We start from the raw sequence: 56856 nt of genomic DNA on the forward strand, positions 1-56856 counted from the left end.
CCGGATAGAGCAAGCAGCCCGTGTCGGGGGTAGCGTCTTCCTCGGGAACGCAGACGGCCTGCGCCTGCAACAGCCCCTCGGCGGCATATTGGCGGACCAGGAACTGCTGCGCGGTCGAGCCCTCGAGCGTAGCGATCCGCATTCCGGGCAGGTTTTCCGCCGACACGGTCGAACTCGCGCCGATCGAACCCACGAAGGCCGAGGTCAGCACCCCGAAAATCGTCGCCGACAGCACCGTGCCGACCACCGCCATGAATATCTCCAAAAGTCGGCCGAGCAACGTCTTGAAGCGATCGCCCAGCCCCTTGAGACCGGTCGTGCTGACGACCGCCTCGAGCAGCGTCGTCAGCCAGCCCTGATCCTCGGCACCCGCGCCGTCGCCTCCCCGCCCTTCATGGCGCAACGCCAAGCGCAGCAACGCCGCGAGGAGCAGATTGGCGGCCAGGAAGATCAACAGCGCCTTGACGACTCCGGGCTGTGTCACCGTCTGATAGATCACCCGCGTTGCGGTTTCGAAATCTATGGCGCTGGTGCTCGACACCGCAAGCGTCAGGCCCGATTGCAGGTATTGCTGCGAGAAGTCGTAGCGCTGCATCCGCGGCCCGGTGATCGTCAGCGGCGAGATCACCACGTCGACCAAGCCGTCCTCCAGCGCCGCTTCCTGGTCGGCAATGCTGCGACAAAGCACGATCTCGCTGCTCGACATCGCGCCTTCGGCGATCAGTTCGTGCTCGACCGACGTCCAGATGTCAATGGCAAAGCCCTCGGCAAGGCCAGTGGGCGACATTGCCGAAAAGGGTGGCGCGTCGCGGATGCCGACTACAACATCGACGTCGCGGATGGGCAGATCGCAGGCCGACGCGGATGCTGCTACGAACATGGCTAGGAGCAGGCCGCCAAACGACAGGAGCGTCGAACATGGATGAAACAAGGGCCGTGCTCCTGCGTGAGGGGCGGTGAGGGAACACGAAACCTGCAACCGGAATACAGCCCCGGATGAAACAATTCAACTTAGACAAAATCAAGCCCGACAGCGTCACTCAGTCCCGCTGCAAGCCTTCCTGAATCGCCCGCGCGCCCATCGTGTCAGCCTCCCGCTCCAACGCGGCGTCGTCATTGACGGGCTGCCCGGCGACCTCGCACGTTGCTGCGACCCGACCTTCGGCCTGCTGCACGACATGCCAGGCCTCATGCGGCAGGTGCCGTTCCTGGCCGGGGGCGACGTGAATGTCGCTGCCCTGTGCGAAGGCATGGGCCTGGACCGCACCCGGCCGATCGGAATTGTAATGCACGCGCACCCCGCTCATGTCCCGACCCGAAAGGTTCTCGATCCCGCTGCGCAATTGCGTCGGCAGTCCGGATGCGGCGACCGAACGGCCCTGCAGGGGTTCCTCCTCCTCGCCCACGCGTTGCATCGCCTCTCCGGCGGCATCCGCGCGCCGCTTCATCTGAAGCTCTTCTTCCTCTTCGATCCCCTGTCGCTGAATCGTATCGGCCATCGCCTGAAGCTGTGCGAGGGCGCGGGCCGCGGGGCTTCGGTCGGCCTGATGCTGAAGCGCATCGACGGCATCCGCCTCGACGTGCCCCCTGAAACGCCTTGGTGCAGGCCTTTGCATGACCGCGCGTTCAGATGCGAAGATGGGCGGCATTCCGACGTCTCCTGCTTCCGCCCCTTGATAGCATGGAAAGATGCCCGGGTCATCTTCCGTCGCGCAAACATGAAGATCGCATCGCCGACCACAGGCCACGCCCGGGCCAGCAACGCGCTGGCATCCGTCGACGAGAATGGCATCCGGCCCTACCGAACCGCCCCGGCTTCGCCGGAGCGTGAGACATTCGAAGGATAAGTCCGATGACAGGGCGGGGAGTCATCCGACCTTGACAGACGCAAATTGCGAACGCGGTGGTCTGCTGTTTCGAAAGAACCGCGCCGATTGCACCGAACTCTGGTCGTTCGCCCGACGATCTGCGTGTCGGGTGTCGGCAGGCCGGACGCGACGGCAGGCAGAGTGCTGGGCTAGCGAAGTTCGAAATGGACCGGATCAGGGAACCGGAGCGCAAGGTCCGGGAATTGCGCACCGCCAACGGGATCCCGAGGAAGGGTGAGTCAATGGAGCGCCATTGCCGTTCGCAGGCATTCTCGGTCGGCAGCTTTCACCTGCTCAACACGTGGAACGGTTGATCAAGGCGATGGCATTACAGGGGGGGGTGCGGGGCAAGACGGTCAACACGACCGACCCCGATGCGGCACAGCCCTGCCAGGACGACAAGGGAGCCGCGCCTTCGCGACCGCCATCCCGAACTGGCCTTGGATCGACGGTGTCACCTGTGCCTGTTTCTGGCAGGGCAGCGGCGACGCTACCGGATGTTGTTCGATGCGCAGGATATCCATGCTTTCGTCCCCAATCTGGCCGATGTGACCGCCGATTTCCTCGCCGCCAACGCCCCCTACCACCCCGTCAACGACGGCCGGATCGCCACACTCGGGCACGCGCCGTCCCAATAGGCCCCGCAAGACCCCGGGTCAGCCCCTTCTTCTGGCCGCAAATATCCCCGCCGGAGGCGCCGCGCGCGGCACGCGCGCGGCCCGGCCCAACCCCGGGCGGTCGGCGCGCAAGCGCCGCGCGGCCCGGGGGCGGGAGTGCCCCCTAACCGCCCAACGCCGCGTTGCAGCGCGCGCAGGTCCCCCGATGGGCATGCCCCCCCACATCGGGCAGGATCTTCCAGCAGCGCTGGCATTTCTCGCCCTCGGCCTTCTCGAAGACCACGCCCACGCCCGGCACTTCGGGCAGGCGGAAGGCCTCGTTCGGGCTGGGATCGGCGGTCAGCAGGATGTCCGAGGTGATGCAGAGATCGGCGAAATCGACCGTCTTCAGCGCACCCAGCACGGCGGCGTCCTCGACATGCACCACCGGCGCGGCCTCCAGGCTCGCGCCGATCACCTTGTCCCTGCGCTGGATCTCCAAAGCCGCCGTCACCACGCGCCGCGCCTGCCGCACCCCTGCCCATTTCCCCGCCAGCGCCTCGTCGCGCCAGGCGGCGGGCGTTTCCGGGATGTCCTCCAGATGCACCGATCCGTCCTCGTCCGGGAAGCGCGCAAGCCACACATCCTCCATCGTGAAGACGAGGATCGGCGCCAGCCAGGTGGTCAGCCGGTGGAACAGCAGATCCAGCACACTGCGCGCGGCGCGGCGGCGCATGCTGTCGGGCGCATCGCAATACAGCGCGTCCTTGCGGATGTCGAAATAGAAGGCCGACAGATCCACGGTGCAGAAGTTGAACAGCGCCTGGAACACGCCCTGGAAATCATAGCTGTCATAACCCTGCCGCACCCGCTGGTCGAGCTCGGCCAGACGGTGCAGCACCCAGCGTTCCAGCTCGGGCATGTCCTCTGGCGCGACCCGTTCGGCCTCCGAGAACCCGGCCAGATTGCCCAGCATGAAGCGCAGCGTGTTGCGCAGCCGCCGGTAGCTGTCGGCCACGCCCTTCAGGATCTCGGGCCCGATGCGCAGGTCCACCGAATAATCCGACTGCGCCACCCAGAGCCGCAGGATATCCGCGCCATATTGCTTGATGACATCCTCGGGCGCGACGGTATTGCCGAGCGATTTGGACATCTTGTTGCCCTTCTCGTCCAGCGTGAAGCCATGGGTCAGCACGCCGCGATAGGGCGCCCGCCCGATGGTGCCGCAGGCCTGAAGCATCGAGGAATGGAACCAGCCGCGATGCTGGTCCGTGCCCTCAAGGTACAGATCCGCAATCCCGTCCGCCGCCCCGTCCGCCCGGTCGCGCAGCACGAAGGCATGGGTCGAGCCTGAATCGAACCACACATCCAGCACGTCCATGACCTGATCGTACGCCTCGGGGTCATGGTCCTGTCCAAGGAACCGCGCCTTCGCCCCCTCGGCATACCAGGCATCCGCCCCTTCGGCCTCGAAGGCCGCCACGATGTGCGCATTGACGGCCGGGTCGCGCAGCAGGAAATCGGGATCGGTGGGTTTCGCGCCGCGCTTGACGAAACAGGTCAGCGGCACCCCCCAGGCGCGCTGGCGCGACAGCACCCAGTCGGGGCGGGCCTCGATCATGGAATAGAGGCGATTGCGCCCGGTCTGCGGGGTCCATTTGACCAGTTGGTCGATCGAGGTCAGCGCGCGTTGGCGGATCGTCTCGCCATAGCTGCCCATGCCATCGTCCAGCCTGTGGTCGACGGCGGCGAACCATTGCGGCGTGTTGCGGTAGATCAACGGCGCCTTGGAGCGCCAGCTATGCGGATAGCTGTGTTTCAGCTTGCCCTTGGCCAGCAGCGCCCCGGCATAGGCCAGTTGCTTGATGACCGAGACATTCGCCGGGCCTTCCTTGCCCTCGGGCGTCAGGATCGCCTGCCCGCCGAAGATCGGCAGATCGGGCCGGAACGAGCCGTCTTCCAGCACGTTATAGGTCATCGGCAGGTTGTATTTCAGGCCGATCTGGTAGTCGTCATCGCCATGGCTGGGCGCGGTATGGACAAAGCCCGTGCCCGCGTCATCGGTGACGTGATCGCCCGGCAGCATCGGCACGTCGAAATCCCACTCGCCCTGCCCGCCCTCGATGCCGCGGAAGGGGTGGGCCAGCGTCAGCGCGCCGAGTTCATCGGCGGTCACGTCGCGCAACCGCTCCAGCTTGGCGCCCTTCGCGGCATTCGCCACGCTTTCGGCCAGCGCATCGGCGAGGATCACGGTTTCACCGGTCTTGGCCGTGCTGCCCTCGGCCGCCTCGGTCACGCGGTAGAGGCCATAGGCGATGTCCGAACCGAAGCAGACCGCGCGGTTCTGCGGGATGGTCCATGGAGTGGTGGTCCAGATTAGGACAGAGGCACCCTCCAGCTGTCGCATCTGTTCGACCCGAGACCTTTCACTCCCGATGTCTAGCTCTTCCTCATGCGCCCGAAGCCACATCTGACGGGCTTCAAAAGACTTTCGAAAATCATCGAATGTCGGCAGGTTAACCACCGGAAACCTCACCCAGATCGTGTGGCTCTGGTGGTCGTGATATTCCACCTCGGCCTCGGCCAGCGCGGTCTTTTCCACCGGCGACCACATCACCGGCTTGGAGCCCTGGTAAAGCGACCCGTTCATCAGGAATGTCATGAATTCCTGCGCGATCACGGCCTCGGCGTGGAAATCCATCGTCAGGTAGGGATCGGCCCAGTTGCCGGTGATGCCGAGGCGCTTGAATTCCTCGCGCTGGATCTCGATCCAGCCTTCGGCGAATTTGCGGCATTCCTGGCGGAAGGCGACAACGTCCACCGCGTCCTTGTCCAGCCCCCTGGCGCGGTACTGTTCCTCGATCTTCCACTCGATCGGCAGCCCGTGACAGTCCCAGCCCGGCACATAGCGCGCATCCTTGCCCATCATCTGCTGGGACCGCACGATGAAATCCTTGAGGATCTTGTTCAGCGCGTGGCCGATATGCAGATGCCCGTTGGCGTAAGGCGGGCCGTCATGCAGGATGAAGGGCGCCCGCCCCGTCCGTTCCCGCAGCCGGTCATAGACCCCGAGCCGCGCCCAGCGCTCCAGCCAGGCGGGTTCGCGCTCGGGCAGGCCCGCGCGCATCGGGAAATCGGTTTCGGGCAGGAAGACGGTATCGCGATAGTCGGGCGTGTCGGCGCACATGGGGGCGGTCCTCGGAAAACGGGTCATGCGATCTGTTGAAGGTTCGGCGCGACGGGTCAAGCGCCTTGTCCCGGCCGCCCTGGATCAGAGCGCCGGGCGGCTAATTCGAATGATGCGCATGCGGCCGGACGACATGGGCGGGCTTATAGGCCGCGCGCGCCGGGCCGTAAAGGGCGGCTCAGGCGTCGGATTTCGAGAACAGCCCGGTCAGCGCGCGCTTGACCAGCGCCCCGACCGAGGGGCGCTTGAGCTCGCGGAAGGGCAGCGGGCGACAGACCTCCATCGCGGCGACGCCGACCCGGGCGGTCAGTGCGCCGTTCACCACGCCCTCGCCGAACCGGCGCGAGACGCGCGACAGCATGCCGCCGCCCGCAATCGAGCCCAGCATGTCATCGCCCACCGCCACCGCCCCCGTGGCCACCAGATGCGTCATCACCGCGCGACCCAGCCGGATCGAGCCCAGAACCCCGCCGCGCCCGCCATAGATCTCGGCAATCCGCCGGATCATGCGCAGATTCGCCACCATCGCCGTCGCGACATCGGCCAGCGCCAGCGGCACGATGGCCGTCACCGCGGCCACGGTGCGGGAGGCGGCCTCGATCTCGCGCGTCGCGGCGGCGTCGAGCGGGGCCAGCAACTCGCGCTCGGCCAGCCCCAGCAGCCCGTCGGCATCCAGGATATCGTCGCGCCGCTCCGTCAGCCGCTCGCGGCCCCAACTCGTATCCTCGCGGCGGGCATAAAGCGCCATCAGCCTGTCCAGCACCGCCCGCGCGGCCCCCAGATCATGCGCCGCCAGCGCCGCCTCGGTCTCGGCATGCAGCCGGTCAAGCCGCGCCAGCCGCGAGAACGCCGCCAGCTCGCGCAGCCCGATCAGCAGCAGCGCCAGCAGCACGCTGCCCGCCAGCAGCACGGCAATCCCGCCCAGAACCGGGTTGCGCGCGACCAGCCCGGTCACGAAATCCCATGCCGCCAGCGAGACGGCAAAGCCGATCAGCGCCGAGAGCGAGGCCCAGAAGAACCGCCCCAGCCGCGAGGGCGGCCGCGCGGCCAGCGCCACCACCGCCTGCATCGCACGCCCCTCGGGCAACGCATCGGGCTCCGGCACCGGCGGCGCGGAGGCAGGCGAGACAGGCGCCTCGGCCGCGTCCGCCTCGAACAGAAGCGGCGCCCTGGCCCTGCGGACCTCACGGCCCGCCGCGCTTAACCTTGCGTCCCGCTCCCGCTCCTGTTCCAAACGTTCCCGCTCCTGCCGTTCCTGTTCAACCCGCGCGCGTTCCAGCCGCTCGGCCTCTGCCCGTTCCCGCTCGACCCGCTCGCGTTCGGCCCTTTCGGCCTCTGTCCGTTCCCGCTCGACCTGTTCGCGCTCGACGCGCTCACGTTCCAACCGTTCTGCTTCCGCACGCATCCGCTCGGCCTGTTCGCGCTCGGCCCGCTCGCTGTCCGCCCTCTCGGCCGCAGCCCGCTCTCGCTCGGCCCTTTCGGCGTCGGCCCGTTCGCGCTCGACGCGCTCACGTTCCAACCGCTCGGCCTCCGCACGCGCCCGCTCGACCAGTTCTCGCGCCAGATCGGCCTTCTCGCGCTCGACGCGCTCGCGTTCCGCCCTTTCGGCCTCCACCCGGGCGCGCTCCTGCCGCTCGGCTTCGGCCCGTTCCCGTTCCTGCTCGATCCGCTCGCGCTCGCGCCGCTCCCGATCCAACCGCACACGCTCCAGCCGGTCCCGCTCGGCGTCCTCCCGCTCCAGCCTCTCGGCCTCCGCCCGCTCCCGCTCGGCCCGCTCCGCTGCCGCGGCCTGATCGCGCTGCCTGTCTGGCCCCGCGCCGGGCTTGTCGTCCTCGCCGTCGAGGTCGAAAAGCACCGGGCGGCGGGTCATCTCAGCCGATCCCCCAGCAGGAACTCGGCCGCCTTGTCCAGCCGGATATGGGGCGGCCCCTCGCCCGGGCGCAAGGTCAGCCGCGCGGGCGCAAAGCGCATCACCTCGTATTCGGCGTCCAGCCACGCCTCGGCCCCGTCCCGCGCCGCCTCCAGCAGGATACCCGGATCCTCGGGCAACTCGCCGGGATAAAGCGCCGCCTCGCGGCCGGTGTCCAGCAAGGTCCCGCGCACGCAGTCATAGCTTTCGCCGCCACGGGTGCGGGTCTCCTCCACCGTGGCGCGCAGCGCGGCGATCGCCATGGCGGCGGTCTCGGCACCCGCGAAATCGGCGCGGCGGCGGGCGTCGCGCATCAGGGCCTGCATGATCGCGGTCAGCCGGGGATGCTGGGTGTGGTGCAGATGATCGGCCTTGGTCGCGGCGAACAGGATCTTCTCGACCCGCCGTCCCAGCAGCAACTGGCTCAGCCAGGCATTGCGCCCGGGCCGGAACGCGCCCAGGATCTCGGTCATCGCGCGGCGCAGATCCTCGACCGCGCGGGGACCTGCATGGATCGCACCCAGCGCATCGACCAGCACCACCTGCCGGTCGATCCGCGAGAAATGCTCGCGGAAGAAGGGCTTGACCACTTCGGCCTTGTAGGCGCCGAAGCGGCGCTCCATCTCGCGCCAGAGGCTGCCGCGCGGCGTTGCGGCCGCGGGCTCGGGCAGAGGCGCAAAGGTCAGCACGGGCGAGCCCGCCAACTCGCCCGGCAACAGGAAGCGGCCCGGCGTGCAATCGGAAAACCCCGCCTCGCGCGCGGCCTGAAGATAGGCGGTGAACGCCCCGGCCAGGCCCTGGGCCACCGGCTCGTCCAGCTTGGCCGCCGGATCGACCCCGCCCAGCGCCGACAGGAACCCCGCCCCGCCGGGCCGCATCTGCATCCGCTCCAGCGTCTCGCGCGACCAGTCGGCATAGCCCTTGTCGAGCAGCGCCAGATCCAGAAGCCACTCGCCGGGATAATCGACGATGTCCACATGCACCGTGCGCGGCCCCGTCACGCTGCCCAGAAGCCGCCCCAGCCCGCCCGGCCGCACCTTGAGCGACAGCCGCAACTCGGACACCGCGCGGGTCGAGTCGGGCCAGTGCGGCGCCGTCCCGGTCAGCGCGGCCAGATGCGTCTCGTAGTCGAAACGCGGCACGGTATTGTCGGGCTGGGGTCGCAGATGGGCCGCGGTGATCGCCCCCGAGGCGGCGGCGCGCAATTGCGGCATCCGCCCGCGATCCATCAGATTGGCCACCAGCGAGGTGATGAAGACGGTCTTTCCGGCCCGTGACAATCCCGTCACGCCCAGCCGGACCACCGGCTCCAGGAAGGACTCGGACACCGAGGCGGCAATCCCTTCCACCCCGCGCGTCACCCCGTCGGCAATATCGCCAATGCGCAAGCTTGCTCCTTTCACGGCTCCGGCCAAGGTAAGCCCGGCGCCGCGCCCGCGCCAGCCCCGGGATAGGCGATTGCCAGGGAAGGATTGTCGCGGTAACGACCGGCCCATGCCCCGCTACGCGCTGAAGATCGAATATGACGGCACGCCGTTTTCCGGCTGGCAACGCCAGGCCGACCGCCCCTCGGTGCAAGGCGCCATCGAGGCGGCGCTCGCCCGGCTCGAACCCGGCCTGCCCGCCATCGCCGCCGCCGGGCGCACCGATGCCGGCGTGCATGCGCTGGGCCAGGTCGCCCATTGCGAGTTGCGCAAGGACTGGGATCCGTTCCGGCTGGCGCAGGCGCTGAACTACCACCTGCGGCCCGCCCCCGTTGCCGTGGTGGATTGCGCGCGGGTGGGCGATGATTTCCACGCCCGCTTCTCGGCCCTCGAACGGCGCTACCTCTTTCGCCTCGTCGCCCGCCGCGCCCCGATGACGCATGAGCGCGGACTGGTCTGGCAGGTGCCCCACCCGCTCGAACGCGCCCCGATGCAGGAGGCGGCAGCGCATCTGATCGGGCAGCACGACTTCACCACCTTCCGCGCCGCGCTCTGCCAGGCGAAATCGCCGGTCAAGACGCTCGATACGCTCGAGATCGAGGAACGGGCCTGCCCCGGCGGACAGGAATTCCGCTTCCACCTGCGCGCCCGCAGCTTCCTGCACAATCAGGTGCGCAGCATCGTCGGCACGCTGGAACGGGTCGGCGCAGGCGCCTGGCCGCCCGAACGGGTCCGGGACGCCCTTCTGGCCCGCGACCGCGCCGCCTGCGGCCCGGTCTGCCCACCCTCGGGACTCTTCCTCGCCGCGGTGGCCTACGACCCCGACCCCTTCGGCAACCCGACGCGACCGGCATTGGATATTTGAAACCAGAAGAAGAACAGGATCCGGCCCACCCTTCTCCTGGCCTCAAATATCCCCGCCGGAGGCACCGCGCGCGTCAGCGCGCGGCCACGCCCAACCCCGGACAAGCGGGCGCGCGCAGCGCAGCCCGCGCGGGCCGGGGGCGGGAGGGCTAGCTCACCACGTCGGGTCCGCTGCGGCCGGTGCGCGCGGTGATTCCCGCGATCTCGTCGGCGGCGGCGATGACCGGCGCCAGCACCTCGGATACCGGCAGGTCCAGCCGCCCGGGCGCGTCGACATACTCCTCCAGATAGACCCTCAGCGTCGCGCCCTCGGTCCCGGTGCCCGACAGCCGAAAGACGATCCGCGCGCCGCCCTCGAGCCCGATCCGCAGCCCCTGCCCCTCGGACCGGCTGCCATCGACGGGATCGTCATAGGCGAACTCGTCTGCCGCCACGATCCGCCGCCCAGCGGCCTGCGTCCCGACAAGCCCGGGCAGGCGGGCGCGCAGATCGTCCAGCATCGCCCCGGCAAGCCCCGCATCCAGCGCCTCGTAATCGTGGCGGGCGTAGTAGTTGCGGCCGAACTCCCGCCAATGCGCGCGCAGCATGTCCGCGACCGAAGCCCCCGTCTCTGCCAGGATGTTCAGCCACAGAAGCACCGCCCAAAGCCCGTCCTTCTCGCGCACATGGTCCGATCCGGTCCCGGCACTTTCCTCGCCGCACAGCGTCACCCGGCCGGCATCCAGCAGGCTGCCGAAGAATTTCCACCCCGTCGGCGTCTCGTATAGCGCAAGGCCGCGCGCCGCCGCGACCCGGTCGACCGCGGCCGAGGTCGGCATCGAGCGCGCCACGCCTGCCAGCCCCCGCGCATAGCCCGGCGCCAGATGCGCATTCGCGGCCAGCACCGCCAGGCTGTCGGAGGGCGTGACCACGATGCCGCGTCCCAGGATCATGTTCCGGTCGCCATCCCCGTCCGATGCTGCGGCGAAATCGGGCGCATCCGGCCCCATCACCAGGTCGACCAGGTCCTTCGCCCAGATCGGGTTCGGGTCGGGATGCCCGCCGCCGAAATCGGGGCTGGGGACCGCATTGACCACGCTGCCCTCGGGCGCGCCCAGCATGTCCTGAAGGATCGCCCTGGCATAAGGCCCCGTGACCGCATGCATCGCGTCGAACCGGATCGTGAAGCCGCCCGCGATCAGCCGCGCGATGGCGCCGAAATCGAACAGCCGCGCCATCAGCGCCGCGTAATCGGCAACCGGGTCGACGATTTCCACCACCATTCCGCCCAGCCGCGTGGCGCCAAGCTGCGACAAGTCCACATCCTGCGCCTCCAGGATGTCGTAGCTCTCCAGCCGCTGGGTCGCCGCGAAGATGCGCGCGCCCAGTTCTTCGGGCGCGGGGCCGCCATTGGGGCCGTTGAACTTGACGCCGAAATCCTCCTCCGGGCCGCCGGGATTGTGGCTGGCCGACAGGATGATGCCGCCATCCGTCCCGCGCTGGCGGATCAGGTTCGAGGCCGCGGGGGTGGACAGCAGCGCGTTCTGCCCCACGATCACCCGCGCCGCGCCGCCCGCCGCCGCCATGCGCAGGATCACCTGCGCCGCGCGGTCGTTGAAATAGCGCCCGTCGCCGCCCAGCACGAGCGTCTTGCCCTGCACTCCGCCGATCGCGTTCCAGACCGCCTGGACGAAATTCTCCAGGTAATGCGGCCCCATGAAGATGCGGGTCTTCTTGCGCAGCCCCGATGTGCCGGGTTTCTGCCCCTCGATCGGCCGGGTCTGGATCGTCCGTTTCTGCATGCCTGTCGGTCCCCTCCTGCCCGGCCACCCGCACGGGCAGGCGCGAGCATAGCGCCGCCGCCCCGGACCACAACCCACGCAGCCGTGACGGCCCCGCCCGGCCGCATGGCGTTGCCAAACCGGGCCGAAACGGGTGATTGATGCGCCCGGCGCCCTAGCTTGGGTGCCAGGGGATTCGCCGTGAAGGAGGCCGGGCCGCCATGAGGCTGACCGTAAACGGAACCGAGCACGAGGTTGATGTCGAACCCGAGATGCCGCTTCTTTGGGTGCTGCGCGATGTGCTGGGCCTGACGGGCACGAAATACGGCTGCGGCATCGGCCAATGCGGCGCCTGCACCGTGCATCTGGGCGGGCGCGCGGTGCAGTCCTGCCAGATCGCGGCGGGCGATGTCGATGGCCCCGTGACCACCATCGAGGGGCTGGGCACGCCCGAGGCGCCGCATCCCGTTCAGGCCGCCTGGATCGAGACCCAGGTCGCGCAATGCGGCTATTGCCAGTCGGGCCAGATCATGGCCGCCGCCGCCCTTCTGGCCGAGACGCCCCAGCCCGACGCGGCGCAGATCGACGCCGCGCTCCACGCCAATCTCTGCCGCTGCGGCACCTATCCGCGGATCCGCGCGGCGGTGCGGCTGGCCGCCGACAAGCTGCGAGAGGGCTGAGCCATGGCAGGCATGGGCAAGATCGCGCGGCGGGGCTTCCTGATCGGGGCGGCGACGGTGGCGGGGGGCCTTGCGCTGGGCGTCTATTCGCTGCGCCAGCCCTATTCGAGTCCGCTGTCCAAGGACCTGCCCGCGGGCATGGCGGCGCTGACGCCCTATGTGGTGATCGACCGGACCGGGGTCACGCTGATCACCCCGCGCGCCGAGATGGGCCAGGGCGCGACCTCGATCCAGGCCGCGCTGCTCGCCGAGGAACTGGATATCCCGCTCGATGCGGTGCGCACCGATCCCGGCATCCCCGCCCCGGCCTATTACAATGCCCGCATCGTGGCCGAGGGGCTGCCTTTCGCCGCAACCGATACCGGCTGGCTGGCCGAGACCGCGCGCGAGACCGGCGCGATGGTCGGCAAGCTGATGTCGCTTCAGATCACCGGCGGTTCGACCACCGTGCCCGACGCCTATGACCGGCTGCGCATGGCCGGCGCCACGGCGCGCGCGATGCTGGTCACCGCCGCCGCCCGGCGGCTGGGCCTGGACGAGGCCGCGCTGCGCACCGAGGCGGGCGCCGTGATCGCGCCCGACGGCACGCGGCTGTCCTATGTCGAGCTTGCCCCCGCCGCGGGCAGGCTGCTGGAACCGCGCAAGGTCGCGCTCAAGGACCCGTCCGACTGGCGGATCCTGGGCAAGCCGATGCAGCGGCTCGACATCGTGGCCAAATCGACCGGAACCGCGCGCTACGGCATCGACCAGACCGCGCCGGGCATGCTGTTTGCCACGGTGCGCACCAATCCCGCACGCGGCGGCGGCGTGCTGCATGTCGATGCCAGCCGGGCCGAGTCGATGCGCGGGGTGGTCAAGGTCATGCGCCTCCCCGACGGCATCGGCGTGCTGGCCGACAACACCTGGCGCGCCTTTCAGGCCGCGAAGGAGGTCGAGATCGAATGGGGTCCCGCACCCTCGCCCGCGAATACCGAGGCGCTGTTCGACAGCATCGCGGGCGCGTTCGAGACGCGGCGCGACAGCCGCTTGAAGAACGAGGGCGACGTCGAGGCCGCGCTGGCGGGCGGCGCGGATGTCGAGGCCGAATACCGCGTGCCCTTCCTCGCCCATGCGCCGCTGGAACCGATGACCGCCTTCGCCTGGTTCCGCAACGGCATGCTGGAATTGCGGGCGGGCACCCAGATCCCGCGCTTCGTGATCGACACCGCACAGCGGCTTTCGGGGCTGCACGAGGATCTGGTCGGGCTTTACGCGCTGCCGATGGGCGGCAGTTTCGGCCGCCGGCTGGAGGATGATTTCATCGACCAGGCGGTGCGCCTGGCCTGGGCGGCCGAAGGACGGCCCGTAAGGCTGACATGGTCGCGCGAAGAGGACATGGCCCGCGATTTCCCCCGCCCGGCCGCCATCGCGCGCGGCCGCGGCCGGGTCGAGGGCGGGCAGGTCGCGGCGCTCGATCTGGCGATCGCCGCGCCCTCGGTCTCGGCCTCGCAGATGGGGCGGCTGGGCGTGCCGACGATGGGCCCCGACACCGCCATCGTCGCGGGCGCCTGGGACCAGCCCTTCGCGATCCCGTCCTGTCGCGTGACGGGCCATCGCGCGCCCGAAACGGTGCCGGTCAGTTCCTGGCGCTCGGTCGGGGCCTCGGCCAATGCCTTCTTCCATGAAAGCCTGATGGACGAGCTGATCCACGCGGCGGGCGCCGATCCGCTGGCCGAACGGCTGCGGCTTTGCACCCACGCGCCCTCCGCCCGGGTGCTGGAGGCGGTGGGCCAGCTATCGGGATGGGGCACAGATCCGGGGCCGGGGCGCGGACGGGGGCTGGCCTTCTGCCTGTCCTTCGGCGTGCCCTGCGCCGAGGTGGTCGAGGTGACCGCGACCGCGGAGGGCATCCGCATCGACCGGGTCCTTGCCGTGGCCGAGGTGGGCCGGGTGCTGGACCCGGTGAATATCGAGAACCAGATCCAGGGCGGCGTGATCTGGGGGCTTGGCCACGCGATCTGGGGCGAGCTGACCCATGCCGAGGGCCGGGTCGAGCAGGCGAATTTCGACAGCTACCGCGCGATGCGGATCGACGAATGCCCCGAGATCGTCGTGCAGGCGCTGGGCAGCGGCGGGCCGGTGCGCGGGATCGGCGAGCCCCCCGTGCCGCCCGCGGCCCCAGCCCTGGCGAACGCGATCTTCGCCGCGACGGGCCAGCGCCTGCGCAGCCTGCCGCTGGCCCGGTCGGTGCGCTTCGTCTGAGCGGGCTGGGGGCGCTGCCCCCCGTCCTTGCGGACTCCCCCCGGGATATTTCCGGCCAGAAGAAGAACAGGTCAGGGGGCGGCGACCGCCTGCTGGCGCTGCTGGCCCAGCCCCTCGACGCGCAGTTCCATCACGTCGCCGGGGCGCAGGAAGCGCGGCGGCTTCATTCCCATGCCCACGCCCGCAGGCGTGCCGGTGGCGATCAGGTCACCCGGCAGCAGCCGCATGAAGCGGCTCATGTAGCTGATGATCTGGCGCACCGAAAAGATCATGTCCGAGGTGTCGCTGTCCTGCACCCGTTCCCCGTTCAGATCGAGCGAGAGCGCCAGCGCCTGGGGATCGGGCACCTCGTCGGCGCTCACCAGCCAGGGGCCGATGGGGCCGAAGGTGGGGGCAGACTTGCCCTTGATCCACTGGCCGCCGCGCTCAAGCTGGAAGGCGCGTTCCGACACGTCATTGACCACGCAATAGCCCGCCACATGGGCCAGCGCGTCGGCTTCGGAGACATTCTCAGCCGCACGCCCGATCACCACGCCCAGTTCCACCTCCCAGTCGGTCTTTTCCGAGCCCTTCGGGATCACGACCGGATCGAAGGGGCCGGACAGGCAGGAACTGGCCTTGGTGAACAGGATCGGCTCGGCCGGCGGTTTCGAGCCGGTTTCTGCGGCGTGTCTGGCGTAGTTCAGCCCGATCGCGTGGAAATTCGGCACCGCGGCAAGGCAGGGGCCGATCCGGGCGCCCGGTGCGATCAGCGGCAGCGTGGCCGGATCAAGCGCGCGGATCGCCTCGAGCGCCTCGAGCGACACGCCCGGCCCGGCGAAATCGGGGACGCGGCCCGAAAGGTCGCGCATCCCGCCCCCGGCATCTAGGATCGCCGGTTTCTCCTGGCCCGCGGGGCCCACCCTCAACAGTTTCATGCGTCCCTCCCCTGTCATGTGCCGCCGCGCCGGCGGGTTGCGTCAGCTATACCGGGCGGGGGGCGCTTGTCGAGGGTGCCGCGCCAATGCAAACGGCCCCGCGGGTTGCGCGGGGCCGGCAGGCAGGATCGGGGGGCGCGTCAGGCGGTGGCCTGGGCCTTCTCGATATCCTTCTTGATCTTCAGCGCCTTGCTGGACAGTTCGTCCTCGCGCGCCTTGGCGAGGAAGGCGTCCAGCCCGCCGCGGTGATCGACCGAACGCAGCGCAGCCGCCGAGATGCGCAGCTTGAACGAGCGGCCCAGCGCATCCGACAGAAGCGTGACATCGTTCAGGTTCGGCAGGAAGCGCCGCTTGGTCTTGTTGTTGGCGTGGCTGACATTGTTGCCGACCATCGGCCCTTTACCGGTCAGTTCGCAGACGCGCGACATGGGGTTCTTCCTCGTCTCGAATAGCAGGGGGCGCCGCAGGGGCAGCGCCGCGAATTCCGTCGCGGTGCATTACGGGCAATCCCGGGGGGCGTCAAGCGATTCATGGGGCATACGGGTCAATCGCATGCATAGCGCGCCACGAAGCGCCTGAGGATCGTTTCGGGCAGGCGCACATCCTCGGCCCGGCACATCGCCACCAAGTCATCGGCGGTTTCGGGCGGGAAATAGCCGCGGTCGCGGTAGATGCGGATGCGCAGCTCGAACCCCGCGCTGTCGGCCTCGGGGTGGAACTGCGTGGCATAGACGTTCGCCCCGTAGCGGATCATCTGGAACGGGCACGGGTCAGAGGACAGCAGATGCACGCAGCCCGGCGGCAGCGCCTGCACCGCCTCCTTGTGGCCGACAAAGGCGCGGAAGCTGTCAGGCAGGCCCGCCAGCAGCGGATCAAGGCGCCCCTCTTCGGTCAGATGGCAGGTGGTGGCGCCAACGGGTTCGGAATAGCGGCGCTTCGACACCTCGGCGCCCAGGTGATGGGCGAGGATGCCGATACCGTAGCAGCAGCCCAGATAGGGGATGTCGCGGGCGGTGATCTCGGGCATCAGCCCCATGACCGCGGCCTCGATCCGCCGCTCGACGGGCGATTTCGCCGCCTCCGGGTCCGAGACGCAGCCCGGACCGCCGCCCACGATCACGCCCGAACAGGCGTCCAGCTCCAGCCCCGCGGGCAGCGGTTCGGCATCCAGCCGGATGCGCCGCACCTGATCGGGGGACAGCCCGCCCTTTGCCAGGATCGCGGCGAACTCGTCATCGGCGGCCTCGGTCTCGGGGCGCAGTTGCAGCACCAGAAAGGGCTTCACGGCGCGGCCCCCAGCGCGGTCAGCATCTCGGCGGTGGCCCGTTCCACGCTGGTCTCGCCCGCCGCCACCTGCGCGCCCAGCGCCGCCATCCGCGCCCGCATCGCGGGATCGTGGTCAAGCCGCGCCAGAAGCCCGCGCCGCACCTCCTCGGCGAACCAGTAGCGCGCCTGTTCGGCCCGCCGCGCCTCGAAATGCCCGGTTTCGCGCCGCCATTGCGCCAGCGCCTGCATCTCGGCCCAGGCATCCGACAGCCCCGCCTCCTGCAATGCCGAGACGCAGATCGCCTTGGGGAAATCGGGCGGATCCTGCGGGCGGCGGCGCAACAGCCGCAACGCGCCCGCGTAATCGGACCGCGTGCGTTCGGCCGCCGGTTTCAGATCGCCATCGGCCTTGTTCACCAGGATCAGGTCGGCCATTTCCATGATGCCGCGCTTGACGCCCTGCAATTCGTCGCCGCCCGCGGGGGCCATCAGCAGGATGAACAGATCCGTCATCTCGGCGACCATGGTTTCGGACTGGCCCACGCCCACCGTCTCGATCAGCACGATGTCGAAGCCCGCCGCCTCGCACAGGCTCACCGCCTCGCGCGTGCGCCGCGCCACGCCGCCCAGCGCCGACTGGCTGGGCGAGGGGCGGATGAAGGCATCGGGGTTGCGGCTCAGCCGTTCCATCCGGGTCTTGTCGCCCAGGATCGAGCCGCCCGAGCGCGCGGAAGACGGGTCCACCGCCAGCACCGCGACCTTGTGCCCCTGCCCGGTCAGCATCATGCCGAAGCTCTCGACAAAGGTGGACTTGCCCACCCCCGGCGTGCCCGACAGCCCGATGCGCAGCGCCTGCCCCGGCGCATCGGCCAACAGGTCCAGCAGGGCCCGCGCGGCGGCCCGGTGATCGGCCCGCCCGCTTTCGATCAGGGTGATCGCACGCGCCAGCGCCCGGCGTTCGCCGGCGCGGATGCGGGTGGCAAAATCCTCGATATCCATGGGCGGCTCCGCTGCTGCGCGGTCCTTCTCTTGCCGCGTGTGCGGCGGGCTGTCCACCCCTCTGGCCCCCCCTCTGGCGAAGCGGGGCGGTTTCGCCCATAACCCACGGCCATGACGCCCCTGCCCATAGACGCCGCCCTGCCCGACCTGATCGCGGCCCTTGCCCGCGCCGGCCGCGCCGTGTTGCAAGCCCCCCCGGGTGCGGGCAAGACGACGCGGGTGCCGCTGGCGCTATTGCAGGCGGGCCTGACGGGGGGCCGCATCGTGATGCTGGAACCAAGACGGCTGGCCGCCCGCGCCGCTGCCGAGCGCATGGCCGAGACGCTGGGCGAGGATGTCGGCGAAACGGTCGGCTACCGCATCCGGGGCGAGGCCAAGGTCGGGCGCAGAACCCGCATCGAGGTCGTGACCGAAGGCATCCTGACCCGGATGATCCAGTCCGATCCGGGGCTCGACGGCATCGGCGCGGTCATCTTCGACGAGTTCCACGAACGATCCCTTGCCGCCGATCTGGGCCTTGCACTGGCCTGGGAGGTGCGCGGCGCCCTGCGCGAGGACCTGATCCTGCTGGTGATGTCGGCCACGCTGGACGCCGCCCCGGTGGCCGCCCTTCTGGACGACGCCCCGCTGGTCAGTTCCGAAGGCCGCGCCTTCCCGGTCGAGACCTTCTGGCTCGACCGCCCCCTGCCCAAAGGCGCCCGCCTGCCCGAGGCCACGGCCGATCTGGTCGCCCAGGCGCTGGCCGAAACCCAGGGCGGCCTCCTCGTCTTCCTGCCCGGCGAGGGGGAAATCCGCCGCTGCGCCGCAGCCCTTGCCCCCCGCCTGCCGCCCGATTGCCATATCCGCCCGCTCTACGGCGCCCTGCCCTTCGCCGAGCAACGCGCCGCGATCCGCCCCGAGCCCGAGGGACGCAAGATCGTGCTGGCCACCGCCATCGCCGAAACCTCGCTGACGATCGAGGATATCCGCGTCGTCGTCGATGCCGGCCGCGCAAGGCGCGCGCGCTTCGACCCGAATTCGGGCATGGCCCGGCTGGTGACCGAACGCGTCACCCGCGCCGAGGCCGACCAGCGCCGCGGCCGCGCCGGGCGGGTGGCGCCGGGGCGCTGCTACCGGCTCTGGACCCGCGGCGAGGAAGGCGCGCTCGCCGCCTTCCCCCCGCCCGAGATCGTCGCGGGCGACCTGACCGGGCTCGCGCTCGACCTCGCGCTCTGGGGCACGGCCGATCCCGGCGCGCTGGCCCTGCTGACGCCCCCCAATCCCGGCGCTCTGGCCGAGGCGCGCGCGCTGCTCACCGCCCTCGGCGCGCTCGACGGCAAGGGCCGCGTCACCGATCACGGCCGCGCGCTGGCCGCGCTGCCGCTGCATCCCCGGCTCGGCCACATGCTGGCCATCGCGGGCAAACAGGCCGCCCCGCTCGCCGCCCTGCTCGAAGACCGCGACCCGCTGCGCGGCGCAGGCACCGACCTGACGCTACGCCTGCGCGCGCTGGCCGACCACCGCGCCGAGACGCCCATCCCGCCCGACCGCGCAACGCTCGCCCGCATCCGCGCCGAAACGAAGCGCCTTGCCGCCCGCGCCCCGGACAGCCCCCGGCCAATGTCAGCGGGCGAGATGGCGTCGCTTGCCTATCCCGACCGCATCGGCCTGCGCCGCAAGGGCGAGACGCCGCGCTTCATCCTGTCGGGCGGCAAGGGTGCCGTGATGGGCGCGGCCGACCCGCTGGCGGGCCAGCGCCTGATCGTCGCGCTCGATCTCGACGGCGACACGCGCGAGGCCCGCATCCGCCTCGCCGCCCCGCTGACCGAGGCCGAGCTGCGCGCCACCCATGGCCCCGCCATCGCGTGGCACGAGATATGCCACTGGTCAGGCCGCGAAAACCGGGTGATCGCGCGCCGCCAGGAACGCTTCGGCGCGCTTGTCCTCGACGACCGCCCCTGGCCCGACGCGCCGCCCGAGGCCATGGCCCGCGCCGCGCTCGACGGCATCCGGGCGCTGGGGCTGCCCTGGACCGATTCCGCCCGCCGCTTCCAGGCCCGGGTCGAGTTGATCCGCCAGCAGGGCGCGGACCTGCCCGACCTCTCGGATTCCACGCTTATGGACCGTCTCGACGACTGGCTCCTGCCCCATCTCTCCGGCGCGCGCAGCGCCGAGGATCTCCGAGGCCTCGACCTCCTGCCCGCGCTCCGCGCCTGCCTGAGCTGGGACCAACAGCAAGGCCTCGACCGGCTCGCCCCGGCGCATTTCGAAACCCCGCTCGGTCGGCAGGTGCCCATCGACTATTCCGGCGACAGCCCTTCCATCGAATTGCGGCTTCAGGAACTCTTCGGCACCACGACCCATCCCAGCATCGGCCCGAACCGCCTGCCGCTCCGGATCACGCTGCTGTCGCCTGCACAGCGCCCGGTGCAGGTCACGACCGACCTGCCGGGCTTCTGGGCGACCAGCTATTCGGATGTCCGCAAGGACATGCGCGGGCGCTACCCCAAACATCCCTGGCCCGAGGACCCCACCGCCGCCACGCCCACATTGCGCCGCAAACCCCGGCCCTGAGCGCCTGTCAGACCGAGCGCCTGCGGCGCGCGCCTTTCATCTCGGGCCCGGCCCTCCGGCCGGTCCCTCGGGTGGCGCCCCACTCCTGACCGCTGTTTCTTCTTGGCCCAAATACCCCCGCCGGAGGCGCCGCGCGCGCCCGCGCGCGGCCACGCCCAACCCCGGGCAAGCGGGGCGCAAGCCCCGCGCGGGCCGGGGGCGGGAGCGCCCCGTCAGACGCCCAGGCACCAGCGCAGGATCGCCTTCTGCGCGTGCAGCCGGTTCTCGGCCTCGTCGAAGATCACCGAATGCGGCCCGTCCATCACCGCGCTCGTCGCCTCCTCGTCGCGATGGGCGGGCAGGCAATGCATGAACAGCGCATCGGGCTTCGCCGCCGCCATCAGCGCCTCGGTCACCTGGTAGGGACGCAACTGGTTGTGCCGCCGCTCGCGCGCCGATTGCGGGTCATGCATGCTCACCCAGGTATCGGTCACCACGAGGTCCGCCCCCGCGACCGCGCGCATCGGATCGCGCTCGATCTCGACCCGCACACCCTTGGCGCGCGCCTCGGCCACGAAACCCGGCTCGGGGTCCAGCGTCGGCGGCCCGGTAAAGGTGAAATCGAAACCGAACTGCCCCGCGGCATGGAGGAAGGACGCGCAGACATTGTTGCCATCCCCCGACCAGACCACCTTGCGCCCCCCGATCGGGCCGCGATGTTCCTCATAGGTCAGGATATCGGCCATGATCTGGCAGGGATGGCTGCGGTTGGTCAGCCCGTTGATCACCGGGACGCTGGCATGTTCGGCCATCTCGTGCAGCGTCGCCTCCTCGAAGGTGCGCAGCATGATCAGGTCGACATAGCGCGACAGGACGCGGGCCGTGTCGGCGATGGTCTCGCCATGGCCCAGCTGCATGTCCGCGCCCGACAGCACCATGGTCTGCCCGCCCATCTGGCGCACGCCCATGTCAAAGCTGATCCGCGTCCGGGTCGAGGGTTTCTCGAAGATCAGCGCCACCATCCGCCCCGAAAGCGGCTGGTCGTCGTCCAGCGCCCCCCGGGGCCGTCCCGCCCGCGCCGTCTTCATCGCGCGGGCCGCGTCGATCATCGCCCGCAACTCGCCCGCATCCGTGGTGTGAAGATCGAGGAAATGCCTCATGCCCCCGCCCCCTTGCCTGCCAGCACCCCCGCCGCCGCATCGAGCCGCGCGATGGCCTCGGCGATCTCCTCCTCGGTGACGTTCAGCGGCGGCAACAGCCGCACGACATTGTCCGCCGCGCCCACCGTCAACAGGCCCTGGTCATGGCCCGCCTGCACCAGATCGGTATTCGGCACCCGGCATTTCAGCCCCAGCATCAGCCCGACCCCGCGCACCAGTTCGAAGATATCGGGATGGCTTGCCACCAGCCCCTCCAGCTTCTGGCGCATCAGCCCCGCCTTGCGGTTCACCCCGTCCAGAAAGGCGGGTTCGCCGACGATCTCCAGCACCGCCTTGCCCACCGCGCAGGCCAGCGGGTTGCCGCCATAGGTGGACCCATGCGTGCCCACCGTCATGCCGCTGGCGGCCTCCGCGCTCGCCAGCACCGCGCCCAGCGGAAAGCCGCCGCCGATGCCCTTGGCGATCATCATGATGTCGGGCGCAACCCCGGCCCATTCATGGGCGAACAGCTTGCCCGTCCGGCCCATCCCGCATTGCACCTCGTCGAAGATCAGCAGCGCCCCGGTCCGGTCGCACAGATCGCGCAGCCCCTTCAGGCAGGGTTCGGGCAGCGGGCGGATGCCCCCCTCGCCCTGCACCGGCTCCACCATGATCGCCGCCACGGTTCCGTCGACGGCGGCCTCAAGCTCTTCGCCATGGGCCGGAAAGGGCAGATGGACAAAGCCCGGCAAAAGCGGGCCGAAGCCCTTGGTCATCTTCTCCGACCCCGCCGCCGCGATCGCGGCCGAGGACCGGCCATGGAACGCGCCCGCGAAGGTGACCATCTTCACCCGCTCGCTCTGGCCTTTGTCATACCAGTATTTGCGCGCCATCTTGACCGCGAGTTCGCAGCTTTCGGTGCCCGAATTGGTAAAGAACACCGTGTCGGCAAAGGTCTTCTCCACCAGCGCGTCGGCCAGCGCCTGCTGTTCGGGAATGCGGTAAAGGTTCGACAGATGCCACAACCGGCCCGCCTGTGCCGTCAGCGCCGCGACCAGCGCGGGATGGGCATGGCCCAGCGCGTTCACCCCGATCCCCGCGCCGAAATCGAGAAAGCGGCGGCCATCCGTGGCGGTCAGCCAGGGGCCTTCGCCCCGCACGAATTCCAGCGGCGCACGGTTATAGGTCGGCAGGATGGACGGGATCATGCGGAAAATCCTTGGGATCAGAGGCCAAAGGGGTGCCCCACGGCCGGGATCGTGTCAACGTGGGAGAGGAAGACGCGTTGGCGCACGCGCAGGCGGCCGGGTCAGGCCCGGCGGCGGCGTCGGCGCGAAAGAGGGCGGCACAGCGGCGTCATGGCCGCCCCGATAGCGCGGTTTCGCCGCCCTGTCCAGCACCGGGGCGGCCCCCCGGCCCCGTTGCGATCCGCTCAGACCTGGGGATGCACCGCGCCCGGGCCTGCGGCCTCCTTCGGCGCTGGCGGGGTTGCGGCCAGCAGCGCCAGCGGCCCCAGCAGTACGGTCAGCAACCGGCCATTCTCGCGCCGGGTGATATGCCAGCCGATATAGGGCAGCGTCTGGTTGTCGGCCTTCCAGGGGCGCGGCTCGCCCCAGTCATCCGCAAGCCGCAGGCAGAGGAAGACAGGCAGCGTTCCGCGCCGTTCCGGGATCATCACCTTGAAAAGCGTTCTGGGCATCGTTCGGTCCGTTCCTTGGGGGCGTGCCCGCCCCTGATCTGCGTAATATCTATTCCACAGCCACGGCATGGCCACAGCCATTCCGGGGCGCTCACGCGTTTTTTCCGGGGCGTGTCCCGGCGCCGCCCGCCGCCAGCGCCGCAAGCTCCCCCGGCGAAAGCCGCAGCACCGCGCCATGGGCAAAGCGGCTGGCCCAGGTCTCGTCCCGGCCCAGAAGGTGCAGGGCGGCGCGCATCAGCCCGGCATGGGTCACCGCCAGCCAGTCCCGCGCGGCACCCAGCCCGGCCAGCGCCTCGGCCACCCGCGCGGTGAACATCGCCACGCTTTCCCCGCCATGCGGCCGCGCATGCCAGAAATCCGCCGCCCAGGCATCGAGTTCCGCGCGCGGCACCGCGTCCCAGGCCAGCCCCTCCCAGGCGCCGAAATCGATCTCGATCAGGTCCGGCGCGACCTCGACCGGCAGCCCGCGCGCCGCACCCACATGCTCGGCCAGCGCCCGGCAGCGGATCAGGGGGCTGGTCAGCACGCGGGACACGGGCGGCAGATTGGCCAGCACCCCGGCGGCCTCGTCGGCGAATCGCGGGCCGGGCGGCAGGTCGAGACGGCCGTAACAGGTGCCCGGCGCCACATCGGGGGCGGTGTGGCGCAGCAGGATCAGACCCATGCCAGCACGCCCAGCAGGATCGCGACCTCGGTCAGTTGCTGCACCGCGCCCAGCCCGTCGCCGGTATAGCCGCCCAGCCGCCGACGCAGCATCGCGCCGATCCACAGCGTCACCCCCGCCGCCGCGGCCAGCGCGCTCAGCGCCGCCCCCGGCCCCGCCGCAACCGCCAGCCCCAGCGCCGCCACCGCCCCGGTGCCCAGCACGATCCACAGCCCGCCCGGCCCGATCTCGGCCAGGCTGGCAAAGCCCGCCTTGCCCTCGGGTCGGGCATAGGGCAGCCGCAGCATGGTCAGCACCACGAAGACCCGGCTCAGCCCATGCGCCGCGATCAGCGCCGCGACCGCCGCCCCGCCCAGATGCGCCAGCGCCCCGGCCTTGAGCAGCAGCACCAGCACCAGCGCGACCGTGCCATAACTGCCGATCCGGCTGTCGCGCATGATCTCCAGCGCATGTTCGCGGCTCTGCCCGCCGCCCAGCCCGTCGGCGACATCGGCCAGCCCGTCCTCGTGCAGCGCGCCGGTCAGCCGCACGCCCGCCGCCAGCGCCAGCCCCGCCGCCACCCAGACGGGCAGCACCAATGCCGCACCCCAGAAGACCAGCGCCACGACCGCGCCGATCCCCAGCCCCACCAGCGGAAACCAGCGCGTGGCCCAGGCCATCCGCTGCGGCGTGAAGGCAGGATCGGGCGGCACCGGCAGCCGGGTCAGGAACCCCGCCGCCAGCAGGATCAGCCGCGCTTCCCGCGCCAGCCGCCCGGTCATGCCGGCCCCGTCACCCCGGCATCGGCGAAACTGGCCATCTCGGTCAGCATCGCGGCCGCGGCCTTGATGAGCGGCCAGGCCAGCAACGCGCCCGTGCCCTCGCCCAGCCGCAGGTTCAGCGACAGAAGCGGCGCGGCGTCCAGCGCATCCAGCAGCGCGCCATGGCCCTGTTCCTCGGAGCGGTGGGCAAAGACCATCGCCGCGCGCGTGGCGGGGGCGATCCGCACCGCCGCCAGCGCGGCCGAGGTGGCGATGAAGCCGTCCACGATCACCACCCGGCCCGCCTCTGCCGCGCCGATCATCGCGCCTGCCATCATCGCGATCTCGAAGCCGCCATATTCGGCCAGCGCCTCCTGCGGGGCCAACGCCCCGGTGCGCGCCGCGGCCCGTTCCAGAACCGCGCGCTTCTGCGCAAGGCCCGGATCGTCCAGCCCGGTGCCCCGCCCGGTCAGCACATCCAGTCCCACGCCCGTCAGCTTGTGGCCCAGTGCGGCCGCTGCGGCGGTGTTGGCGATGCCCATCTCGCCATAGGCCACCGCGTCCCAATCGCCATCGGCCCCCAGTGCGCGGCCAGCCTCAAGTGCGGCGGCGCATTGTTCGGCGCTCATCGCCGGGCCGGTCAGGAAGCTGGCCGTGCCCGCGCCGATGCGCCGCTCGATCAGCCCCTCGACCCCGAAGGGCTCTCCCATCACGCCCGCATCGACCACGCGCAGATCGGCGCCGACGCTGCGTGCAAAGACATTCGCCGCCGCCCCGCCCGCAAGGAAGTTCAGCACCATCTGCCGCGTCACCTCCTGCGGGAACAGCGACACGCCCTCGGCCGCGATGCCGTGATCGGCGGCAAAGATCGTCAACTGGCAGCGGTCCATCCGCGGCATCGTCGTACCCTGTACAAGCCCGATCTGACAGGCCAGCGCCTCGATCCGGCCCAGCGAGCCGGGCGGCTTGGTCTTGAGGTCGATCCGGCGTTGCAATTCGGTGGCAAGGGTCTCGGTCATGGTCGCTCCGGTGGTTGTGACCGGGCTCTGATAGTCGCGCCCGCACGCCCCCGCAACCGGCACCCGACGCCGCAGCCGCCCGCCGCCATTCCCGCCATGAACACCGCGACCGCCCGGTCGACCCGGGCACGCGCGGCTTCCAGCGGCTCGTCGGCGCCATCGGTCCGCAGCAGCCGCGCCAGCGGACAGGGCAGCGCCATCCGGTGCAGCAGCGCCGCCGCCGCCCCGGGATCGTCCAGCGCGATCTCGCCCCGGCTCATGCCGCGCTCCAGCTCGTCGCGGATCAGCCGACGCACGGCCAGCGGCCCCTCCTCCAGCATGCGCGCGGCCAGGTCCGGCTGGTGCGGCGCCTCGGCGATCGCCGCGCGCATCACCTCCAGCGCGACCGACCCCGCGCCTGGCAACCGCTCGGGCGTCAGCAAGAGCCGCAGCCGCTGCGCCAGCGGCAGCGCCTGCTGCACGTCCCCCAGCGGCCTCACGATCCCTTCGCGCAACCGGCGCACCAGCGCCTCGACCAGTCCCGCCCGCCCGTCGAACAGCTCGTAAAGCGTGCGCTTGGACATCCCCGCCTCGGCCGCCACCGCATCCATCGAGGTGCCCCGCAACCCGCGCGACAAAAGCACCCGCTCGGCCGCGTCCAGAATCACCCGCGCGCGTTCCTCGGGGTCCATACGGGGCGGACGGCCCCGGCGGGACATGGGTTTGCCCATCCTTTCGACACTTTCCTCGACCAGATCGCCCCCGCAGGCCGGACCGGGCGGATTCCCGCTTGCGCGAACCGGCGGATGCGAATAACAAAACGATACCGTTTTATAAACGCGCGCGTCCCTATCCGCCAGAGAAATTGCCTATCCCACGAGGTTCCCCATGCCCCGCCTTCCCCGGGTTCTCGCCGCCCTCCTGACGCTGTCGCTGGCCATGGCAACCGCCGCCCAGGCCCAGCAGGCGCAAGGCCAGCGCCCGCCCACGCCGGTCACCGTTCTGACCCTTTCCGCACAGGACATCACGCTGACCACACGGTTGCCGGGCCGGATCGTGGCCTCGGGCATGGCCGAGGTGCGCCCCCAGGTCGCGGGCATCATCATCGAGCGGCTGTTCGACGAGGGCGCCGAGGTCTTCGAGGGCGAGGCGCTCTATCGCATCGACTCGGCCAGCTACGAGGCCCGCGTCGCCGCCGCCCTGGCCGCGGTTGCCCAGGCCGAGGCGACCCGCGACTCCGCAAGGCGCGAGGCTACGCGGCTTCAGACATTGCTCGAACGCAACGTCACCAGCGAGCAGGCCGTGGATGACGCACTGGCCGCGCGCGATGCGGCCGAGGCAGGGCTTCAGGTCGCAGAGGCACAGCTTGTCGCGGCCGAGATCGACCTCGACCGCACCACCGTCACCGCGCCCTTGTCGGGCACGGTCGGCCGCTCGCTGACCACCCGCGGCGCGCTGGTCACCGCAGGCCAGGCCCAGCCGCTGGCGGTGATCCGCACGCTCGATCCGGTGCTGGTCGATGTCACCATGTCCGCCGCCGAACTGATCGCCTGGCGCCGCGGCCACATGGAGGAGGCCCTGGGCGCGGCCGATCGCACCGTCAGCCTGACGCTGGCCGATGGCGGCGGCTACGACCATACCGGCACGCTGCGCGCGGCCGAGCCCTATGTCGACGAACGCACCGGCGTTGTTGTTCTGCGGATGGAATTTCCAAATCCTGACAAGATGTTGCTGCCCGGAATGTATGTACAGGTCGAAATGCCCCAAGGCGTGATCGAGAACGCGATCCTCGCCCCGCAATCGGCCATCGGCCGCGACCGGCGCGGCCGTCCCACGGCACTGGTGGTCACGCCCGAGAACATCGTCGAGGAACGCGCGCTGACAGTGTTGCGCGACCGCGGCACCGACTGGATCGTGACCGAGGGACTGGCGGATGGCGACCGGATCATCGTGGCCGGGCTGCAGAAGGTCGCCCCCGGCGCGGCGGTCGCCCCCGAAGAACGCGCCGAGCCCGCGCAAGCAAACTGACCCCGACACCCCGAACCCCGGAGAGACCGCGCCATGGCCCGCTTCTTCATCGACCGCCCGGTCTTCGCCTGGGTCATCTCGATCCTCATCATGGGGATCGGCCTTCTGTCGATCCTGACCCTGCCGATCGCACAATACCCGCAGATCGCGCCCCCCTCTGTCAGCGTGCAGGCGGCCTATCCCGGCGCCTCGGCCGAGACGGTGGCCAATACCGTGACCCAGGTCATCGAACAGCAGATGACCGGGCTCGACGGGCTGCGCTACATCTCGTCCTCCTCGACCTCGGCCGGTCAGGCCTCGATCACGCTGACCTTCGAGACCGGAACCGATCCCGACATCGCGCAGGTGCAGGTCCAGAACAAGCTCGCGCAGGCGACGCCGCTCTTGCCCGAGATCGTGCAGCGTCAAGGGGTCAGCGTGCGCAAATCCTCGGCCGGGTTCCTGATGGTGATCGCGCTGATTTCGGATGACGGCGCGCTGGAACAGGTGGACCTGTCGGATTACATGGTCTCCAACCTCGTCGATGCCTTCGCCCGGATCGAGGGCGTGGGCGAGGTGCAGGTCTTCGGCTCGCAATACGCGATGCGGATCTGGCTCGACCCCGCGAAACTCGCCGCCTTCGAGCTGACACCCGCCGATGTCGTCGCCGCCGTCTCGGCCGAGAACGCCCAGATATCGGCAGGTTCCTTCGGCTCGCTGCCCGCGCCTGCGGGCCAGCAACTGAACGCCACGATCACTGCGCAATCGCTGCTGACCAGCCCCGGAGATTTCGAACAGATCGTGCTGCGCGCGGAAACCGATGGTGGGCTCGTGCTGCTCAAGGACGTCGCCAAGGTCGAGATCGGCGCGGAAAGCTACGATACCATCGCCCGGCGCAACGGACAGCCCGCGGCGGGCATGGCGATCCGGCTTGCGCCCGGCGCCAATGCGCTGGACACCGCGCGCCGCGTCAAGGCGCAGATCGAGGAATACGCCCAGTTCTTCCCCGAGAACGTCTCCTACGTCGTCCCCTACGACACCACCCCCTTCATCGAGATCTCGATCAAGGAAGTGGCCAAGACGCTGGTCGAGGCGATCATCCTCGTCTTCTTCGTGATGCTGCTGTTCCTTCAGAACCTGCGCGCCACGCTGATCCCGACGCTGGCGGTGCCGGTCGTTCTGCTGGGCACCTTCGGCGTGCTGGCGGCCTTCGGCTTCTCGATCAACACGCTGACCATGCTGGCGATGGTGCTGGCGATCGGGCTTCTGGTCGACGACGCCATCGTGGTCGTGGAAAACGTCGAGCGCATCATCGAGGAAGAGGGGCTTTCCCCGCGCGAGGCCACCCGCAAGTCGATGGGCCAGATCACCGGCGCGCTGATCGGCATCGCACTGGTGCTGTCCGCGGTCTTCGTGCCGATGGCCTTCTTCGGTGGCTCGACCGGCGTGATCTACCAGCAATTCTCGATCACCATCGTCTCGGCCATGGCGTTGTCGGTGCTGGTGGCGCTGACGCTGACGCCCGCGCTCTGCGCCTCGATCCTGCGCTCGAAGGACGCGGTCCATACAAGACGCGGGCCGTTCGGCTGGTTCAACATCGGCTTCGACAAGCTGACGGGAGGCTATGCAGGCTCGGTCGGCTGGATCGTGCGTCGGCCGCTCAGGGTCGGGCTGATTTATGTGTTGCTCGCCGTCACGATGGGCTGGATGTTCATCAAGACCCCCACCGGCTTCCTGCCGAACGAGGACCAGGGCCTGCTCTTCACGCTGATCCAGACGCCCACGGGCGCGACCGCCGAGCGCACCCAGGCCGTGGCAGACCAGGTCAAGGATTTCTACCTGAACGCCGAGGCCGAGAACGTGAATTCGGTCTTCACGGTGGTCGGCTTCAGCTTTGCGGGTGCCGGCCAGAACATGGTGCTGGGCTTCGTCCAGCTCAAGGACTGGGACGAGCGCACCCGCCCCGACCAGGGCGTGCAGGCCATCGCCGGTCGTGCCTTCGGCGCCTTCAGCCAGATCCAGGATGCCATGGTCTTTCCCATCGTGCCGCCCTCGGTGATCGAACTGGGCAACGTCTCGGGCTTCGACTTCTACCTTCAGGCCCGCGGCGGACAGACTCACGAGGAACTCCTGGCCGCCCGCAACCAGCTTCTGGGGATGAGCGCGCAAAGCCCGCTGATCGGCTCGATCCGGCCCAACGGGCTGGAGGACGCGACGCAGTTCAGGCTGGACATCGACTGGCGCGCGGCCGGTGCGATGGGGCTGTCGGCCACCGAGGTCGGCCAATTGCTCTCGATCGCCTGGGCCGGGCGCTACGTCAACGACTTCATCGACCGCGGCCGGATCAAGCGCGTCTATGTCCAGGGCGAACCCGAGGCGCGCGCGACCCCCGAGGATATCGAGCTCTGGCGCGTGCGCAATGCAAGCGGCGGGCTGGTGCCGTTCTCGAACTTCACCGATGCGGGCTGGGAATTCGGCCCGCAGGGCCTGACGCGCTATAACGGCGTGCCCGCGATGCAGTTGCAGGGCGGACCCGCCCCCGGCGTCACAACCGGCGAGGCCATGGCCGAGATCGAGCGGCTGGCCGACCAGCTTCCCCCCGGCTTCGCCGTCGCATGGACCGGCCTCTCGCTGGAGGAACGCGAATCCGGCAGCCAGGCACCCCTGCTCTACGCGCTGTCGCTGGCGGTCGTCTTCCTCTGCCTTGCGGCCCTTTACGAAAGCTGGGCGATCCCCTTCGCGGTCATGCTGGCCATGCCCATCGGCGTCCTGGGCGCGCTGATCGGCGCCTGGCTGGGCGGGTTCGAGAACGGGGTGTTCTTCCAGGTGGCGATCCTGACGGTGATCGGGCTGACCGGCAAGAACGCGATCCTGATCGTCGAATTCGCGCGCGACCGGCAGGTGGCGGGCGAGGATCTGTTCACCGCCATCCGCGAGGCCGCGCGGCAACGCTTCCGCCCCATCATCATGACCTCGATGGCGTTCTCGCTGGGCGTTCTGCCGCTGGTGCTGAGTTCGGGCGCAGGCTCGGGCGGGCGCAACGCCATCGGTTCGGGCGTGCTGGCCGGCACGCTGACGGCTACGGTTCTGGGCGTTCTGCTTGTACCGCTGTTCTATGTCGCGATCCGCCGACTGGCAGGCGGGGTAATGGGACGATAGCACCATCCGGGGCGAGCGTGGCGCGCCCGCCTGCATCAGGCGGCGTCCGGATCGCCCGTCGCGTCCGCGGTGGGGGAAAAGACGGTGACACGGGCGCGGCCCGTTCCCTTGGACTGGTAAAGCGCGATATCGGCTTCGCGCATTATCCGTTTTGCATCCGATGCATCCTGGCGCGCGCGCACCGCCACGCCGATGCTGGCCGAGATACGGCACTCGAATCCGCCCACATGGATCGGCTCCTCGATCTGGCGGATCAGCCGATCCGCGATCCGCGCCAGGTGAAACGGCTCGACGATATCGGCCAGAATCATCACGAACTCGTCGCCGCCGATCCGCGCCACCAGATCCTGGGTTCGGCATTGCGCGCGCAACAGATGCGCCACCTCGCGCAGTACCGCATCGCCCACGTCATGGCCGTGGCTGTCGTTGACCAGCTTGAAGTAATCGAGGTCGATCTGCATCAGCGCAAAGGGGCGCCCCTGGCCCAGCAGCCGCGCCAGCGTGGCTTCCAGGCGGCGCCGGTTGGCCAGCCCTGTCAGCGTGTCGGTCGCCGCCTCCTGCTCGGCCGAGACGCGCGCGCCGTTCAGTCGCTGCGCGAGGCGGCGCAACTCAGCGCTGACGACGGACTTGGCCTCGTGCAGGTAGAGTAATTCCACCGCCAGGTCGGTCGGCGAGAAATCGCCAAGCGTCAGTTCGAACCGGCTCACTGCCTCGATAAGCGAGATACCCATCGAGATGTCGAGCATCGCCCCGCCATCGGGCAGGCCCGCGACAAGTCCCTTGAGCGGCAGCGCAGGGGCGACGGCAAGCGTCAGCTTGAGCGGCCGCCCCTCCAGCGCCAGAAGCCCTCCGATATCGGACACCACGGTCGGCCGACGGAGGGTAAGGATCTCGGTAAAGGGACGGTCGACAAGATCCACCCCCGCGATCCGTTCAAGCGTCGGCCCCGCCTGCCGCACGCGCCCCACCGGGTCCAGGCACAGATGCATGGGCAAGAATCGTCCCAGCGCTGTCCCGGTCAACCCGATCATGCTGTTCGCCACTCCCTCCTGCCGCGTCCCGCGCATCACAGATCTCCCGCCAGAGAGAAGCTGCGCCCTTCATGGAACGCGGAGTCGAGCAGGCTGATGGTGACCGTCGCCTCGCCGCCCTCGCGGTCAACCACATCAAGCAAGACGAGCGCGCCGTAATCGTCGGCCATTGCCCGCAGCATACCCTGCAACACGAATTCCGCCCCCGGCCAACTGCCCTTGCAGCGGATCGCGAAGCCGCCCTCCGCATCCTCGGCCAGTTCCAGTTCAGGCAGTTCCAGATCCGGCACCGCCAGCCGGGCGCGTTCGGGCAGATCGTCAAGCGAGAACAGAAAATCGAGGAACGTTTCGCCACCGAACCGCAACAAACGGCGTAATGGCTCGAGATCCGGGTGCGAGACGAGGAAGGTTCCCAGATCCTCCAGAATCATCTCGCGCGGCAGGTCGAGCCGGGCGACCGCAGACTCGAGCACCGCCTCCGTCAACTCATCGGCATAGGACATCATCGCCTCGAATCCGCCGGGGTCCACCTCGGCGGCACGCGCAACACGCGTCCAGCATTCCCTTCCATAGGTTTCGCTCAGGAAACACTGGATCGCGCGGTTGACGAGACCGTGCATAATAAACTCCGCAGAACGCGTCCAAGTAATCAAACGCGAGTCTGCGGCGAAGGGATTAAGAATTGGCAAAGCCCGGCAGGGATGCGACCGCCCGCCACCCGCAACCGACCTCAGCGCCCGAAGAACAGCGTGCGGCCCTCGACCTCCAGCGCGTTCAGCCGCTGCGGCACCAGCCGGAACTCGCCCGCGACCAGCGCGTCGATGGCAGCGTCGGCGGCGCGGTAGAAATCGGCGCCGGTCAGGAATTCGGGGCTGCGCATGGTGAAGCCCACCCCCTCGGCCTCGCGGAAATAGGCCCGCACCAGCAACGCCCCCGCCGGGTTATGCGCCACGATCAGCACCTCCTCGCCCGCGCGCGGCTCGGACAGATCGGCCAGCACCGCGATGCAGCCCGGATTGCCGCCCGCAGTGCGGTAGGTGCAGGCCCGCCCGATCTGCTGCAACTCCCACAGGCGCAGGCTCGACAGCAGCCCCTCGGGCAGCGCACGGCCCTCGGGACGCACCGGCAGCATCCCGGCCAGATCGGCGACCAACTGGGCGACATCGCCGCTTTCGCCCGCCCGCTCAAAGGCATAGGGCGTCTCGGCATTCTCGAGCGCGGCCAGCCGCTCGGCCAGACGCGCGGCCTCGGGATGGTCCTCCATCCCGGCCAGCCGCACCAGCCCCGCCTGCCCCGCCCGGCCCCATTCCCGCCCGATCGCCCACAGGTCCAGACCGTCGGCCCCGACCCGGCCGCTCTCGAACCGGGCGATCTGATGGGCCACCGCCATCCGCTGCGGATCGAGCGCGGGCGTGAAGAACCCCGCGACCACAGCCATCGCCACCAGCGCCATGCCGACATTGGCCCGCCGGATCCGCGCGCCCCAGCCCGGACCGGCCAGAACCGACCCGGCATAGGCCAGCCCATAGCCCAGCGCCAGCGCCGCCATCGCCCCGGCCACGACCCTGTCCGGCGTCAGGCCGTATTGCGCGACCCGCAGCCAGACCGCCACCCCCGCCAGCGCCGCCAGCGCGGGCAGCAGCAGGGCCAGGAACCGGCAGCACCACCAGGTCAGCCCACCCGGCGCCCGCCGCTCGTCGCTGGCATCCAGCCCCGAGGACACCAGCGTCGCCGACCCGAAGGCCATCGCCAGCAGGATCGCCGCCGCCGAGAAATCGCCGAACAGGTTCGACAACCCCCGGAACGGCAGCGCCGCCAGGAACACCGCCACCACCACCAACACCACCGGCAAGAGCAGCCGCAGCAATTGCAGCACCAGCTCGGGCGAGACGTAATCCGACAGCTCGTCCACCACCGCCAGCGCCAGCCCCAGCATAAGCCCGCTCAGCAGATAGGGCATCTCGGCGCGGTTCATCAGCCGCTCGATCACGTCGATCCCCACCAGCCCCAGCAGCGCGTTCGACAGGAACAGCACGCCCCAGACCAGGCCCACGAACAGCCAGGCCGCCGCGAACCGGACGACGATCATCCAGGACTGGGTGAACAGCACCGCGTAGTCGGTCGGCCGCCGTCCCGGCCCCAGCCCCGCGATCAGGAAGGGCAGCGCCAGCCCCAGCAGCAGCGCAAGACCGATCCAGGGATGGCCCGTGGCCAGAAACCCCGCCACATCGTCGAAACGCAGGCTGGCCCAGGCCATCAGCCCCGCCAGCGGCAGCGCCACCAGCCCCGCCGCCGCCAGCGCGCGGCGCGGCGGCAAGGGGCCGCTCAGCGCCAGCGCGGCGGGAAAGAACGCAGCCCCCAGGCTGGTGACGAACAGATGCAGCCGCGGCAGCCCGGCCATCCGGTCGGGCAGCACATCCACCAGCAGCCAGGCCGACAGCCCGGCCAGCAGGCCCAGCAGGCCCAGCCCGACCCGCCCCGACACAAGCGCCGCCCGTACCCCGTCCATCGCCGCCTCCGCCCTGCCATGACTGCCCCGGCGGACCATAGCGCCCGCCCGCCGCGGCGGCCAGTGGCAGCGGCGCAGTCAGGCCGGGGAAGTCAGGCAGCGACAGCGCCCTCAGGCGGCAGAGCGGCAGATCTCGACGGTGTTGCGGCCCGACGCCTTGGCGGCATAAAGCGCGCGGTCGGCCTGCGCCATCAGGGCATTGACCTCGCCCTCGGGGCTGCCGTCTTCCGTGGGCGGACGCTCGCCGCCAAAGGCCACGCCGATGCTGATCGTCACGCCGATGGCACCCGGCTCGCCGGACAGGTCCACCGGCCGCGCCTGCACCGCGGTGCGCAGCCGCTCGGCGGTGGCGCAGGCCTGTTCGAACCCGGTCTCGGGCAGCGCCACCATGAATTCCTCGCCGCCGATCCGCGCCACCAGGTCGACCGGGCGCAGGTTGTCCTTCAACCGGCGCGCCACCTCGACCAGCACCGCATCGCCCGCGGCATGGCCATGCTGGTCATTGACCATCTTGAACCGGTCCAGATCGAGCAGCATCACCGCGTAACCGCGCCCGGTCTCGGCCGCGCGCTCGACGATCCTGCCCAGATGCGGCAGCGCATAGCGGCGGTTGAACAGCCCGGTCAGCGGATCGGTCACCGCCAGCCGCAACCCGTCCTCGACCGTCGCCCGCAGCCGGTCGGCCTGCTGCTTGCGGCGCAGCTGGCTGCGGATCCGGATCGCCAGTTCCTGCGCATCGACCGGCGCCAGGATCAGGTCGTTCGCGCCCAGATCCAGCGCCATCGCCGCGGTCTCGCGCGCCGCCTCGGGCACCACGACCATCACCGCGGCATGGCGCGTCGCGGCATGCGCGCGCAGTTCGGACACCAGCCGCAGCCCCGCCCCCTCGGGGGCAAGCCGCGAATCGACCACGAAGACATCGGCCACCGGATGATCCGCCTGCGAATCCAGCGCCTCGGCCCGGGTGATCATGGCCAGCGGTTCCGACAGCAGCGGCGCCAGCCCCGCCCGCCAGGTCAGCCCGGTGCGCGGATCGGCCGCGATCAGCGCCACCCGGCCCGGCGGGGCAAAGATCTCGGGCGCCTCGGCAAAGCCCAGCGCGCGATGGGTGCCGTTGCGCAGCGCCAGTTCCTCGGCGGTCTCGCGGGCGCGCAACAGGTTGCGCACGCGCGCCAGCAGGATCATCTCGTCCAGCGGCTTCGACAGGAACTCGTCCGCGCCCGCTTCCAGCGCGCGCATCTTGACCTCGGCCGCGCGCGCCGCCGTCACCACGATCAACGGGATCGAGGCGGTCTCGGGATGCGCCTTCAGCGTGCGGCACAGCTCCGTCGCCTCCATGTCGGGCAATGCCATGTCCATCAGGATCAGGTCGGGCCGGTCGCGCCGCGCCGCCGACAGGGCCGAGGCGCCGTCGCGGGCCTGAAGCACATCGTAATGCGCCTCGCTCAACCGCACCTTCATCACGATGCGGTTGGTGGCCACGTCGTCGACTATCAGGATTCGCCGGGACATCGGCGCCGCTCCTCTGCCTGAAATATCCGAAACTTTTTACCGACATTTTCGAGGTTCAGTCTTGGGCAGGAAGTGTTAACAAACCCTTTAACGAGACCCTGGGGCAACGTTTCACGATGCGGAAATCCGCCGAAACACTGGCGCTCAACGCGCTGGCATGGCTCGCCGGACAGGACTCGCTTCTGGCGGTCTTCCTCGGCGCCACCGGCGCGACCGAAAGCGACCTGCGAAACCGCGCCGAAGACCCCGAATTCCTCGCCTCGGTGCTGGATTTCCTGCTGATGGACGATGCCTGGGTGCTGGCCTTCTGCCAGGCCCATGACCTGCCGGGCGCCGCGCTGATGCAGGCGCGCGCCGCCCTGCCCGGCGGCGCCGACCCGCACTGGACCTGAGCGGGCCTGTTGCATCCGCGCCGGTGGCGCGGCATCACCACGGCAAGCCACGGCACAGGACAGCGCAGGACCATGGGCCCGATCACCGCGATTCTCTTCGACAAGGACGGGACGCTGTTCGATTTCCATGCCTCCTGGGGCGATTGGGCGGCGGAGATGCTCGACCGGCTGGCCGCGGGCGACGGCGCCCGCCACGCCGCCCTCGCCGGCGCGGTGGGATTCGACCCGGGCGCGCGGCGCTTCCGCGCCGACAGCATCGCCATCGCCGCCACCGTCGAAGAGGTCGCCCTGCGCCTCCTGCCGCACCTGCCCGCCACCGACCCGGCGCATCTCGTCGACCTGCTGAACGCCATGGCCGCCCGCGCCCGGATGCGCCCCGCGGTGCCGCTCGCCCCCCTTCTCGACCGGCTCGCCGGGCGCGGCCTCGCGCTGGGCGTGGCGACCAACGACGCCGAAACCCCGGCCCGGTGCCACCTCGAAGCGGCCGGAATCGCCGACCGGCTGTGCTTCGTCGCAGGCTATGACAGCGGCCATGGCGCCAAGCCCGGACCGGGCCAGCTGCTCGCCTTCGCCGCCGCCACCGGCCGCCGCCCGGCCGAGGTGCTGATGGTCGGCGACAGCCGCCACGACCTGATCGCGGGCCGCGCCGCCGGCATGGGCACGGTCGGCGTCCTGACCGGCACCGCCGCCGCCGCGGATCTGGCCGACCTCGCCGATGCCGTGCTGCCCGATATCGGCCACCTGCCCGCGCTGCTCGACCGCATCGCCGCCCGCTAGCGCCGAGCCCTGTTTCTTCTTGGCAAAAATACCCATGCCGCGCGTGCCACCCGCGCGCCGGTGCCGGGTCTACAGCCGGACCGCCGAGATCAGCCGCCCGTAATCGGCCTCGCCCGAATGGACCGAGCGGCGGTAGGAAAAGAACCGCTCCGCATCGGAATAGGTGCAATGCCGCGTCCAGATCGCCTGGCCGATCCCCGCCGCGCGCAGCCGCGCAAGGCCGAACCCCGGCAGGTCGAACAGCATCCGGTCACCCGGCCCTTGCGCGAAGAAGCGCGTATTGCCCGGATCGTCGGCCCTGAACGCGTCCAGGAACTCGGGTCCCACCTCATAGGCGCGCTGGCTGATCGTCGGCCCGATCACCGCCACGGTGTCGGCCCGGCGCGCACCCAGCCGCTCCATCGCGATCAGCGTGGCCTCCAGCACCCCCTCAAGCGCCCCGCGCCAGCCCGCATGGGCGGCACCGATCACCCCGGCGTTGCGGTCGGCGAACAGCACCGGCTGGCAATCGGCCGTCAGCACCGCCAGCGCCAGACCCGGGGTCGCGGTCACGATGGCATCGGCCTGCGGGCGCTCGGCCAGCGGCCCCTCGATCACCGCCACATCGGCCGAATGGACCTGATGCACCGTGACCAGATGATCGGCCGCCACGCCCAGCGCCCCCGCCACCCGGGCGCGGTTGATCGCCACCACTTCCGACAGGTCCGACGAGCCCCCGCCGCAATTCAGCCCCTGAAACACACCCGACGACGCCCCGCCCCGCCGGGTAAAGAACCCGTGGCGCAAGGGGGAGAGAGCGTCGGAGGTGAGTATCTCCAGCGTCATGGATCAAATCCCAGTGGGGGCGGACTGCCCCGTCCTGTCAGCGCGATTGCCTGGAAGAGCGTTCCCATTTCCTGCGGATGGGTCAAGCGGCGATGTGCTGCGAGATGCGCATCGCGTGCTGCACCCGCGAGATTGCGTGCAAGAACCTCGGCGCGCGCCGCGATCCCCAGCCGTTCCAGGAACACCCCCTGCGGGGTCAGCGGCGCCACCGCCACCCCTTGCGCCGCGGCTGCCCGCGACAGCGCCTCGAAATCGACATGGGCGGTCAGATCGGCGTCGCCCGGATGGGCCAGCACCGGCTCGGGGCGATGGCCACGCACCGCCTGCAACGTGTCGCCCAGCGAACGCCAGCCGCCATAATCCACGATCAGCGCAGCGCCGCCCTGCGCCGCGATGCGTTCCGCCACCGCCGCGACGATCGCCTCGCCCGGCGCGCAGGTCTCGACGATATCGCCCGGCCGCGTGTCGGCCAGCCGATGCGCCAGCGCCGCCACGGGCATGGGCGCGGTCAGCCCGAAACCCAGCGCGCCCGCCACCAGCCCCACCTGCCGCTCGCACCAGCCCTCCGCGTCGCGCTGGAACTGGCGGATCGGCAGCGCGTCGAAGAACTCGTTGGCGACCAGGAACAGCGGCGCCTCGGGCAGAGCGTCCACGCTTTCGGCCCAGGTCACCGCATGGCCTGCCAGCACCTCGCGCTGGCGGGCGCGCAGCACCGGGGAGGCCTCGACCAGATGCACCCGCGCCGCGTCCAGAAAGCCCGGCACCCCGCGCGCAGCGCGCAGCGCGTCCGCCATCAGCGTGCCGCGCCCCGGGCCAAGCTCGGCCAGCGTGAAGGGCGCGGGCGACCCGCGGTCCAGCCAGGCCTGCGCCAGCCACAGGCCCAGCAACTCGCCGAACATCTGGCTGATCTCGGGCGCGGTGGTGAAATCGCCCGCCGCCCCGAACGGATCGCGCGTCGCATAATAGCCATGCTCGGGATGCATCAGGCAGTCCGCCATGAACTCGGCCACGCTGATCGGACCGGCAGATGCGATCCGGCGGGCCAGGGCTGCCGCCAGCGCCGTCACGCGCGCCTGCGCGAGAGCAGCAGGAAGACAAGCCCCAGCCCCACCATCGGCAGCGACAGAAGCTGACCCATGCTCAGCCCCGCCCCGCCCAGATGCACGACATGGCCCAGCGGGTTGTCGGGCGTGATGAATTGCGGATCGGCCTCGCGGAACAGCTCGACGAAGATGCGCGCCAGCCCGTAGCCCAGGAAGAACACCCCCGCCACCGCGCCCGGCCGCCGCAGCGCCCCGCGCGCCCGGACCAGCCAGACCAGCACCAGCCCCAGCAAAAGCCCCTCCAGCCCCGCCTCGTAAAGCTGCGAGGGATGGCGCGCACAGGGCATCATGTCCCAGCCCGGGCAGTCCTGCGCAAGATAGCCCGGAAACACCACCGCCCAGGGCAGGTCGGAGGGCCGCCCCCACAGCTCGGCATTGATGAAATTCGCGATCCGCCCGAAGAACAGCCCCACCGGCGTCGCCAGCGCCAGCGCATCGGCCGCCGACAGAAGCGGCACGCCATGGCGCCGCGCGAACAGCACCAGCGCGATGCAGACCCCGGCCAGCCCGCCATGAAACGCCATGCCGCCCTGCCAGACCATCGGGATCTCCAGCGGATTGGCCAGGTAATGGCCCGGCTGGTAGAACAGCACGAAGCCCAGCCGCCCGCCCAGGATCACGCCCAGGATGATCCAGGTCAGCAACTCGTCCACCTGCTCGGGGCGCATCGGCGCGCGGCCCTCGGGCCACAGCGCCGGGCGGCGCATGGCCGCGACCACGATCCGCCAGCCGATCAGCAGACCCGCGATATAGGCCAGCGCATACCAGCGCAGCGCGAATTCCAGTCCGAACAGCGAGACCGAGAAGATCTCGTTGCCGATATCGGGAAAATTCAGAACACCCAGCATGCCCCGCCTCATTGGCCCTCGCGCGGGCGAAGTCAACCTTGAGCTTGCCCCGCCCCCGGGTCATATAGGGGGCAAACGTAAACGCCAGGGGGCGAAGATGCAGACCAGCAACAAGTTTCTCGACGACATGTCGAAGCTGATGACCAACGCCATGGGCGTGGCCCAGGGCGCCAAGGACGAGGCCGAAACCGCGTTCCGCAGCATGATCGACCGCTGGCTCGCGGATCGCGATTTCGTCACGCGCGAGGAATTCGACGCGGTGCGCGCGATGGCGCAGAAGGCCCGCGAGGAGAACGAGGCGCTGAAGGCCCGGATCGAGGCGCTGGAAGCGGGCCGCTGACGGCCACGCCGCGCGCAGGACACCGCCTTGCCCATGCCCATCTCCCGGGACCGGCCGCAGGCCGCGCCTGCCCCTTGGCCGCGCGTCGGTGACCGGCGATGAGGGCGGGCCTGCCCCATGCCATCCCCGGCCAGCGCATCGGGCTTCTGGGCGGGTCGTTCGACCCCGCCCATGAGGGCCATGCCCATATCACCCGGCAGGCGCTGAAACGCTTCGGGCTGGACGCGGTCTGGTGGCTGGTCAGCCCCGGCAACCCGCTGAAACCCGAAGGCCCCGCACCGATGGAACGACGCATCGCCGCCGCGCGCCGGGTGATGGACCACCCGCGCGTGACGATCACCGATATCGAGGCGCGGATCGGCACCCGCTACACCGCCGAAACGCTGGCCCGGCTGAGGGCGCTCTATCCAAGCGCGCGCTTCGTCTGGCTGATGGGCGCGGACAACCTGCTGGGCTTTCACCGCTGGGAAAGCTGGCGCTCCATACTCGACAGCGTGCCGGTGGGCGTTCTGGCCCGGCCCGGCCAGGGGCTGGCGCACCGCCAGTCGAGGGCCGCGCTGATCTATGCCCGCCACCGCCTGCCCGCGGAACTGGCCCACAGCCTCGCCACGCGCCACCCGCCCGCCTGGTGCTATCTCAGCCTGCCCAAGATCGACATCTCGTCCTCGCAGATCCGCGCCCGCGGCCAGTGGCAGCGCAGCCCCTGACCTCCCCCGATCTGCGGACTTGCCGGGATGCGGCGGATTTGGTTCACTCCCCGCCATGACATTCGCCCGCACGCCCCTGTCGCGGCGCTGGGTGCTGGCCGGGCTGATGGTCGGCGCAGTCGGCCCCGCGCTTGCCACCCCGCTCGACCGCAGCCCGCGCCCGCTGGCCCGGCCCGAAGCCGCGCGCCGCGCCGCCGAGGCCGAGCAGATCGTCGCCCGCGCCGGTCTGGGCGAGGCGCGGGTGGGCATCGCGCTGGCCGACACCGCGACGGGCGAACTGCTCGAGGCGATCAGCCCCGATCTCGCGCTGCCCCCCGCCTCGGTCGCCAAGGCGGTGACCGCGATCTACGCGCTCGACACGCTGGGACCGTCGCACCGCTTCGCCACCCGCATCTTCGCCACCGGCCCGCTTGCGAACGGGCGGCTTGCGGGTGACCTGATCCTTTCGGGCAGCGGCGATCCGGTGCTCGACACCGACATGCTGGGCGATCTGGTCGATGCCCTGCGCGCGCGCGGGCTGACCGAGGTCGCGGGCCGCTTCCTCTATCACGAGGGCGCGCTGCCACAATTCCCCGCGATCGACCCGGCCCAGCCACCCCATGTCGGCTACAACCCGGCGATCTCGGGGCTGAACCTCAATTTCAACCGCGTCCATTTCGAATGGACCCGGCAGGGCGGCGGTTACGGCGTCACGCTCGATGCCCGCGCGCGCCGCTATGCGCCCCCGGTCGGCGTCGCGCGGATGCAGATCGTGGACCGCGCCGCCCCCGTCTATACCTATTCCTCCAAGGGCGGCGTGGACGAATGGTCGGTGGCGCGCGGCGCGCTGGGCAATGGCGGCGCGCGCTGGCTGCCGGTGCGCCAGCCCGCGCTCTACTGCGCCGAGGTGTTCCACACCCTGGCTCGCGGCGCGGGCATCGCGCTGCCCCGCCCCGAACCGGGCGTCCCCCCGGCCGGGGCCAGCCTGCTGGCCGAACATCTGAGCGCGCCGCTCCCGGCCATCCTTCAGGGCATGATGACCCATTCCACCAATGTCACCGCCGAGGCGCTGGGCCTGGCCTCGACGCTGGCCCGCGGCGGACAGCCCGCCGCGCTGGCCGAGTCGGGACAGGCGATGGCGACCTGGCTGGCGGCGCGCACCGGCACGCACGGCCCGCGCTTCGTCGATCATTCGGGCCTCGGCGACGCCTCGCGCCTCTCGGCGGCCGAGATGGTGCGCGTGCTGACCGCCGTCGCGCCCGAGGCCCGGCTCAAGGCGCTGATGAAGCCGGTGGAACTGCGCGATGCCCAGGGCCGCCCGCGCAAGGCCGCCGTCTCGATCCAGGCCAAGACCGGCACGCTGAACTTCGTATCCTCGCTGGCAGGCTATGTCACCAGCCCCGGCGGGCGCGAACTTGCCTTCGCGATCTTCACCGCCGACACCGCGCGCCGCGCCCGCCTCGGCCCGCAGGAACTCGAACGCCCCGAGGGCGGGCGGAGTTGGCTGACCCGCGCCAGACGGCTCCAGACCGACATGCTGGACCGCTGGGCCACGCTCTACGCCTGAGCCGCCGTTCAGCAGGGCTGGCGCACCACATAGACCGAGCAATCGGAATGGCGCACGACGCGGGCCGCGTTCGGACCCAGCAGATAGTCGCGCAGATCGGGCTTGTGCGCCCCGATCACGATCAGATCGGACCCCGCCTCGCGCGCGGCATGCAGGATCTCCTCATAGGCCTTGCCGGTCGCGACGATATGGCGGACGGCCTTGTTGGCCTCGGCCCCGATCGCCTCGATCACGAACTTGTCCAGCAGCTTGCGCGCCTTGGCCACGGCGCGGTCGTGGAACTCCTTGTCGAAATACTGGCCCACCACGCTCATCCCGAAATCGGGAACGACGGTGATGACATCCAGCCGGGCATCGTCCAGCCGGGCCAGCCGCTCGGCCACGCGCAGCACGCACAGATCGATTTCGGGCTGGCTGATATCAATCGCACACAGGACAGAGGCAGTCATGCGGAAACCTCCTCGCGGCGGGCCCGGCCCAGCTGCGCCCAGGCCACGAGGCCAAGCAGCAGCAGGGTCGGCAGGTAGATCAGTTCCTTGGGCGGCTGCTCCTGCGGGACGCGCAGCGCGGTGATCTCCACCGGTTCGTCGCCATAGAAGTCGAAGGCGCGCAACGCCTCGGCATAGGGCGTGCCGAACATCGGCTCGTCAAGAACCACCCGCCCGTCGCGCTCCTCGGGGATCAGGCCCGTCGCCGCCAGCCGCGCAGCCCCCCCCGCCGCGTCGCCGACCGTCACGACAAGGCTGGTCTCGCGCGGGGCGAAGGTGTTGAAATCCGGCCCGCGCACGCGCAACCGGATCTCGTCGTCCGGCGCGGCCTCGCCCAGCACCTGTTCCAACTGCGCAGACGGCAGGTCGGCAAAGGGCGGTTGCAGCCTGTTGACGAAGAAATCCGGCCGGAACAGGGCAAAGGCGATCAGGATCAGCGCCGCGCTCTCATACAGACGGTTGCGGGTGATGAACCAGCCCATCGTCCCGGCCGTGAAGATCAGGATCGCCACGGTCGCCACGATGAACACCAGTATCCCCTGCGTCCATGTCACGTCGATCAGCAGCAGATCCGTGTTGAAGATGAAGAAGAAGGGCAGCGCCACCGTGCGCAGCGAATAGAAGAAGGCGGTGAACCCGGTGCGGATCGCATCCCCCCCCGACACCGCGGCGGCGGCAAAGCTGGCCAGCCCCACGGGTGGGGTCACATCGGCCATGATCCCGAAATAGAACACGAACAGATGAACCGCGATCAGCGGGACGATCAGCCCCGATTGCGCGCCAAGCTGCACCACGACCCCCGCCATCAGCGAGGAGACGACGATGTAATTCGCCGTGGTCGGCAGCCCCATCCCCAGGATCAGCGACAGGATCGCCACGAAGACCAGCATCAGGATCAGGTTGCCGCCCGAGACGAACTCGACCAGGTCGGCCATCACCTGCCCGATTCCGGTCAGCGTCACGGTGCCCACGATCACCCCCGCCGTGGCGGTGGCCAGCGCGATGCCGATCATGTTGCGCGCCCCCGCGATCAGCCCGCCGATCAGGTCGCGAAAGCCCGCGACGGCGGCTGGCCCCATCTCGCGCCCGCCGCGGAACAGCGCCTTCAGCGGGCGCTGCGTGACCAGGATCGCGAACAGCAGCATCGTCGCCCAGAAGGCCGACAGGCCGGGCGATTTCTGCTCGATCATCAGGAAATAGACCAGCACAACGATCGGCAGCAGGAAATACAGCCCGCTCTTGTAGATCTCGGACACCACCGGCAGGCGCAGATCCTCGGAATTGGGATCGTCGGGCTCCAGGTCGGGCACGGTCGCGGCCAGCGCCAGCAGCCCGACATAGGCGACGAAGACCAGCCCCGCCAGTACCCAGCCCGCGCCCTCGGCTCGGGCACCAGCGCGACGACCCAGCCCACGGGATATTGCACCAGATAGCACAGCGCCGCGAAGCCTGCGAAGAAGGCGAACATCCCGCCCACCGTGCGCCCCAGCGACACCACCCGGTCGCCCAGCGCGGGCATGTTCCGCTTCACCGCCTCCAGATGGACGATATAGACCAGCGCGATATAGGAGATCATCGCGGGCAGGAAGGCATGGGTGATGACCTCGACATAGGAGAGCCCCACATATTCCACCATCAGGAAGGCCGCCGCCCCCATCACGGGCGGCATGATCTGGCCATTGACCGAACTGGCCACCTCGACCGCGCCCGCCCGCTCGGGCGTGAAGCCCACCCGCTTCATCAAGGGGATCGTGAAGGTGCCGGTGGTCACCACATTGGCAATCGACGAGCCCGAGATCAGCCCCGTCGCCGCCGAGCCCACCACCGCCGCCTTGGCCGGGCCGCCGCGCAGATGCCCCAGCGCGCCAAACGCCATCTTGATGAAGTAATTGCCCGCCCCCGCCTTGTCCAAGAGCGCGCCGAACAGCACGAACAGGAAGACAAAGCGCGTCGACACCCCCAGCGCGATGCCGAACACCCCCTCGGCGGTGATCCACATATGGCTCATCGCCTTCTGCAGGCTCGCGCCCTTCCACTGGATCACGTCGGGCACCCAACTGCCCGACCCGAAGAAGACATAAAGCAGGAAGATCGTCGCGATCGCCGCCATCGCGGGGCCCAGCGCCCGGCGCGCCGCCTCGAACAGCAGCACGAGGCCCGCCAGCGCGACCCATTTGTCGGTATCGTCCGCCAACCCGCCCGAACGCACGATCTTGTCGTAGAAGAACACCCCGTAAAGCGCGATGAACGCCCCCGCGCCCGCAAGGATCCAGTCCTGGATGGGGATGCTGCGCCGCGGGCTCGATTTCAGCGCGGGATAGGCGCAGAACGCCAGGAACATCGCGAAGGCCAGGTGGATCTGGCGCGAATTGTTGATGATGTCGCTGGGCAGGATGACATTCGCCATGGGCGAGGCCAGCGCCACCTGGAACAGCGACCAGCACAGCGCCACCGCCGCCAGGAACAGTCCCACAACGCCCGCCGGGTTCCGCGCCCCCGAATCCGAGGCCGCGACAAGCTGTTGCAGTTCCTCTTCGCTGAGCGCGCGGCCACCGCCACCGGTTCTCGCCATGGCATTCCGTCTCCCGGCTGGGCCGCGGGCGGGCCGCGGCATGTCGTTCACCGGCGCTGTTGCCGCGCCTTGGGGGCCGGGGCACATCCGCGCCCCGGCCGGTCGATCATGGCAGAACCGTTTACTCGATCCAGCCCTTTTCGCGGTAATAGCGCGCCGCCCCGTCATGCAGCGGTGCGCTCAGGCCGTCGGCGATCATTTCCTCGGGCTTCAGATCGGCAAAGGCCGGGTGCAGGCTGGTGAATTCCTCGAAATTCTCGAACACCGCCTTGACCAGCACATAGACCGCCTCCTCGGACACATCGGCCGAGGTCACGAAGGTCGCGCCCACCCCGAAGGTCTCCACATCCGCGTCGGTGCCGCGATACATCCCGCCCGGGATCGTCGCGTGACGATAGTAGGGGCGCTCCTCGATCAGCGTCTCGATCACCTCGCCCGCGACATTGACCAGCACCGAATCGCAGGCCGTCGTCGCCTCCTGGATCGAGCCCGAGGGGTGGCCGACCGTGTAGACCATCGCGTCGATCTGGTTGTCGCACAGCGCCTGGCTCTGTTCCGCGGGGCGCAGCTCGGCGGCAAGGGCGAAATCGGCACTGGTCCAGCCCAGCGCCTCCATCACCACTTCCATCGTGCCGCGCTGGCCGGAGCCTGGATTGCCGACATTCACCCGCTTGCCCTTGAGATCCTCGAAATTCGCGATCCCGGCATCGGCACGGGCGACCACGGTGAACGGCTCGGGATGCAGCGCGAAGACCGCGCGCAGCCCTTCGAACGGGCCATCGGCCTCGAAATTCTCTGAACTGCCATTGTAGGCATGGAACTGCCAGTCCGACTGCACCACGCCGAATTCCAGTTCGCCCGCGCGCAGGGTCTTCAGGTTGTAGACCGACCCGCCCGTGGATTCTACCGAACAGCGGATGCCATGATCGCGCCGGTCCTTGTTGACCAGACGGCAGATCGCGCCGCCCGCGGGATAATAGACACCGGTCACGCCGCCGGTGCCGATAGTGATGAACTCGTCGGCAGCCACGGGGGCGGCCATCGCGCCCAAGGCGGCCGCCGCGGCGGTCAGTTTCAGTTTCGCAAGCATCAAGGATACTCCCTTCGTTGGATTTGGTTTGCTTGTCGGTCTTCGCTCACGCGCTCCAGAGTTCGTCCAGACGGTGATTGCGCGCTTCCACCTCTTCGATCCGGGCCTTGGCCTCCGGACCCGCCCGGGCCGCCATCATCCCGATGATGGTCTCGGCCAGCACCAGGCTTGCGGCATAGGACGAAAAGAAATGTGGGCTTTCCGAGGGCAGGATGAAACCCTGATCGGCCCATTTCAACGCCGGGCAGGCATGGGTATCGGTGATCACCACCACATAGGCCCCGCGCTCTCGCCCCATCTCGGCGGCCAGAATCGACCGCCGCGCAAAGGGCGGCTTGGTCAGCACGACCAGCGCATCCGCCGCCGTCAGATCGGCCATGGCACTTGCCAGCGACGCCCCCATCCGCCCCGCCAGCCGCCAGTTCGCGGCAAAGTAATTGCCCATATAGGCCATGTATTCGACGATCCCGGTCGAGCCCAGCGCGCCGAACAGCACCACATGGCGCGCGCCATGCAGCCGCTCGACCGCGTCTTCCAGCCGTTCGGGGTCGATCAGCCGGGTCATCGCCTCGATATTCGACGCACAGGCGCTGGCCTGCCGCATCAGGAAGGGCGGCCGCTCGCCCGCCCCCGCCTCGGCCTGCAAGCGGCGCACCCGCTCGGAGAAACTGACATAGCGCCGCCCGACCGCGTTGCGGGACAGCTCGCGCATTTCCTCGTAGCTGGCAAAGCCCAGCGCACGCGCCAGCCGCGAGAACGTCGCAGGCGCCAGCCCCGACGAGGCCGAGATTGCGCGCAGCGAGCGCGTCGCCACATCCACCGGGTTCGCCGCGACGTAATCGGCGGCATCGCGCAGCTTGGCGCTGAGCGTGCCGTATTCCGCGGCGATCTTGTCCTCGATGGATGGCCCCTCCGGCATCCGCACCCCTGTCAGATTCGCTGAAACATAGCGTTTCAACCGTTTTGCGCGTTGTCAATTCCTGAAACGTCTGTTTCACTTTTGCGTTGAACCATTCCCCGCGACTCGCGTCCGAAAGCCCCCATGTCCCATATCTTCCCCCGCAACTCCCGCGCCCGCCTGCCCGTCATCGACCACGGCGACGGTGTTTATCTCGTTGATACGACAGGCAAACGCTATCTCGACGGATCCGGCGGGGCGGCGGTGTCCTGCCTTGGCCATTCCGATGCGGCGGTCACCGCGGCGATCAGGGCGCAACTCGACCGCGTGGCCTTTGCCCATACCGGCTTCTTCACCTCCGACCCCGCCGAGCGGCTGGCCGACGCGCTGATCGCGCACGCGCCCGAGGGGCTGGACCGGGTCTATCTCGTCTCCGGCGGCTCCGAGGCGGTCGAGGCCGCGCTGAAACTCGCCCGCCAATACGCGCTGGAAACCGGCCAGCCCGCCCGCCACCGGGTCATCGCAAGACGGCAAAGCTATCACGGCAACACGCTGGGCGCGCTGGCCACCGGCGGCAACATGTGGCGGCGCGAACCCTTTGCCCCGCTGATGATCGAAACCACCCATATCGCCCCCTGCTACGCCTATCGCGGCCAGGATCCGGGCGAAAGCGCGGCCGCGTATGGCCATCGCGTCGCCAACGAGCTGGAGGCCGAGATCCTTCGCCTCGGCCCCGAAACCGTGCTGGCCTTCGTCGCCGAACCCGTCGTCGGCGCCACGCTGGGCGCGGTGCCCGCCGTCGAGGGCTATTTCCACCGAATCCGAGATATTTGTGATACTTACGGCGTGTTGTTGATCCTGGACGAGGTGATGTGCGGCATGGGCCGCACCGGCACGCTGTTCGCCTGCACCCAGGACGGCATCGCCCCCGACATCCTGACCATCGCCAAGGGGCTGGGCGCGGGCTATCAGCCGGTCGGCGCGATGCTGTGCACCGCCGCGATCCATGACGCCATCGCCGAAGGCTCCGGCTTCTTCCAGCACGGCCACACCTATATGGGCCACCCCGCCGCCGCCGCCGCCGCGCTGGCGGTGCTGGGGCGGCTGACCGATGACGGTCTGGTTGCCCGCGCCCGGACCATGGGCGCCCGCCTGCGCACCGCGCTGGAGGACGCCTTCGGCCAGCACCCCCATATCGGCGATATCCGCGGGCGCGGCCTGTTCCTCGGGCTCGAACTCGTCGCGGATCGCGAGACGAAACAGCCCTTCGACCCCGCCCGCAAGCTGCACGCCCGCCTCAAGGCCGCCGCCTTCGAGGCCGGTCTGATCTGCTACCCGATGGGCGGCACGATCGACGGGCGGCAGGGCGACCACGTGCTCCTGGCGCCGCCCTTCATCCTGGAAGACACCCATATCGACGAGATCGTGACCAAGCTGGGCACCGCGCTGGCGCAAAGCCTGTAGGCCTCAGGGCGCGATCCCCAGCGGCAGCAGGATCGGCAACAGCGTCACCGACACGACCAGCGTGACCACGGTGAACGGCGTGCCGATCCGCACGAAATCCATGAACCGGTATCCCCCCGGCGCCAGCACCAGCAGGTTCACCGGCGAGGAGACCGGCGTCATGAATGCGGTCGAGGCCGCCAGCGCCACGCACATCGCGAACGGATAGGGCGAGGCGCCCAGCCCCTGCGCAATCGCCAGCGCGACGGGCGCCATCAACACCGCCGTCGCCGTGTTCGAGATGAACAGGCTGAGCGTCGTCGTCGCGACAAACAGCGCCGCCAGCAACAGCCGCGGCTCGCCCGGCCCGATCAGCTCAAGCGCCGCATTGGCCGCCAGATCGACCCCGCCCGTGCGCTGCAAGGCCAGCGCAAAGGGCATCATCCCGGCGATCAGCACCAGCGTCTGCCAGCTGATCGCCCGATAGCCCGACCGCGTGTCCATCACCCCGAACAGCCCCAGCGCCAGACAGCCCAGCAACGCGGCCTGCGCATTCGGCACCACCCCCGTCGCCATCGCCGCCACCACGCCCAGCAGAACGGCCACCGCAATCGGCGCGCGGCGCCGCTCGGGCACGAATTCCTCGGCCTCCTCGGGCAGGTCCAGCAGCACCAGATCGCGCCGCTGCCCCGCCAGCGGACGGATCACCCGCCACGGCCCGGCCAGCAGCAGCGTGTCCCCCTCGCGCAGCGCATTGTCCGAGGCGGGACCGGGCAGCACCGCCTGCCCGCGCCGGACCGCGATCACCGAAAGCCCCAGAACGTCGCGCATCCGTGCCGCGGCAGGCGAACGACCGGCAAAGGCCGACCCGGGCGGCACCATCGCCTCGACCAGCCCGTATTCCCGCCCCGGCCGCGCCAGGTCCCGCCCCCTCAGCGGCAGCAGGGTCAGCCCGTTGCCCGCGGCAAACGCCGCCGCGTCGAACCCTTCGCCGACCACGCCCAGCCACAGGATGTCCTGCGTTTGCAGCCGGGTTGCCGCCACCGGCTCGACCAGTTCGGCGCCCAGCCGCCCGCGCCGCTCGATCGCGACCACCGTGATCCCGGCCCGCGCGGGCAGGTCCAGCGCATCCAGGCTCTGCCCCGCCAGCGCCGATCCCGCGCCGACCTGCAACCGCGCCAGCCGCCCGTCCGGGGCATAGCTCGCCGCCAGATCCCGCATCCGCAGACGGCGCGGCGGCGGCGCATCCTCCCCCCTTGTCAGCCAGCCCCGCACCGCCAGCATGTAAAGGATCGCCAGAACCAGGATCGGCAATCCGAACGGGGTAAAGGCGAAGAACCCGAACCCCTCATGCCCCTCGCGCACCAGCGCGGCGTTGACGACCATGTTGGGCGGCGTGGCGACCAGCGTCAGCATCCCGCTGATCAGCGCCGCCATCGACAGCGGCATCATCAGCCGCCCCACCGCCACCCGCGCCGCGCGCGCGATGCGCAGCACGATGGGCACGAAGATCGCGACGACGCCGGTGGAACTCATCACCGCGCTCAGCCCGGCCGCGGCCAGCATCAGGAAGGCGATCAGCCGCGTCTCGCGCCCGCCCGCGGCCCGCACCATCCGGTCGCCGATCCATTGCGCGACCCCCGTGCGCACCAGCGCATCGCCGATCACGAACAGCGCGGCGATCAGGATCACGGAAGGATCGGAAAAGCCCGACAGCGCCTCGGGCACCGACACGACGCCGGTAAAGGGCAGCACCGCCACCAGCATCAGCGCGACCGCATCCATCCGCGGCCTTCCCAGCGCGAACAGCACCAGGGCCACCCCCAGCAGCCCCAGGATCATCACCAGTTCGCCCGTCATCGCCGCCCCCGCCTGCCCGTCCCGCGCCGCTGGCCGGGCAGGCTCAGGCGCTGTCTAGCGCCTTGCACCCGCCCGCATCAACTGCACGCCCGGGGCGCGGCCTCAGAAAAAGCTCTGCGGGTCGATATCGACCGCCAGCCGCACCTGCGCGGGCAGCTTCACGGGGGCCAGCCAGTCGCGGATCGCCGCCTGAAGGGGCGCGCCCTTGGCCGCCTTGACCAGCAGCCGCACCCGATGGCGGCCGCGGATCCGCGCGATCGGTGCGGGCGCGGGGCCGTAAAGCTGCGCGCCGATCCGGCGCAGCGCCGCGTCGTTGCGCGCCAGATGGGTGCCCAGATCGAAGGCCGCCCGCGCCTCGGGCGCCGAAAGGATGATCCCCGCCAGCCGCCCATAGGGCGGCATCCCCGCCGCGCGCCGCTCGGCCGCCTCGGCCCGCCAGAACCCTTCCTCGTCGCCGGTCAGGATCGCGCGGATCACCGGATGCTCGGGCTGAAAGGTCTGCAACAGCGCCACGCCCTGCTCGGCCCCCCGCCCCGCGCGCCCCGCCACCTGCCGCATCAACTGGAAGGTTCGCTCCGCCGCGCGCAGGTCGGACCCTTGCAGCCCCAGATCCGCGTCGATCACGCCCACCAGGGTCAAAAGCGGGAAATTATGCCCCTTCGCAACAAGTTGCGTGCCGATGATGATGTCGGCCTCGCCGCCCGCGATGGCCTCGATCTGCGCTTTCAACGCCCGCGCGGTGGTGAACAGGTCCGAGGACAGCACCGCCACCCGCGCCCCGGGGAACAGCGCCGCGGTTTCCTCGGCCAGCCGCTCGACGCCGGGGCCGACCGGGGCCAGCTTGTCCGCCGCACCGCAGGAGGGGCAAGTCTCGGGGATCGGTTTCGTCTCGCCGCATTGGTGGCAGACGAGGCGTTTCAGAAAGCGATGCTCCACCATCCGCGCATCGCAGTGATCGCAGCCGATCATGTGCCCGCAAGCCCGGCAGACGGTGACCGGCGCATAGCCCCGGCGGTTCAGGAACAACAGCGACTGCCGCCCCGCCGCCAGCCGCGCCGCCACCGCCCGTTGAAGCCTGGGCGAGATCCAGCGCCCCGCGGGCACATCCTCGGCCCGCATGTCGATCGTCGCCATCTCGGGCAGTTCCGCCGGACCGAACCGCGCGCTCAGATCGAGGCGGGCATATTTCCCCGCCTCGGCATTGGCCCAGCTTTCCAGCGACGGCGTGGCCGAGGCCAGCACCACCTGCGCCGAGGCCAGCGTGGCGCGCAAAACGGCCATGTCGCGGGCATTGTAAAGCGCGCCCTCCTCCTGCTTGTAGGAGCTGTCATGTTCCTCATCGACCACGATCAGCCCCAGATCGCGGAACGGCAGGAACAGCGCCGAGCGCGCCCCCACCACCAACTGCGCCTCGCCCCGCCCGACCATCCGCCACAACCGCCGACGCTCGACCATGGTGACCCCCGAATGCCACTCCGCCGGCCGCGCGCCGAAGCGGCGCTCGACCCGCGCGAGGAACTCGGCGGTCAGCGCGATTTCCGGCAGCAGGACAAGGGCTTGCCGTCCTTTCCTCAGGCATTCCGCGACCGCCTCCAGATAGACCTCGGTCTTGCCCGACCCGGTCACCCCCTTCAGCAGCGTCGTGCCATAGCCCCCGCCCGCCACGCCCGCGCAAAGCCGCGCCGCCGCCGCCGCCTGGTCCCCTTCCAGCGCCAGCCCCGGCCGGGCCGGATCGAGAAGCGGATAGGGCCGGTCGCGCGGCGTGTCCTCCTCCAGCACCGCGCCGCTGGCCACCAGCCCCTTGACGACCGTCGGCGACACGCCCGCCTCGCCCGCCAGTTCCCCCAGCGTGAAGGCCAGCCCGCCATAGCCCTCCAGCAACTCGATCACCCGCGCCCGCGGCTCTGTCATCCGCCACGGCAGGCCCGCGCCCCGGCGATAGATCTTCTGCATCGAGGGCGCATCCCCCAGCCCCGGCGCCCGCGTCGCCAGCCGCAGCATCGCCGAGAGCGGCGTCAGCGTGTAATCCGCCGCCCGCTCCAGGAAGGCGCGCAATTCGTCCCGCATCGGCGCGGCATCCAGCACCCGGGTCACCGCGCGCAGCTTCGCGGCGTCAAAGCCGCCCTCGCCCGCCCCCCAGACCACGCCCAGCACCCGGCGCGGGCCCAGCGGCACCTCGACGAAATCGCCCGTCCCGCAGCCCCCCTCGGGCGCCAGGTAATCCAGCACCCGGTCCAGCCGCTCGGCCGTCAGCACGCCCACCCGCGCCCCTTCGGCGAACCGATCAGCCATGCGCGGGCCGCCCAAAGACGGGGTTCCGCCCGATCCCCGCCTCGGCTATCACGGGCGCGACAAGACGCATCCAGCCCCGAGGCAGCCCCATGAAATTCTTCGTCGATACCGCCGATGTGGACGCGATCCGCGAACTCAACGATCTCGGCATGGCCGATGGCGTGACCACCAACCCCTCGCTGATCCTGAAATCGGGCCGCGACATCCTCGAGGTCACGCGCGAGATCTGCGGCATCGTCTCCGGCCCCGTCTCGGCCGAGGTGATCGCGACCGAGGCGCCCGCGATGATCGAGGAGGGCCGCAAGCTTGCCCGGATCGCCCCCAATATCGCGGTCAAGGTGCCGCTGACCTGGGACGGGCTCAAGGCGTGCAAGGCGCTCAGCGGCGAGGGGCACATGGTCAATGTCACGCTCTGCTTTTCCGCCGCGCAGGCGATTCTGGCCGCCAAGGCGGGCGCAACCTTCGTCTCGCCCTTCATCGGGCGGCTCGATGACATCAATCTCGACGGCATGGACCTGATCGCCGACATAAGGACGATCTTTGACAATTACGGCTTCGGGACGCAGATACTGGCCGCCTCGATCCGCACGGTCAACCATGTGACCGACGCCGCGAAGATCGGCGCCGATGTGGTCACCGCGCCCCCCGGTGTGCTGAAACAGATGGCCGCCCATCCGCTGACCGACAAGGGTCTGGCCACGTTCCTGGCGGATTGGGAAAAAACGGGGCAGAAAATCCTGTAGCCTTGGTGTAAGGTCGTTCAAAACGACCATAACAACGAGGCAGACATGAGCAGCTCCCCCGCCGTCGCGGACAATCTTCGCGCGCAGATTCTGGCCGATCCCGACGTGATCCTCGACGACCCGGACGTGATGCGCGCGCTTGTCGCCGCGAACGAACGGATGATGGGCGCCAATATCGTCGATCTGCGCGGCATCGCGATGGAACGGCTCGAGGCCCGGCTCGACCGGCTGGAGGAAACCCACCGCTCCGTCATCGCCGCCGCCTACGAGAACCTGTCGGGCACCAACCAGATCCACCGCGCCGCGCTGGCCCTGCTGGAACCCGGGGATTTTCCGGACTTCATCGCCACGCTCTCGGGCGAGGTGGCCGCGATCCTGCGGCTCGACGGCCTGCGGCTGGTGCTGGAAAGCCACCAGGGCGACGCGGCCGAGGCGCTGTCCCGGCTGGGCGCGGTGGTGCAACTCGCCCCAGAAGGCTTTGTCGAGGCTTATGCGGGCGGTCTGCATGGGCGCGGCGCGCGCGTCGTGACCCTGCGCCAGAAGCTGCCGGAAAACGGCGCGCTTTACGGCGACAGGCGCAGCCCGATCCGGTCCGAGGCGCTGCTCAGGCTGGATTTCGGCCCCGACCGGCTGCCGGGCATGCTGGCCATGGGCTCCGAGGATGCGCAGCAATTCGCGCCGAACCAGGGCACGGACCTCTTGACCTTCTTCGCGGGCCTCGTCGAACGGGCGATGCGCCGCTTCCTGGGATGAGCCTTGCGCTCAGCCCCGCCGCGCGGACGGCGCTGTCGGACTGGCTGGCCGAGGAACGCGCGCTGAACGGCGCGGCGGCGAACACGATCCGCGCCTATGGCGCGGACGTGACCGGCTTTCTGGCCTTCCTTGCGGAATATGACGGCGCGCCCGCGGGGCCTGCGCGGCTGGCCGCGATCGAGTTGCGCGACCTGCGCGCCTGGATGGCGCATGAACGCGGCCGGGGGCTGGGCGCACGCTCGCTCGCCCGGGCGCTGTCGGCGGTCAAGGGCTTCTTCCGCTGGTATGGGCGGCGCGAGGGGTTCGAGCCGACCGCCGTTCTGTCGGTGCGCGCGCCCAAGATCCGGCGCAAGCTGCCCCGCCCGCTGGCCGAGGATGCCGCCCGCGCGGTGCTCGACACGGTCGGCGACAGCGCGCGCGCCCCCTGGATCGCGGCGCGCGACGGGGCGGTGGTCACCCTGCTTTATGGCTGCGGGCTGCGCATCTCCGAGGCGCTGGGCCTTCTGCGCCGCGACGCGCCCCTGCCCGACAGCCTGCGCATCGTCGGCAAGGGCGGCAAGGAACGCATCGTGCCCGTCCTGCCCGCCGCGCGCGAGGCGGTCGCCGCATATCTGCGGCTCTGCCCGTTCGAACTGGCCCCCGACGCGCCGCTCTTTCGCGGTGCCCGCGGCGGCCCGCTCAATGCCCGTCTCGTCGCCCGCGCGATGGAACAGACGCGGGGGCGGCTCGGCCTGCCCGCCACCGCCACGCCGCACGCCCTGCGCCACAGCTTCGCCACGCATCTGCTCGCCGCAGGCGGCGACCTGCGCGCGATCCAGGAACTTCTGGGCCATGCCTCGCTCTCGACCACCCAGGCCTATACGGCCGTCGACACCGCCCGCCTGATGGAGGTCTACGAGGCCGCCCATCCCCGCGCCTAAAGGACACGCGCACGCGGTACCCGCGCCAGCAACTCGATCAGGATGACGGTTCGTGCCTGGCGCCGTCGCGCAAGATCATCGGCATGCGGCTGTTGATGTGCGCACCCGACCTGGATTTCAGCGGAAGCGGCGTGCCGGATTAGTGCCGCGGCACGGGAAGCCCATGGAGCACGGGGGACCACTCCAGCCCCATGATATGCACGACCCCCTTTATCCTCGGGACATCGGAACCAATGAACGCATTGAGGGTGTCGAGCCAGAACGCGAACAACTATTCCGTCGCCTACGTGAACGCGATCCTCGCGGGAACGCCACAGGCCCAATTGGTCGAGTCCTCCAAGCCGAAGAAGGTCAAGGGGATTACGGTAACCCACGTCATCGATACCAAGTGGAAGCGGATATCCTCGCGGATAGATGATCCGAAGCAAGGCGTCTCGCAGGCCGACGTGTATCAGATGATGGCCTATGCGCAGCTGTACCACGCGCCGCGATTGACGCTGCTCTATCCCCATCACCCCGGCCTCGGAACCGAAGATGTTGTTCACGCCCGCCATCGCATCACCGGGCATCCCACGATCCTTGAGACCGCCAGCATAGACGTGGCGAACAGTGAAAAAGTACTCGATCGCAGCCGAGCGGATCGGCCGTGGAATAGTGCAGCACCACCGGGATCACGGCGGCCTTCAGGCTGGCCGCGCCCTCGACCGGCAGATCGACCGGGCGCGGCGCTTCCGCCTCGACCCAGTCGCAGAGGCCGCCCAGCGTCCGGTCGGCGCTGAGTGCCGCGCCGATGCTGGCGGTCAGCGTGTCGAAGGCGGTGTCACGCGCTGCGCCCTGTACGACCGCCTCGATCTCGGCACGGTGCTGGTAGTGATAGCGCAGCGGCGACAGCGTGACCTCAGGCTCCCCTGGCTCGCCATCGCGCAGGATCAGCAGGCCGTTGGCCGGCACGCGCTCGGGCAGTACCTCGCCGCGCAGGGTGGTTGCGGGCAGCGCCGAGAGCCGCGCGTGCAGCGCGGCGAGGATGGTTTCGCGGGGGGTTGGCATGTACGGACGCTCTGAGAGTCGTTATTGCAAAATTAGTGCTTCAAGGCTATATAGCCTCCAAGACATGAGGCCCGGATGCCGTGGACCGTTTCGTTCGCAGAGGAGTTCGAGCCGGAGTTCGACGAACTCCCGCAAGAGGTGCAGGACGCGATCCTGGCACGCGCGCTCCTGCTGGAACGCGAGGGGCCATCGCTCGGTCGACCGCATGCTGACACCCTGACGGGGTCGAAGCACGCGAACATGAAGGAATTGCGCTGCAATGCCGCTGACGGCGTATGGCGCATCGCCTTCACATTCGATCCCGACCGGCAGGCGATCCTGCTTGTCGGCGGGGACAAATCAGGTGGCAGCGAGAAGCGCTTCTACAAGCAGCTGATCGCCCGGGCCGATGAACGGTTCGACCGCCACCTCGCGACACGGAAAGGATGACGATCATGGCTCGGACCCTCAAGGACAAGCTGGCTTCCCTCGATCCCGCCCGGCGTGCAGGCGTCGAGGCCGAGGCGGATCG

At 69.9% G+C, this 56856-nt stretch carries 48 protein-coding genes and 3 pseudogenes (2 of these 51 running past the window's edge); 20 read left to right on the forward strand and 31 right to left on the reverse strand.

Annotated features, from left to right (window positions below):
• Both EV216_RS04805 and EV216_RS18570 read right to left on the reverse strand, forming a co-directional pair.
• A protein-coding gene (locus tag EV216_RS04805) for a transporter substrate-binding domain-containing protein (RefSeq protein WP_132693933.1) crosses the window boundary here: on the reverse strand, window positions 1–880 show its 5' portion. Its footprint begins 281 nt before the window's first position; the window shows 880 of its 1161 coding nt (coding positions 1–880); it begins with the start codon at window positions 878–880; the stop codon falls past the left edge of the window.
• Window positions 881–1040: 160 nt separating this feature from the next.
• On the reverse strand, window positions 1041–1415 hold the full coding sequence (locus EV216_RS18570; protein ID WP_243641967.1) for an eCIS core domain-containing protein: 375 nt from the start codon (window positions 1413–1415) through the stop codon (window positions 1041–1043).
• Here EV216_RS18570 and EV216_RS18575 point away from each other — a divergent pair.
• Window positions 1410–1847: a hypothetical protein gene (locus EV216_RS18575; RefSeq protein ID WP_165899144.1), complete on the forward strand. Its 438-nt coding sequence runs from the start codon at window positions 1410–1412 to the stop codon at window positions 1845–1847. The genes EV216_RS18570 and EV216_RS18575 overlap by 6 nt on opposite strands.
• Window positions 1848–2308: 461 nt before the next feature.
• Window positions 2309–2506, forward strand: a complete 198-nt coding sequence (locus EV216_RS18155) for a hypothetical protein (RefSeq protein ID WP_165899150.1) — start codon at window positions 2309–2311, stop codon at window positions 2504–2506.
• 142 nt (window positions 2507–2648) lie between these two features.
• Here EV216_RS18155 and ileS read toward each other — a convergent pair whose 3' ends face one another.
• The 3 genes from ileS to EV216_RS04830 form a co-directional block, all read right to left on the reverse strand.
• Complete coding sequence (ileS, locus tag EV216_RS04820; protein ID WP_132693981.1) at window positions 2649–5651, reverse strand: isoleucine--tRNA ligase; 3003 nt, start codon at window positions 5649–5651, stop codon at window positions 2649–2651.
• Between the two features lie 178 nt (window positions 5652–5829).
• Window positions 5830–7521, reverse strand: coding sequence for a YcjF family protein (locus EV216_RS18820; protein WP_165899151.1), 1692 nt, complete (start codon window positions 7519–7521; stop codon window positions 5830–5832).
• Window positions 7518–8948, reverse strand: coding sequence for a YcjX family GTP-binding protein (locus EV216_RS04830; RefSeq protein ID WP_132693936.1), 1431 nt, complete (start codon window positions 8946–8948; stop codon window positions 7518–7520). The genes EV216_RS18820 and EV216_RS04830 overlap by 4 nt, the downstream gene beginning before the upstream one ends.
• Window positions 8949–9054: 106 nt before the next feature.
• On the opposite strand from EV216_RS04830, the gene truA reads away from it, so the two are divergent.
• Window positions 9055–9849 (forward strand): tRNA pseudouridine(38-40) synthase TruA, encoded by a 795-nt coding sequence (truA, locus tag EV216_RS04835; RefSeq protein ID WP_132693937.1) that lies wholly within the window; start codon window positions 9055–9057, stop codon window positions 9847–9849.
• Window positions 9850–9997: 148 nt separating this feature from the next.
• On the opposite strand, the gene EV216_RS04840 is transcribed toward truA, so the two are convergent.
• Window positions 9998–11629, reverse strand: a complete 1632-nt coding sequence (locus EV216_RS04840) for an alpha-D-glucose phosphate-specific phosphoglucomutase (RefSeq protein WP_132693938.1) — start codon at window positions 11627–11629, stop codon at window positions 9998–10000.
• A 200-nt stretch (window positions 11630–11829) separates the two neighbouring features.
• On the opposite strand from EV216_RS04840, the gene EV216_RS04845 reads away from it, so the two are divergent.
• Together EV216_RS04845 and EV216_RS04850 are read left to right on the forward strand one after the other, a co-directional pair.
• Window positions 11830–12288 carry a (2Fe-2S)-binding protein gene (locus EV216_RS04845; protein ID WP_132693939.1) on the forward strand — a complete coding sequence of 153 codons (459 nt, stop codon included), beginning with the start codon at window positions 11830–11832 and terminating at the stop codon, window positions 12286–12288.
• A gap of 3 nt (window positions 12289–12291) precedes the next feature.
• Window positions 12292–14529 (forward strand): xanthine dehydrogenase family protein molybdopterin-binding subunit, encoded by a 2238-nt coding sequence (locus EV216_RS04850; protein ID WP_132693940.1) that lies wholly within the window; start codon window positions 12292–12294, stop codon window positions 14527–14529.
• Window positions 14530–14600: 71 nt separating this feature from the next.
• Here the strand turns inward: EV216_RS04850 and EV216_RS04855 are convergent, their stop codons facing one another.
• The 4 genes from EV216_RS04855 to meaB form a co-directional block, all read right to left on the reverse strand.
• A complete protein-coding gene (locus EV216_RS04855; RefSeq protein WP_132693941.1) occupies window positions 14601–15446 on the reverse strand; it encodes a fumarylacetoacetate hydrolase family protein in 846 nt (281 codons plus the stop codon).
• Between the two features lie 140 nt (window positions 15447–15586).
• Window positions 15587–15874 carry a 50S ribosomal protein L28 gene (rpmB, locus tag EV216_RS04860; protein WP_132693942.1) on the reverse strand — a complete coding sequence of 96 codons (288 nt, stop codon included), beginning with the start codon at window positions 15872–15874 and terminating at the stop codon, window positions 15587–15589.
• A 116-nt stretch (window positions 15875–15990) separates the two neighbouring features.
• Window positions 15991–16731 carry a glutamine amidotransferase gene (locus EV216_RS04865; protein WP_132693943.1) on the reverse strand — a complete coding sequence of 247 codons (741 nt, stop codon included), beginning with the start codon at window positions 16729–16731 and terminating at the stop codon, window positions 15991–15993.
• Window positions 16728–17711 carry a methylmalonyl Co-A mutase-associated GTPase MeaB gene (gene meaB, locus EV216_RS04870; protein WP_132693944.1) on the reverse strand — a complete coding sequence of 328 codons (984 nt, stop codon included), beginning with the start codon at window positions 17709–17711 and terminating at the stop codon, window positions 16728–16730. The genes EV216_RS04865 and meaB overlap by 4 nt, the downstream gene beginning before the upstream one ends.
• Window positions 17712–17822: 111 nt before the next feature.
• Here meaB and hrpB point away from each other — a divergent pair, with 111 nt between their 5' ends.
• On the forward strand, window positions 17823–20264 hold the full coding sequence (gene hrpB, locus EV216_RS04875) for an ATP-dependent helicase HrpB (protein ID WP_132693945.1): 2442 nt from the start codon (window positions 17823–17825) through the stop codon (window positions 20262–20264).
• A 212-nt stretch (window positions 20265–20476) separates the two neighbouring features.
• Here the strand turns inward: hrpB and argF are convergent, their stop codons facing one another.
• The 7 genes from argF to EV216_RS04910 form a co-directional block, all read right to left on the reverse strand.
• The gene (gene argF, locus EV216_RS04880; protein WP_132693946.1) at window positions 20477–21403 is read right to left on the reverse strand and encodes an ornithine carbamoyltransferase; all 927 of its coding nucleotides are present in this window, start codon (window positions 21401–21403) and stop codon (window positions 20477–20479) included.
• Entirely contained in the window at window positions 21400–22590 is a 1191-nt protein-coding gene (locus EV216_RS04885; RefSeq protein ID WP_132693947.1) for an aspartate aminotransferase family protein, read from the reverse strand. The genes argF and EV216_RS04885 overlap by 4 nt, the downstream gene beginning before the upstream one ends.
• A 224-nt stretch (window positions 22591–22814) precedes the next feature.
• Window positions 22815–23081 carry a hypothetical protein gene (locus EV216_RS04890; protein ID WP_132693948.1) on the reverse strand — a complete coding sequence of 89 codons (267 nt, stop codon included), beginning with the start codon at window positions 23079–23081 and terminating at the stop codon, window positions 22815–22817.
• Window positions 23082–23172: 91 nt separating this feature from the next.
• Window positions 23173–23745 (reverse strand): alpha-ribazole phosphatase family protein, encoded by a 573-nt coding sequence (cobC, locus tag EV216_RS04895; RefSeq protein WP_132693949.1) that lies wholly within the window; start codon window positions 23743–23745, stop codon window positions 23173–23175.
• Window positions 23736–24506, reverse strand: coding sequence for an adenosylcobinamide-GDP ribazoletransferase (gene cobS / locus EV216_RS04900; protein WP_132693950.1), 771 nt, complete (start codon window positions 24504–24506; stop codon window positions 23736–23738). Before cobS ends, cobC begins: the two co-directional genes overlap by 10 nt.
• Window positions 24503–25504, reverse strand: coding sequence for a nicotinate-nucleotide--dimethylbenzimidazole phosphoribosyltransferase (gene cobT, locus EV216_RS04905; protein WP_132693951.1), 1002 nt, complete (start codon window positions 25502–25504; stop codon window positions 24503–24505). The genes cobS and cobT overlap by 4 nt, the downstream gene beginning before the upstream one ends.
• A complete protein-coding gene (locus tag EV216_RS04910) occupies window positions 25501–26202 on the reverse strand; it encodes a TetR/AcrR family transcriptional regulator (protein ID WP_165899152.1) in 702 nt (233 codons plus the stop codon). The genes cobT and EV216_RS04910 overlap by 4 nt, the downstream gene beginning before the upstream one ends.
• 169 nt (window positions 26203–26371) lie before the next feature.
• Here EV216_RS04910 and EV216_RS04915 point away from each other — a divergent pair, with 169 nt between their 5' ends.
• Window positions 26372–27511 (forward strand): efflux RND transporter periplasmic adaptor subunit, encoded by a 1140-nt coding sequence (locus EV216_RS04915; protein ID WP_132693953.1) that lies wholly within the window; start codon window positions 26372–26374, stop codon window positions 27509–27511.
• 33 nt (window positions 27512–27544) lie between these two features.
• A complete protein-coding gene (locus EV216_RS04920) occupies window positions 27545–30649 on the forward strand; it encodes an efflux RND transporter permease subunit (protein ID WP_132693954.1) in 3105 nt (1034 codons plus the stop codon).
• A gap of 35 nt (window positions 30650–30684) precedes the next feature.
• Here EV216_RS04920 and EV216_RS04925 read toward each other — a convergent pair whose 3' ends face one another.
• The 4 genes from EV216_RS04925 to EV216_RS04940 all read right to left on the reverse strand — a co-directional run bounded on the left by EV216_RS04925 (window position 30685) and on the right by EV216_RS04940 (window position 35701).
• Window positions 30685–31716 carry a GGDEF domain-containing protein gene (locus tag EV216_RS04925; protein ID WP_132693955.1) on the reverse strand — a complete coding sequence of 344 codons (1032 nt, stop codon included), beginning with the start codon at window positions 31714–31716 and terminating at the stop codon, window positions 30685–30687.
• Window positions 31716–32300 carry a heme NO-binding domain-containing protein gene (locus EV216_RS04930; RefSeq protein WP_132693956.1) on the reverse strand — a complete coding sequence of 195 codons (585 nt, stop codon included), beginning with the start codon at window positions 32298–32300 and terminating at the stop codon, window positions 31716–31718. The genes EV216_RS04925 and EV216_RS04930 overlap by 1 nt, the downstream gene beginning before the upstream one ends.
• A gap of 110 nt (window positions 32301–32410) precedes the next feature.
• Window positions 32411–34189 (reverse strand): DUF4153 domain-containing protein, encoded by a 1779-nt coding sequence (locus EV216_RS04935; RefSeq protein ID WP_132693957.1) that lies wholly within the window; start codon window positions 34187–34189, stop codon window positions 32411–32413.
• A 111-nt stretch (window positions 34190–34300) separates the two neighbouring features.
• Window positions 34301–35701 carry a diguanylate cyclase gene (locus tag EV216_RS04940; protein ID WP_132693958.1) on the reverse strand — a complete coding sequence of 467 codons (1401 nt, stop codon included), beginning with the start codon at window positions 35699–35701 and terminating at the stop codon, window positions 34301–34303.
• 116 nt (window positions 35702–35817) lie between these two features.
• On the opposite strand from EV216_RS04940, the gene EV216_RS04945 reads away from it, so the two are divergent.
• Both EV216_RS04945 and EV216_RS04950 read left to right on the forward strand, forming a co-directional pair.
• Window positions 35818–36093 carry a DUF3572 domain-containing protein gene (locus EV216_RS04945; protein ID WP_132693959.1) on the forward strand — a complete coding sequence of 92 codons (276 nt, stop codon included), beginning with the start codon at window positions 35818–35820 and terminating at the stop codon, window positions 36091–36093.
• Between the two features lie 72 nt (window positions 36094–36165).
• A complete protein-coding gene (locus EV216_RS04950; RefSeq protein ID WP_132693960.1) occupies window positions 36166–36870 on the forward strand; it encodes an HAD family hydrolase in 705 nt (234 codons plus the stop codon).
• A 69-nt stretch (window positions 36871–36939) separates the two neighbouring features.
• Here the strand turns inward: EV216_RS04950 and pgeF are convergent, their stop codons facing one another.
• The 3 genes from pgeF to lgt are packed head-to-tail and all read right to left on the reverse strand — an operon-like array spanning window position 36940 to window position 39646.
• Window positions 36940–37695, reverse strand: coding sequence for a peptidoglycan editing factor PgeF (pgeF, locus tag EV216_RS04955; protein WP_132693961.1), 756 nt, complete (start codon window positions 37693–37695; stop codon window positions 36940–36942).
• Window positions 37692–38762: a class I SAM-dependent methyltransferase gene (locus tag EV216_RS04960; protein WP_132693962.1), complete on the reverse strand. Its 1071-nt coding sequence runs from the start codon at window positions 38760–38762 to the stop codon at window positions 37692–37694. The genes pgeF and EV216_RS04960 overlap by 4 nt, the downstream gene beginning before the upstream one ends.
• Complete coding sequence (gene lgt / locus EV216_RS04965; RefSeq protein WP_132693963.1) at window positions 38759–39646, reverse strand: prolipoprotein diacylglyceryl transferase; 888 nt, start codon at window positions 39644–39646, stop codon at window positions 38759–38761. Before lgt ends, EV216_RS04960 begins: the two co-directional genes overlap by 4 nt.
• A 97-nt stretch (window positions 39647–39743) precedes the next feature.
• On the opposite strand from lgt, the gene EV216_RS04970 reads away from it, so the two are divergent.
• The 3 genes from EV216_RS04970 (at window position 39744) to dacB (ending at window position 42239) form a co-directional block, all read left to right on the forward strand.
• Window positions 39744–39986 (forward strand): accessory factor UbiK family protein, encoded by a 243-nt coding sequence (locus tag EV216_RS04970; protein WP_132693964.1) that lies wholly within the window; start codon window positions 39744–39746, stop codon window positions 39984–39986.
• A gap of 98 nt (window positions 39987–40084) precedes the next feature.
• On the forward strand, window positions 40085–40693 hold the full coding sequence (locus tag EV216_RS04975; protein WP_132693965.1) for a nicotinate-nucleotide adenylyltransferase: 609 nt from the start codon (window positions 40085–40087) through the stop codon (window positions 40691–40693).
• Between the two features lie 55 nt (window positions 40694–40748).
• Entirely contained in the window at window positions 40749–42239 is a 1491-nt protein-coding gene (gene dacB / locus EV216_RS04980) for a D-alanyl-D-alanine carboxypeptidase/D-alanyl-D-alanine endopeptidase (RefSeq protein WP_132693966.1), read from the forward strand.
• An 8-nt stretch (window positions 42240–42247) separates the two neighbouring features.
• Here the strand turns inward: dacB and EV216_RS04985 are convergent, their stop codons facing one another.
• The 4 genes and pseudogenes from EV216_RS04985 to EV216_RS05000 form a co-directional block, all read right to left on the reverse strand.
• A complete protein-coding gene (locus EV216_RS04985) occupies window positions 42248–42688 on the reverse strand; it encodes a universal stress protein (protein ID WP_132693967.1) in 441 nt (146 codons plus the stop codon).
• Window positions 42685–45299, reverse strand: a pseudogene (locus tag EV216_RS04990) (TRAP transporter permease). Before EV216_RS04990 ends, EV216_RS04985 begins: the two are co-directional and overlap by 4 nt.
• Window positions 45300–45420: 121 nt before the next feature.
• The gene (locus EV216_RS04995) at window positions 45421–46389 is read right to left on the reverse strand and encodes a TAXI family TRAP transporter solute-binding subunit (RefSeq protein ID WP_132693968.1); all 969 of its coding nucleotides are present in this window, start codon (window positions 46387–46389) and stop codon (window positions 45421–45423) included.
• A 46-nt stretch (window positions 46390–46435) separates the two neighbouring features.
• Window positions 46436–47308: a MurR/RpiR family transcriptional regulator gene (locus tag EV216_RS05000; RefSeq protein WP_243641968.1), complete on the reverse strand. Its 873-nt coding sequence runs from the start codon at window positions 47306–47308 to the stop codon at window positions 46436–46438.
• 123 nt (window positions 47309–47431) lie between these two features.
• Here EV216_RS05000 and EV216_RS05005 point away from each other — a divergent pair, with 123 nt between their 5' ends.
• Entirely contained in the window at window positions 47432–48751 is a 1320-nt protein-coding gene (locus EV216_RS05005; protein WP_132693969.1) for an aspartate aminotransferase family protein, read from the forward strand.
• A 3-nt stretch (window positions 48752–48754) separates the two neighbouring features.
• Here EV216_RS05005 and EV216_RS05010 read toward each other — a convergent pair whose 3' ends face one another.
• Together EV216_RS05010 and EV216_RS05015 are read right to left on the reverse strand one after the other, a co-directional pair.
• Window positions 48755–50590 (reverse strand): SLC13 family permease, encoded by a 1836-nt coding sequence (locus tag EV216_RS05010; RefSeq protein ID WP_132693970.1) that lies wholly within the window; start codon window positions 50588–50590, stop codon window positions 48755–48757.
• A 102-nt stretch (window positions 50591–50692) separates the two neighbouring features.
• The gene (locus tag EV216_RS05015; protein ID WP_132693971.1) at window positions 50693–52882 is read right to left on the reverse strand and encodes a primosomal protein N'; all 2190 of its coding nucleotides are present in this window, start codon (window positions 52880–52882) and stop codon (window positions 50693–50695) included.
• 89 nt (window positions 52883–52971) lie between these two features.
• Between EV216_RS05015 and fsa the strand changes: the two genes are divergently transcribed.
• The 4 genes and pseudogenes from fsa to EV216_RS18585 all read left to right on the forward strand — a co-directional run.
• On the forward strand, window positions 52972–53625 hold the full coding sequence (gene fsa, locus EV216_RS05020; protein WP_132693972.1) for a fructose-6-phosphate aldolase: 654 nt from the start codon (window positions 52972–52974) through the stop codon (window positions 53623–53625).
• A gap of 45 nt (window positions 53626–53670) precedes the next feature.
• Window positions 53671–54378 (forward strand): DUF484 family protein, encoded by a 708-nt coding sequence (locus EV216_RS05025; RefSeq protein ID WP_132693973.1) that lies wholly within the window; start codon window positions 53671–53673, stop codon window positions 54376–54378.
• Window positions 54375–55298, forward strand: coding sequence for a tyrosine recombinase XerC (locus tag EV216_RS05030; protein ID WP_132693974.1), 924 nt, complete (start codon window positions 54375–54377; stop codon window positions 55296–55298). The genes EV216_RS05025 and EV216_RS05030 overlap by 4 nt, the downstream gene beginning before the upstream one ends.
• A 233-nt stretch (window positions 55299–55531) precedes the next feature.
• A pseudogene (locus EV216_RS18585) lies at window positions 55532–55795 on the forward strand (5-methylcytosine restriction system specificity protein McrC); the annotation flags it as partial.
• Window positions 55796–55931: 136 nt separating this feature from the next.
• On the opposite strand, the pseudogene EV216_RS18460 reads toward EV216_RS18585, so the two are convergent.
• Window positions 55932–56345: pseudogene (locus EV216_RS18460) on the reverse strand (acyl-CoA transferase); the annotation flags it as partial.
• Window positions 56346–56420: 75 nt separating this feature from the next.
• On the opposite strand from EV216_RS18460, the gene EV216_RS05045 reads away from it, so the two are divergent.
• Window positions 56421–56774, forward strand: a complete 354-nt coding sequence (locus EV216_RS05045; RefSeq protein ID WP_132693975.1) for a type II toxin-antitoxin system RelE/ParE family toxin — start codon at window positions 56421–56423, stop codon at window positions 56772–56774.
• 5 nt (window positions 56775–56779) lie between these two features.
• A protein-coding gene (locus EV216_RS05050; protein ID WP_243641969.1) for a helix-turn-helix domain-containing protein crosses the window boundary here: on the forward strand, window positions 56780–56856 show its 5' portion. 298 nt of this gene lie beyond the right edge of the window; 77 of the gene's 375 nt are visible here — the first part of the coding sequence; it begins with the start codon at window positions 56780–56782; its stop codon lies beyond the right edge, outside the window.

This window comes from Rhodovulum steppense (assembly GCF_004339675.1).
Classification (GTDB): domain Bacteria; phylum Pseudomonadota; class Alphaproteobacteria; order Rhodobacterales; family Rhodobacteraceae; genus Rhodovulum; species Rhodovulum steppense.

What these genes read in the sequence shown, in the direction of transcription:
- EV216_RS18570 (WP_243641967.1), bottom strand. Translation starts at nt 1,415, where the DNA reads ATGCAACGCGTGGGCGAGGAGGAGGAACCCCTGCAGGGCCGTTCGGTC.
- ileS (WP_132693981.1), bottom strand. Translation starts at nt 5,651, where the DNA reads ATGTGCGCCGACACGCCCGACTATCGCGATACCGTCTTCCTGCCCGAA.
- EV216_RS18820 (WP_165899151.1), bottom strand. Translation starts at nt 7,521, where the DNA reads ATGACCCGCCGCCCGGTGCTTTTCGACCTCGACGGCGAGGACGACAAG.
- truA (WP_132693937.1), top strand. Translation starts at nt 9,055, where the DNA reads ATGCCCCGCTACGCGCTGAAGATCGAATATGACGGCACGCCGTTTTCC.
- EV216_RS04840 (WP_132693938.1), bottom strand. Translation starts at nt 11,629, where the DNA reads ATGCAGAAACGGACGATCCAGACCCGGCCGATCGAGGGGCAGAAACCC.
- EV216_RS04845 (WP_132693939.1), top strand. Translation starts at nt 11,830, where the DNA reads ATGAGGCTGACCGTAAACGGAACCGAGCACGAGGTTGATGTCGAACCC.
- EV216_RS04850 (WP_132693940.1), top strand. Translation starts at nt 12,292, where the DNA reads ATGGCAGGCATGGGCAAGATCGCGCGGCGGGGCTTCCTGATCGGGGCG.
- EV216_RS04855 (WP_132693941.1), bottom strand. Translation starts at nt 15,446, where the DNA reads ATGAAACTGTTGAGGGTGGGCCCCGCGGGCCAGGAGAAACCGGCGATC.
- rpmB (WP_132693942.1), bottom strand. Translation starts at nt 15,874, where the DNA reads ATGTCGCGCGTCTGCGAACTGACCGGTAAAGGGCCGATGGTCGGCAAC.
- meaB (WP_132693944.1), bottom strand. Translation starts at nt 17,711, where the DNA reads ATGGATATCGAGGATTTTGCCACCCGCATCCGCGCCGGCGAACGCCGG.
- hrpB (WP_132693945.1), top strand. Translation starts at nt 17,823, where the DNA reads ATGACGCCCCTGCCCATAGACGCCGCCCTGCCCGACCTGATCGCGGCC.
- argF (WP_132693946.1), bottom strand. Translation starts at nt 21,403, where the DNA reads ATGAGGCATTTCCTCGATCTTCACACCACGGATGCGGGCGAGTTGCGG.
- EV216_RS04885 (WP_132693947.1), bottom strand. Translation starts at nt 22,590, where the DNA reads ATGATCCCGTCCATCCTGCCGACCTATAACCGTGCGCCGCTGGAATTC.
- EV216_RS04890 (WP_132693948.1), bottom strand. Translation starts at nt 23,081, where the DNA reads ATGCCCAGAACGCTTTTCAAGGTGATGATCCCGGAACGGCGCGGAACG.
- cobC (WP_132693949.1), bottom strand. Translation starts at nt 23,745, where the DNA reads ATGGGTCTGATCCTGCTGCGCCACACCGCCCCCGATGTGGCGCCGGGC.
- cobS (WP_132693950.1), bottom strand. Translation starts at nt 24,506, where the DNA reads ATGACCGGGCGGCTGGCGCGGGAAGCGCGGCTGATCCTGCTGGCGGCG.
- cobT (WP_132693951.1), bottom strand. Translation starts at nt 25,504, where the DNA reads ATGACCGAGACCCTTGCCACCGAATTGCAACGCCGGATCGACCTCAAG.
- EV216_RS04910 (WP_165899152.1), bottom strand. Translation starts at nt 26,202, where the DNA reads ATGTCCCGCCGGGGCCGTCCGCCCCGTATGGACCCCGAGGAACGCGCG.
- EV216_RS04915 (WP_132693953.1), top strand. Translation starts at nt 26,372, where the DNA reads ATGCCCCGCCTTCCCCGGGTTCTCGCCGCCCTCCTGACGCTGTCGCTG.
- EV216_RS04920 (WP_132693954.1), top strand. Translation starts at nt 27,545, where the DNA reads ATGGCCCGCTTCTTCATCGACCGCCCGGTCTTCGCCTGGGTCATCTCG.
- EV216_RS04925 (WP_132693955.1), bottom strand. Translation starts at nt 31,716, where the DNA reads ATGCGCGGGACGCGGCAGGAGGGAGTGGCGAACAGCATGATCGGGTTG.
- EV216_RS04930 (WP_132693956.1), bottom strand. Translation starts at nt 32,300, where the DNA reads ATGCACGGTCTCGTCAACCGCGCGATCCAGTGTTTCCTGAGCGAAACC.
- EV216_RS04935 (WP_132693957.1), bottom strand. Translation starts at nt 34,189, where the DNA reads ATGGACGGGGTACGGGCGGCGCTTGTGTCGGGGCGGGTCGGGCTGGGC.
- EV216_RS04940 (WP_132693958.1), bottom strand. Translation starts at nt 35,701, where the DNA reads ATGTCCCGGCGAATCCTGATAGTCGACGACGTGGCCACCAACCGCATC.
- EV216_RS04945 (WP_132693959.1), top strand. Translation starts at nt 35,818, where the DNA reads ATGCGGAAATCCGCCGAAACACTGGCGCTCAACGCGCTGGCATGGCTC.
- EV216_RS04950 (WP_132693960.1), top strand. Translation starts at nt 36,166, where the DNA reads ATGGGCCCGATCACCGCGATTCTCTTCGACAAGGACGGGACGCTGTTC.
- pgeF (WP_132693961.1), bottom strand. Translation starts at nt 37,695, where the DNA reads ATGACGCTGGAGATACTCACCTCCGACGCTCTCTCCCCCTTGCGCCAC.
- lgt (WP_132693963.1), bottom strand. Translation starts at nt 39,646, where the DNA reads ATGCTGGGTGTTCTGAATTTTCCCGATATCGGCAACGAGATCTTCTCG.
- EV216_RS04970 (WP_132693964.1), top strand. Translation starts at nt 39,744, where the DNA reads ATGCAGACCAGCAACAAGTTTCTCGACGACATGTCGAAGCTGATGACC.
- EV216_RS04975 (WP_132693965.1), top strand. Translation starts at nt 40,085, where the DNA reads ATGAGGGCGGGCCTGCCCCATGCCATCCCCGGCCAGCGCATCGGGCTT.
- dacB (WP_132693966.1), top strand. Translation starts at nt 40,749, where the DNA reads ATGACATTCGCCCGCACGCCCCTGTCGCGGCGCTGGGTGCTGGCCGGG.
- EV216_RS04985 (WP_132693967.1), bottom strand. Translation starts at nt 42,688, where the DNA reads ATGACTGCCTCTGTCCTGTGTGCGATTGATATCAGCCAGCCCGAAATC.
- EV216_RS04995 (WP_132693968.1), bottom strand. Translation starts at nt 46,389, where the DNA reads ATGCTTGCGAAACTGAAACTGACCGCCGCGGCGGCCGCCTTGGGCGCG.
- EV216_RS05000 (WP_243641968.1), bottom strand. Translation starts at nt 47,308, where the DNA reads ATGCCGGAGGGGCCATCCATCGAGGACAAGATCGCCGCGGAATACGGC.
- EV216_RS05005 (WP_132693969.1), top strand. Translation starts at nt 47,432, where the DNA reads ATGTCCCATATCTTCCCCCGCAACTCCCGCGCCCGCCTGCCCGTCATC.
- EV216_RS05010 (WP_132693970.1), bottom strand. Translation starts at nt 50,590, where the DNA reads ATGACGGGCGAACTGGTGATGATCCTGGGGCTGCTGGGGGTGGCCCTG.
- EV216_RS05015 (WP_132693971.1), bottom strand. Translation starts at nt 52,882, where the DNA reads ATGGCTGATCGGTTCGCCGAAGGGGCGCGGGTGGGCGTGCTGACGGCC.
- fsa (WP_132693972.1), top strand. Translation starts at nt 52,972, where the DNA reads ATGAAATTCTTCGTCGATACCGCCGATGTGGACGCGATCCGCGAACTC.
- EV216_RS05025 (WP_132693973.1), top strand. Translation starts at nt 53,671, where the DNA reads ATGAGCAGCTCCCCCGCCGTCGCGGACAATCTTCGCGCGCAGATTCTG.
- EV216_RS05030 (WP_132693974.1), top strand. Translation starts at nt 54,375, where the DNA reads ATGAGCCTTGCGCTCAGCCCCGCCGCGCGGACGGCGCTGTCGGACTGG.
- EV216_RS05045 (WP_132693975.1), top strand. Translation starts at nt 56,421, where the DNA reads ATGCCGTGGACCGTTTCGTTCGCAGAGGAGTTCGAGCCGGAGTTCGAC.